General features: G+C 71.2%; 44 protein-coding genes and 1 pseudogene (1 of these 45 running past the window's edge). 10 read left to right on the forward strand and 35 right to left on the reverse strand.

What is annotated here, in order from left to right:
• Positions 1-64: 64 nt before the first annotated feature.
• The 11 genes from V6V47_RS22825 to V6V47_RS22875 form a co-directional block, all read right to left on the reverse strand.
• Positions 65-520 (reverse strand): MaoC family dehydratase, encoded by a 456-nt coding sequence (locus V6V47_RS22825; RefSeq protein ID WP_334630350.1) that lies wholly within the window; start codon positions 518-520, stop codon positions 65-67.
• 17 nt (positions 521-537) lie between these two features.
• Positions 538-1,686: an acyl-CoA dehydrogenase family protein gene (locus V6V47_RS22830; RefSeq protein WP_334630351.1), complete on the reverse strand. Its 1,149-nt coding sequence runs from the start codon at positions 1,684-1,686 to the stop codon at positions 538-540.
• Between the two features lie 39 nt (positions 1,687-1,725).
• Positions 1,726-4,512: an AAA family ATPase gene (locus V6V47_RS22835; protein ID WP_334630352.1), complete on the reverse strand. Its 2,787-nt coding sequence runs from the start codon at positions 4,510-4,512 to the stop codon at positions 1,726-1,728.
• Between the two features lie 45 nt (positions 4,513-4,557).
• On the reverse strand, positions 4,558-5,169 hold the full coding sequence (locus V6V47_RS22840; protein WP_334630354.1) for a TetR/AcrR family transcriptional regulator: 612 nt from the start codon (positions 5,167-5,169) through the stop codon (positions 4,558-4,560).
• A gap of 94 nt (positions 5,170-5,263) precedes the next feature.
• The gene (locus V6V47_RS22845) at positions 5,264-6,031 is read right to left on the reverse strand and encodes an SDR family oxidoreductase (protein WP_334630355.1); all 768 of its coding nucleotides are present in this window, start codon (positions 6,029-6,031) and stop codon (positions 5,264-5,266) included.
• A gap of 157 nt (positions 6,032-6,188) precedes the next feature.
• On the reverse strand, positions 6,189-7,472 hold the full coding sequence (locus V6V47_RS22850) for an ABC transporter substrate-binding protein (RefSeq protein WP_334630356.1): 1,284 nt from the start codon (positions 7,470-7,472) through the stop codon (positions 6,189-6,191).
• An 86-nt stretch (positions 7,473-7,558) separates the two neighbouring features.
• Positions 7,559-8,671 carry a branched-chain amino acid ABC transporter permease gene (locus tag V6V47_RS22855; RefSeq protein WP_334630357.1) on the reverse strand — a complete coding sequence of 371 codons (1,113 nt, stop codon included), beginning with the start codon at positions 8,669-8,671 and terminating at the stop codon, positions 7,559-7,561.
• Entirely contained in the window at positions 8,668-9,546 is an 879-nt protein-coding gene (locus V6V47_RS22860; protein WP_334630358.1) for a branched-chain amino acid ABC transporter permease, read from the reverse strand. Before V6V47_RS22860 ends, V6V47_RS22855 begins: the two co-directional genes overlap by 4 nt.
• A 28-nt stretch (positions 9,547-9,574) precedes the next feature.
• Complete coding sequence (locus tag V6V47_RS22865) at positions 9,575-10,297, reverse strand: ABC transporter ATP-binding protein (RefSeq protein WP_334630359.1); 723 nt, start codon at positions 10,295-10,297, stop codon at positions 9,575-9,577.
• A gap of 58 nt (positions 10,298-10,355) precedes the next feature.
• The gene (locus V6V47_RS22870; protein ID WP_334630360.1) at positions 10,356-11,141 is read right to left on the reverse strand and encodes an ABC transporter ATP-binding protein; all 786 of its coding nucleotides are present in this window, start codon (positions 11,139-11,141) and stop codon (positions 10,356-10,358) included.
• A 137-nt stretch (positions 11,142-11,278) separates the two neighbouring features.
• Positions 11,279-12,178 carry an alpha/beta hydrolase family protein gene (locus V6V47_RS22875; protein ID WP_442934287.1) on the reverse strand — a complete coding sequence of 300 codons (900 nt, stop codon included), beginning with the start codon at positions 12,176-12,178 and terminating at the stop codon, positions 11,279-11,281.
• A 208-nt stretch (positions 12,179-12,386) separates the two neighbouring features.
• Between V6V47_RS22875 and V6V47_RS22880 the strand changes: the two genes are divergently transcribed.
• On the forward strand, positions 12,387-14,648 hold the full coding sequence (locus tag V6V47_RS22880) for a catalase (RefSeq protein ID WP_334630361.1): 2,262 nt from the start codon (positions 12,387-12,389) through the stop codon (positions 14,646-14,648).
• Positions 14,649-14,714: 66 nt separating this feature from the next.
• Here the strand turns inward: V6V47_RS22880 and V6V47_RS22890 are convergent, their stop codons facing one another.
• Positions 14,715-16,802 (reverse strand): protein kinase domain-containing protein, encoded by a 2,088-nt coding sequence (locus V6V47_RS22890; protein WP_442934288.1) that lies wholly within the window; start codon positions 16,800-16,802, stop codon positions 14,715-14,717.
• A gap of 138 nt (positions 16,803-16,940) precedes the next feature.
• Positions 16,941-17,816, reverse strand: a complete 876-nt coding sequence (locus tag V6V47_RS22895) for an LLM class F420-dependent oxidoreductase (protein WP_334630362.1) — start codon at positions 17,814-17,816, stop codon at positions 16,941-16,943.
• Between the two features lie 122 nt (positions 17,817-17,938).
• Here V6V47_RS22895 and V6V47_RS22900 point away from each other — a divergent pair, with 122 nt between their 5' ends.
• The 3 genes from V6V47_RS22900 to V6V47_RS22910 are packed head-to-tail and all read left to right on the forward strand — an operon-like array spanning position 17,939 to position 21,242.
• Positions 17,939-19,057 carry an acyltransferase family protein gene (locus V6V47_RS22900; RefSeq protein WP_334630363.1) on the forward strand — a complete coding sequence of 373 codons (1,119 nt, stop codon included), beginning with the start codon at positions 17,939-17,941 and terminating at the stop codon, positions 19,055-19,057.
• Positions 19,054-20,196: an alanine racemase gene (alr, locus tag V6V47_RS22905; protein WP_334630365.1), complete on the forward strand. Its 1,143-nt coding sequence runs from the start codon at positions 19,054-19,056 to the stop codon at positions 20,194-20,196. Before V6V47_RS22900 ends, alr begins: the two co-directional genes overlap by 4 nt.
• Positions 20,193-21,242: a D-alanine--D-alanine ligase family protein gene (locus V6V47_RS22910; RefSeq protein WP_334630366.1), complete on the forward strand. Its 1,050-nt coding sequence runs from the start codon at positions 20,193-20,195 to the stop codon at positions 21,240-21,242. Before alr ends, V6V47_RS22910 begins: the two co-directional genes overlap by 4 nt.
• Before the next feature lie 18 nt (positions 21,243-21,260).
• Here the strand turns inward: V6V47_RS22910 and V6V47_RS22915 are convergent, their stop codons facing one another.
• Genes V6V47_RS22915 through V6V47_RS22930 form a run of 4 tightly spaced genes read right to left on the reverse strand, consistent with a single transcriptional unit; the run spans position 21,261 to position 24,946 of the window.
• The gene (locus tag V6V47_RS22915) at positions 21,261-21,782 is read right to left on the reverse strand and encodes a hypothetical protein (protein ID WP_334630367.1); all 522 of its coding nucleotides are present in this window, start codon (positions 21,780-21,782) and stop codon (positions 21,261-21,263) included.
• A complete protein-coding gene (locus V6V47_RS22920) occupies positions 21,779-23,242 on the reverse strand; it encodes a HAMP domain-containing sensor histidine kinase (protein WP_334630368.1) in 1,464 nt (487 codons plus the stop codon). The genes V6V47_RS22915 and V6V47_RS22920 overlap by 4 nt, the downstream gene beginning before the upstream one ends.
• Positions 23,239-23,934 carry a response regulator transcription factor gene (locus tag V6V47_RS22925; RefSeq protein WP_334630369.1) on the reverse strand — a complete coding sequence of 232 codons (696 nt, stop codon included), beginning with the start codon at positions 23,932-23,934 and terminating at the stop codon, positions 23,239-23,241. The genes V6V47_RS22920 and V6V47_RS22925 overlap by 4 nt, the downstream gene beginning before the upstream one ends.
• A 46-nt stretch (positions 23,935-23,980) precedes the next feature.
• Positions 23,981-24,946, reverse strand: coding sequence for a phosphatase PAP2 family protein (locus V6V47_RS22930; protein ID WP_334630370.1), 966 nt, complete (start codon positions 24,944-24,946; stop codon positions 23,981-23,983).
• A 268-nt stretch (positions 24,947-25,214) separates the two neighbouring features.
• Here V6V47_RS22930 and V6V47_RS22935 point away from each other — a divergent pair, with 268 nt between their 5' ends.
• Entirely contained in the window at positions 25,215-25,733 is a 519-nt protein-coding gene (locus tag V6V47_RS22935) for a winged helix-turn-helix domain-containing protein (protein WP_334630371.1), read from the forward strand.
• Between the two features lie 70 nt (positions 25,734-25,803).
• Here V6V47_RS22935 and V6V47_RS22940 read toward each other — a convergent pair whose 3' ends face one another.
• On the reverse strand, positions 25,804-30,177 hold the full coding sequence (locus tag V6V47_RS22940) for a S8 family serine peptidase (RefSeq protein ID WP_334630372.1): 4,374 nt from the start codon (positions 30,175-30,177) through the stop codon (positions 25,804-25,806).
• Between the two features lie 336 nt (positions 30,178-30,513).
• Between V6V47_RS22940 and V6V47_RS22945 the strand changes: the two genes are divergently transcribed.
• Positions 30,514-31,062 carry a helix-turn-helix domain-containing protein gene (locus V6V47_RS22945; RefSeq protein WP_334630373.1) on the forward strand — a complete coding sequence of 183 codons (549 nt, stop codon included), beginning with the start codon at positions 30,514-30,516 and terminating at the stop codon, positions 31,060-31,062.
• 63 nt (positions 31,063-31,125) lie between these two features.
• On the opposite strand, the gene V6V47_RS22950 is transcribed toward V6V47_RS22945, so the two are convergent.
• The 5 genes from V6V47_RS22950 to V6V47_RS22970 all read right to left on the reverse strand — a co-directional run bounded on the left by V6V47_RS22950 (position 31,126) and on the right by V6V47_RS22970 (position 38,994).
• On the reverse strand, positions 31,126-32,352 hold the full coding sequence (locus V6V47_RS22950) for an L-lactate MFS transporter (RefSeq protein WP_334630374.1): 1,227 nt from the start codon (positions 32,350-32,352) through the stop codon (positions 31,126-31,128).
• 83 nt (positions 32,353-32,435) lie between these two features.
• The gene (nrfD, locus tag V6V47_RS22955) at positions 32,436-33,455 is read right to left on the reverse strand and encodes an NrfD/PsrC family molybdoenzyme membrane anchor subunit (RefSeq protein ID WP_334630375.1); all 1,020 of its coding nucleotides are present in this window, start codon (positions 33,453-33,455) and stop codon (positions 32,436-32,438) included.
• Complete coding sequence (locus V6V47_RS22960; RefSeq protein WP_334630376.1) at positions 33,452-34,495, reverse strand: 4Fe-4S dicluster domain-containing protein; 1,044 nt, start codon at positions 34,493-34,495, stop codon at positions 33,452-33,454. The genes nrfD and V6V47_RS22960 overlap by 4 nt, the downstream gene beginning before the upstream one ends.
• A gap of 3 nt (positions 34,496-34,498) precedes the next feature.
• Positions 34,499-37,774 carry a formate dehydrogenase gene (gene fdh / locus V6V47_RS22965; protein ID WP_334630377.1) on the reverse strand — a complete coding sequence of 1,092 codons (3,276 nt, stop codon included), beginning with the start codon at positions 37,772-37,774 and terminating at the stop codon, positions 34,499-34,501.
• A gap of 335 nt (positions 37,775-38,109) precedes the next feature.
• Positions 38,110-38,994: a LysR family transcriptional regulator gene (locus V6V47_RS22970; RefSeq protein ID WP_334630378.1), complete on the reverse strand. Its 885-nt coding sequence runs from the start codon at positions 38,992-38,994 to the stop codon at positions 38,110-38,112.
• Positions 38,995-39,075: 81 nt separating this feature from the next.
• Here V6V47_RS22970 and V6V47_RS22975 point away from each other — a divergent pair, with 81 nt between their 5' ends.
• Positions 39,076-40,317 (forward strand): MFS transporter, encoded by a 1,242-nt coding sequence (locus tag V6V47_RS22975; protein WP_442934289.1) that lies wholly within the window; start codon positions 39,076-39,078, stop codon positions 40,315-40,317.
• A gap of 61 nt (positions 40,318-40,378) precedes the next feature.
• On the opposite strand, the gene V6V47_RS22980 is transcribed toward V6V47_RS22975, so the two are convergent.
• Positions 40,379-41,128: a glyoxalase gene (locus V6V47_RS22980; RefSeq protein ID WP_334630380.1), complete on the reverse strand. Its 750-nt coding sequence runs from the start codon at positions 41,126-41,128 to the stop codon at positions 40,379-40,381.
• A 156-nt stretch (positions 41,129-41,284) separates the two neighbouring features.
• Between V6V47_RS22980 and V6V47_RS22985 the strand changes: the two genes are divergently transcribed.
• Positions 41,285-42,664, forward strand: a complete 1,380-nt coding sequence (locus V6V47_RS22985; RefSeq protein WP_334630381.1) for a carboxylesterase family protein — start codon at positions 41,285-41,287, stop codon at positions 42,662-42,664.
• Here V6V47_RS22985 and V6V47_RS22990 read toward each other — a convergent pair.
• Positions 42,661-43,371 carry a YoaK family protein gene (locus V6V47_RS22990; RefSeq protein ID WP_334630382.1) on the reverse strand — a complete coding sequence of 237 codons (711 nt, stop codon included), beginning with the start codon at positions 43,369-43,371 and terminating at the stop codon, positions 42,661-42,663. The genes V6V47_RS22985 and V6V47_RS22990 overlap by 4 nt on opposite strands.
• Positions 43,372-43,441: 70 nt before the next feature.
• Between V6V47_RS22990 and V6V47_RS22995 the strand changes: the two genes are divergently transcribed.
• On the forward strand, positions 43,442-44,122 hold the full coding sequence (locus V6V47_RS22995) for a GntR family transcriptional regulator (RefSeq protein WP_334630383.1): 681 nt from the start codon (positions 43,442-43,444) through the stop codon (positions 44,120-44,122).
• Here V6V47_RS22995 and V6V47_RS23000 read toward each other — a convergent pair.
• From V6V47_RS23000 to V6V47_RS23045, 10 genes and pseudogenes are all read right to left on the reverse strand, one after another.
• Positions 44,119-45,909: a gamma-glutamyltransferase family protein gene (locus V6V47_RS23000; protein WP_334630384.1), complete on the reverse strand. Its 1,791-nt coding sequence runs from the start codon at positions 45,907-45,909 to the stop codon at positions 44,119-44,121. The genes V6V47_RS22995 and V6V47_RS23000 overlap by 4 nt on opposite strands.
• Positions 45,906-46,904 (reverse strand): ABC transporter ATP-binding protein, encoded by a 999-nt coding sequence (locus V6V47_RS23005; RefSeq protein WP_334630385.1) that lies wholly within the window; start codon positions 46,902-46,904, stop codon positions 45,906-45,908. Before V6V47_RS23005 ends, V6V47_RS23000 begins: the two co-directional genes overlap by 4 nt.
• Positions 46,901-47,935 (reverse strand): ABC transporter ATP-binding protein, encoded by a 1,035-nt coding sequence (locus V6V47_RS23010; protein ID WP_334630386.1) that lies wholly within the window; start codon positions 47,933-47,935, stop codon positions 46,901-46,903. The genes V6V47_RS23005 and V6V47_RS23010 overlap by 4 nt, the downstream gene beginning before the upstream one ends.
• Entirely contained in the window at positions 47,932-48,819 is an 888-nt protein-coding gene (locus tag V6V47_RS23015) for an ABC transporter permease (RefSeq protein WP_334630387.1), read from the reverse strand. Before V6V47_RS23015 ends, V6V47_RS23010 begins: the two co-directional genes overlap by 4 nt.
• A complete protein-coding gene (locus V6V47_RS23020) occupies positions 48,816-49,772 on the reverse strand; it encodes an ABC transporter permease (protein ID WP_334630388.1) in 957 nt (318 codons plus the stop codon). The genes V6V47_RS23015 and V6V47_RS23020 overlap by 4 nt, the downstream gene beginning before the upstream one ends.
• Before the next feature lie 6 nt (positions 49,773-49,778).
• Positions 49,779-51,455 (reverse strand): ABC transporter substrate-binding protein, encoded by a 1,677-nt coding sequence (locus V6V47_RS23025; RefSeq protein WP_334630389.1) that lies wholly within the window; start codon positions 51,453-51,455, stop codon positions 49,779-49,781.
• A 111-nt stretch (positions 51,456-51,566) separates the two neighbouring features.
• Complete coding sequence (locus V6V47_RS23030; protein WP_334630390.1) at positions 51,567-52,793, reverse strand: MFS transporter; 1,227 nt, start codon at positions 52,791-52,793, stop codon at positions 51,567-51,569.
• Positions 52,794-52,986: 193 nt separating this feature from the next.
• Positions 52,987-54,567 carry an alkaline phosphatase D family protein gene (locus tag V6V47_RS23035; protein WP_334630391.1) on the reverse strand — a complete coding sequence of 527 codons (1,581 nt, stop codon included), beginning with the start codon at positions 54,565-54,567 and terminating at the stop codon, positions 52,987-52,989.
• Between the two features lie 219 nt (positions 54,568-54,786).
• Positions 54,787-55,632 carry an ISAs1 family transposase gene (locus V6V47_RS23040; protein ID WP_334630393.1) on the reverse strand — a complete coding sequence of 282 codons (846 nt, stop codon included), beginning with the start codon at positions 55,630-55,632 and terminating at the stop codon, positions 54,787-54,789.
• Positions 55,629-56,008, reverse strand: a pseudogene (locus V6V47_RS23045) (PadR family transcriptional regulator). Before V6V47_RS23045 ends, V6V47_RS23040 begins: the two are co-directional and overlap by 4 nt.
• A 213-nt stretch (positions 56,009-56,221) precedes the next feature.
• On the opposite strand from V6V47_RS23045, the gene V6V47_RS23050 reads away from it, so the two are divergent.
• Positions 56,222-57,671: the 5' portion of an MFS transporter gene (locus tag V6V47_RS23050; RefSeq protein WP_334630395.1), read on the forward strand. The gene runs 35 nt beyond the window's last position; only the first 1,450 of its 1,485 coding nucleotides appear in the window; its start codon is at positions 56,222-56,224; the stop codon falls past the right edge of the window.

The following is a 57,671-nucleotide window of genomic DNA, read 5'->3' on the forward strand; positions in this document are numbered from 1 at the left end:
GGGCCGCGCGGCGCGGGGCGCGCGGGGCGCGGGGCGCGGGGCGCGCGCCCCGCACCGGGGGGCTTTAGCCGCGGTAGAGGCGGCTCACCGTCTCCGCGACGCAGACGGGCTTGCCGCCGCTGTCGCTCTCCACGGTGATCGAGGCGACCATCTGCACCCCACCCTGCACCGGCGACACCTCGGCGATGGTGGCGGTGGCCCGTACGGAGGCGCCGACCCGGACCGGGGCGGGGAATCGGACCTTGTTCAGCCCGTAGTTGACCCCCATCGCCACTCCCTCGACGCGGTAGAGCGCGCTGGCCAGCGCCGGAAGCAGCGACAGGGTCAGGTAGCCGTGCGCGATCGTGCCGCCGAACGGCCCCGCCGCGGCCCGTACGGGGTCGAGATGGATCCACTGGTGGTCGTCGGTGGCGTCGGCGAAGAGGTTGACCCGATCCTGCTCGATCCGCTGCCAGGGACCGGGGCCGAGGGTCTCGCCGACCGAGGCCGCCAGCTCGTCGATGGAGGTGAAGACTCGCATGTCAGGTGCCCTTCGAGCTAGAAGGCGTTGACGCCGGTGAGCGCGCGTCCGATGAGGAGTTGCTGGATCTGGCTGGTGCCCTCGTAGAGGGTGGCGACCCGGGCGTCGCGGAGGTATTTGCCGACCGGGTACTCGTCGATGTAGCCGTACCCGCCGAACACCTGCACCGCGTTGTTGGCGGCCCGGACGGCGGCCTCGCTGGCGAAGAGCTTGGCCATCGACGCCTCGGTGGCGAACGGCTGGTCGCGGTCGATCAGGTCGGCCACCTGCCAGACCAGCAGCCGGGCCGCGGCGGTGTCCACCGCGATGTTCGACAGCAGCTGTTGGACGAGCTGGTGGCCGGCGATCGGCTTGCCGAACTGCGTTCGCTGCCCGGCGTACTCGACGGCGGCGTTCAGGCAGCCCTGGGCGATGCCGACGCAGCCGGCGGCGACCGACATGCGGCCCTTGGCCAGGGTGGCCAGCGCCAGGCGGAAGCCGCCGCCCTCGGCGCCGAGGCGGGCGTCGTCGGGCACGCGGACCTCGTCGAAGCGCAACTCCCCGGTGGCCTGCCCACGCAGGCCAAGCTTGCCGTGGATCTCTCGCCGGGTCAGTCCCGGGCTGTCGGTGGGAACAAGGAAGGCGGTGATGCCACGGTGTCCCGGGCCGCCGGTGCGGACGAAGACCAGCGCGACGTCGGCGGTGGTGCCGTTGGTGATGAACATCTTCGTGCCGGTGAGCAGCCAGTCGGTGCCGTCGCGGACCGCGCGGGTGGTCAACGCTGCCGCGTCCGAACCGCTGTCCGGCTCGGTGAGCGCGAAGCAGCCGAGTGCGGCCCCGGTGCAGAGGCGGGGCAGCCATTCGGCCCGCTGCGCGGCCGATCCGTGCGCGGCGATCGACTTCGCGACCAGCCCGAGTGAGACCGAGACGATGCCGCGTACGGCCGAGTCTCCCCGGCCCAGCTCCTCCAGGATCAGGCAGTACGCGAGGTGGTCGCCCCCGGAGCCGCCGTCGGACTCGGCGATGGTCAGCCCCAGGAAGCCCAGGTCGCCCAACATGCCGACGATGGCCGGGTCGACCGACTCGCGACGGTCCCAGGTCGCCGCGTGCGGCACCAGTTCCCGGTCGACGAACTCGGCGGCGAGCCGGCGGACCGCCGCCTGCTCGGCGGTGAGATCAAGGTCCATGGCGAATAAACTAGCGGTGATAGTTTATGGCGTCCAGAGTCACCGGTCAGCGGCCAGCCCGACCTGCCGTTCGGCGGCGAACGCCCGGGCCAACTCGGTACGCGAGCGGATGCCGAGCCGATGGAAGACGTTGCGCAGGTGGTGGTCGATCGTGCGGGTGGAGAGGAACATCCGGGCGGCGATCTCCCGGTTGGTGGCGCCCTCCGCGACCAGCTCGGCGATCCGCAGTTGCTGGCCGGTCAAGAGCCGCGCCGCGGGCAGATCCGGTGGCCCGACCGACTCCCCCGCCGCGCGCAGCTCGGCGGTGGCCTGCTCGGCCCAGCTCGCCGCGCCGAGCAGGATGAACGACTCGCGGGCCTGGTGCAGGTGCCCACGGGCATCACGGGGACGCCGACTGCGGCGCAACTCCTGACCGAAGAGCAGCTGGGTCCGAGCACGCTCGAACGTGCCGGCCTCCGTCGGATGCAGCCGCAACGCGGCCTGGAACTCCCGTTCGGCCTCGGCGCTACCCCGGGGTGCGAGCAGCGCGTGACAGCGGGCCGACAGGGCCCGGCGCAGCGGGCTGGCGGTGCTGCTGGCCCAGCGGTCGAAGACGGCCAGCGCGGCGGCCGCCGCCGGCCGGTGGGACAGGTGAGCCGCGGCCTCCACCAGGTACGGGGTCGCCATCACCTGGACGAGCACCTGCCCCCGGCCGGTGCCGAGGCGGGCCAGGGACGCCAGCCGGGTCGCGGCCTCGGCGTGCCGACCGTCGACCAGGTCGAGCACCGCGAGCGCCCATCCGGCGAGCGCGTGCGGGCGACTGCCCGGCGTGGGGGCCTCACCGATCTCCCGGATCCGCCGCAGGCTGGTGTCGCGGTCGGCGCGGACGGCGGCCAGCACGGCGAGCATGCCGAGGTGGACGTTGGCGCAGTTGACCTGGCCGGTGTCCCGGGCGACCCGTAGCCCGTCGCGGGAGGTCTCGGCCGCCGCCTCGTGTCGACCCAGCCAGTATTCGGCGATCGCTCGCAGCTCCAGCGCTCGGGACACCATGGACAACTCGCCCCGCTCCCGCGCGAGCGCGACGGCGCGTTCGGCGTGCCGGTGCGCGGCACCGTCCACGGCCACCACCAGGCCGGCCGCCGCCGCGCAGGTGAGCGCGGTCGGGGTCAACGCCGGGCCGGTCAACCGACCGCCCAGCACGACGGCTCGACGTAGTGCGGGGCCGGCTCGCTCGTGATCACCCCGCAGGGTCGCCGCCACCCCACCGACCAGGGAGGTCATCAGCTCGATCGCCGGCGGGTCGGTGGGGCGCCGCAGCATCCGCGCCCGGCGACCCACCTCCGCGTACCGGTACTGGTCACCGGCGAAGCAGACGGCCTCGCCGGCGCGCACCAGTGCGGACATGGCCAGGGCGCGGTCGGTGTCGGCCACCGCCCCGGCGGCGGCCAGCAGCGTGGCCGACGCGCCCGACGCGGCGTCGCAGCGCAGCTCCAACTCGCCGCGCAGCAGGTCGGCGCGCCCGGTGACGGCCGGATCCCCGGTGGTGGCGCGGATCCGGTCCAGCAGGAGCCGGACCTGATCGGGTTGGCCGGCGGCCCAGGCGTACCGGGCGGCGATCAGCAGGCGGTAGGCGGCAGCGGTCGGCTCGTCGCTGAGGTCGGCAGCCTGGCGCAGCGCCGCCGAGGCGGTGGCCCAGCCGCCCTCGCCGCCGGCCGCCGCCTGTTCCAACTCGGTGGCCAGGCCCGGATCGGCACCGACCGCAGCAGCGGCACGGTGCATGGCCCGGCGCAGTCGCTGCCCGTCGCCGTCGAGCACCTCGGCGAGCAGCCGGTGCGCCGCACGACGCTCGGCGAGTGGAGCAGTGGCCGCGACCATGGCGCGGGCCAACGGCTGGGGGAACGTGACACCGTTCGGCTCGACACGGACCAGGCCGGCGACCTCGGCGGGGGCGAGGGCCTCGATGGCGGCGCCGTCGGCCTCCGCCGCCCGGGTCAGGGTGGCGGGCTCCCCATTCTCGTCGAGCGCGGCGAGCAGCAGCACCCGCCGGGTGTCCGGCGCCAACCCGTCCAGCCGGGCACGGTACGCGCGACCCAACGCGCCATCGGCGGGCGGTGCGGTCGGCAGCGGCTCCTCCCCCCGACACTGACCGGGCGTGAGCACCTCGGCGAGGTCCACCAGCGCCTGCGGGTTGCCGCCGCCGACCGCGGCGAGCGTGGCCGCGACCGGCGCGCTGGGCCGTTCGGACAGCCGGTCGGCGAGGACGGCGGCGCTCTCCCGCTCGTTCAACGCCCGGAGCCGGTGCGCCGGTATCCCGTCAACCGTAGCGGTGACATCCGCGGTGAGCAGGACGGCGACCGGCAGGTGCCGGAGTCGGCGGGCCACGAAGGCCAGCACCTCGGCGGTCGGCCGGTCGCCCCGGTCGACATCGTCCATCGTGGCGAGCAGCGGGCGGTCCTCGCCGGCGGCGGTGAGCAGCCCCAGCACCGCCATGGACAGCGCCAGCCGGCGGTCGGGCGGGCAACCCTCCCCCGCCAGCGCGCGCCGCAGCAGGTCGCGCTGCTGCTCCGGCAGGGCGGTGGCCCAGTCGAGCACCGGGTCGAGCAGGCGTTGCAGGCCGGCGTACGGCAGCGCGGCCTCCTCGGCCAGCCCGGTCCCGGCGAGCAGGGTGCGAGCCTCGGCGTACCGGTGGGCGTAGCCGACCAGCGCGGTCCGGCCCGATCCGGGCTCTCCGTGCAGCAGCAGGGCCCCACCGCCGTCGGTCGCGCCGACGAGCAGACTCCGGACAGCTCGGCACTCGTCATCCCGGCCGCGCAGCACGGTTATTTGCACTCTTGATGCAGTAACCATGCATCCAGTGTTACCTATTGGTAACGGATTGGAAAGAGGCTGATGTCAGCCGGCCGACACCTCGGCCAGCAGGGCGCCGACCGTACGGGTCATCACCGCGCGGGCCTGGTCCACGCCCAACCCGAGGCCGTCGCGCAGCATGGACCAGGCCGGCCACATGGTCGCCGCCACCAGAGCGTTGAGCAGTTGCTCCCGACCCTGCCCGGCGCGCGTCAGCTCGGCGGCGAAGAGCAGCTCGACCTCGTCCCGGACCCGGTCGATGTGCTTGAGACGGTTGCGGTGCAACTGGTCGGAGACCAGCTCCCGCATCTGAGCGGCCCGCGCCGATGGCGCGATGAGCTGGAGCAGCCGGGCCCGTTGCCGGCAGTACGCGTCGATCCGCTTGGCCAGCGGCAGCGCGGGCGAGATCGGCCGGTAGGCGGCGTCCTGTTGGCGCAGCACCTCCGCACCGCTCGCCTCGAAGAGCGTCTCCATGTCCTTGAAGTTGGTCCAGAGCGTCCGCAGCGAGATGCCGGCGCGTTCGGCGATGCGCTCCCCGGTCGGCCGGAGGTCACCCTCGTAGATGAGCGCGAGATGCGCCTCGACGATGGCCGCGCGGGTGCGTTCGGCGCGGGCGGTCCGCCCGTCCACCCGCCCCGCGACCTCGACCCTGTCCATCCGCCCCCGCCTCTTCACCGCCACGACGCCCCCCGGCGCACCGACGAGTCTAGACAGGCGATGATCAGCGGCCCCCCGGCCACCGCCAGCGTTTTCATCCAGCTCGGCCGGTCAGCGTGATGCCGCCGTCGCAGACGATGGTCTGCCCGGTGATCCAGGAGGCGTCGGCGGACGCCAGGAAGGCGACCGCGCCCGCCACGTCCTGCGGCAGGCCGAGCCGCCCGAGAGGGTACGCCGCGGCGACCTCGTCCTCACGACCCTCGAAGAGCGCGGCGGCGAAGCGGGTCTTCACCACACCGGGGGCGACGGCGTTGACCCGGACCGTGGGGCCCAGCTCCGCGGCGAGGCAGGCGGTGAGGTGGTTGAGCGCGGCCTTGCTCACTCCGTAGAACGCGATGCCGGGCGACGGGCCGAGGCCGGCGACCGACGAGACGTTGACCACGCAGCCGCCCCGGTCGGCCATGCCGGCGGCGCAGACCTCCTGCACCCAGCCGAGCGCGGCGACGAGATTGACGTCGAGGATCTTGCGCGCCGCCGCCAGGTCCAGCCCGACCAGCGGGCCGTGCACCGGGTTGATGCCGGTGTTGTTGACCAGGATGTCCACCGGCCCGAACGCCTCACTGACCTGGCGCACCGCAGTGGCGCGGTGCTCGGCGTCGTCGGCGCGGCCGGGCACGGCCACGGCGTACGCCGGCCCACCCAGGGCGGCGACCGCGTCGGCCAGCGCCTCGGGCCGTCGGGCGGTCAGACCCACCCGGGCGCCTTCGGCCACCAACCGCTGGGCGATGGCGAGGCCGATTCCCCGACTGGCACCGGTGACGATGGCGACCCGATCCACGAGCCGGCCTGAATCTGCATTCACAGTGCAGATAGTAGGAGCGGCGATCGGTATCGGTCAACGCCTCGAGGCAGGCGGAACCCGCGCTCACGGTGGCGGATGTACGCACGGCTCCGACCGGACGCGGTCACGACGACGTGTCGCGTGACCACGCCCGGTCGACTGCCGGGTGTACGGGACCTCAGGAGACGGTCGGAATCCCGTTGGCCGGCGGCGGCGCGGGTGCGGCGGTGTACTCGTTGACCGGCCCGTCGGCCTCGTCGGTCTCGTACGCCGGCCCGAAGTAGCTCTGCACTCCCCCGGTGACCCGGCTCAGCCGCTGGCCGCCGTAGCCGGAGTGGTCCTTGTCGGAGAAGCGCAGCGGCACCAGGCCGGGGCCCTTGAAGCCACCCTTCTGCACGGCCTCGAGCAGCTTCTCCCGAGTGAGATCCTTGCCGGCGGCGAGCAGGGTCTGCACGAACAGGTAGCCGACCGACATGCCGTAGACGGTGTTCCCGTCGAACGGGGCGTCCCCGTTGTGCTCCTTATTGATCTTCGTGTAGAGCTGGATCCAGGGGTTCGTCACCTCGTTCTGCATGGGCAGATAGTTGGTGCCGACCATGCCCTCCAGCAGCGGAGCGGCCGCGCCGAGTTGCTTCGCCAGGGTCGGGTGGTCGGCGCCGACGTTCGAGACCAACCAGTTCGGCTTGAAGCCCAGCCGTGCGGCGGTGCCGACGGAGAGCGCCGTGAAGCCCGGCACCGTGGCGAGCACGACGACCTGGCAACCGGCCGCCTTGAACGCGCCGATCTGCGGCGCCACGTTGGTGTTGCTGGTGACGTACGTCTGCTTCACCGCCACGGCCGACGCGCCGAGCACCTTCTCCACGCCCGCCAGGCTGTCCCGGCCGAAGTCGTCGTCCTGACCGAGGAAGCAGAGCTTCTTGCCAGCCAGGTTGGCCTTCGCGTAGTTGGCGAGGATCTTGCCTTCGACCGTGTAGTCCGGGTTGAACCCGAACGTGCCCGGGTACTTGTCCGGTTGGTCCCAGCTGCGGCTGCCGGAGGCGACGAAGAGGTCGGGCACCCGGTTGCTCTTGAGGAAGTCGAGCACCCCGGTGTGCGTCGGCGTGCCCAGGCCGTTGAGGACGGCGAAGACCTTGTCCTGGAGGACGAGCTGACGCACCACCTGCTGGGTGTTCGCCGGGTTGTAGCCGTCGTCCATGATCTTGTAGGTGATCTTCCGGCCGTGCACGCCGCCGTTGGCGTTGACGTAGTCGAAGTACGCCTTCGTCGCCGGGGCGATCTTCGAGTAGCCGGCCGACGCCGGCCCGGTGAGCGGCATGTGGGTGCCGACGACGATCTCGGTCGCGGTGACGCCCGGCACCGACCCGCCGCCGGAACTGGGGCCGTCGTCGCTGCAACCGGCGGCGGCTATCAAGATGGCTATGGTGCTGGCGATCGCGAGACCGCGTTGTGCCGTGCGGTGCATGGGTGACACCGACCTTTCTCGGTCCGGTTCTCAGGTGAACGGTGTGGTGATGGTGGTGCGCCCGACCGAGGCCGGGCAGGGACAGCTCAGGAACGCCGGGCCGGCAACCGCGCCAGCAGTGCCCGGCCGAGGCGGGACAACACACCCTGGACGCCGCCGGGGGCGACGATCATGACGACGATCAGGGTGACTCCGAAGATCGCCAGCGGGAGGTTGCCCTCCAGACGCTGCGCCACCGCGGGCGAGAGGGTGAGCAGCTCGGTCGCGGAGTGGGTCAGGTCGGGCAACGCGACCAGCAGGACGGCCCCCCACAACGCACCGGCGAGACGACCGAGACCGCCGATCACCACGGCCATCAGCAGGAAGAGCGACAGGGTCAGCGAGAACGCGCCCGGCGAGACGCTCTGCGCGAGCACCGCCAACAGGGCGCCGCCGAGCCCGGCGGTCGCGGCGCTGACCACGAACGCGAGGACCTGGGTGCGGGCCACGTGGATGCCGGCGAGGCGGGCAGCCACCTCGTCGTCGCGGACCGCCCGGAACGTCCGCCCGTACCGACTGCGGATCAGGTTGGCCAGGAGAAGCAGCGCGAGCAGGGTGGCCGCGCCGGTGAGCCAGAGCTGCCACCGCTCGTAGGGGAAGTACACGCCGAGCGACGCCGGCGGTGGCTCCACGGGCACCGACAGCCCCTGCTCACCGTTGAAGACGCCGTCGAAGGTGACGGTCAGCGCCGGCACCACGACGGCCACCGCGAGGGTGACGCCGGCCAGGTAGGGCCCGCGAAGCCGGGCCGCGGCGGCGCCGACCACCGCACCGACGACCGTCGTGCTGACGATCGCCGCGCCGAGCGAGACCGCCAGCAGCCAGCCACCGGTCATCCCCCGGTCGGCGAACTCGGTCTGACACAGCGCCACCGTGTACGCCCCGGTGGCCATCAACGCGCCATGCCCGAGCGAGAGCTGGCCGTTGAGCCCGGTGAGGACGGTCAGCCCAGCGGTGGCGCAGAGGTAGGCCGCCACGGTAGCGAGCTGGAAGTTGCGGAACGGCTCGACGGCGTAGCTGAGCGCCAACAGCAGCAGCCCCGCGGCGAGCACGACGGCGAGGTGACGCAGCAGGGTGGAGCCGCGTCGCCGATCGGCCGGACGGTCGCCGCCGTCGGCCAGGCGCTGCTTCGGCGGCACTGCCGCCCGGGTGGCGCTCACACCCGCCTCGCCGCGACCGGGGCGAACAGCCCACCGGGACGGACCAGCAGCACCGCCAGCAGCAGGACCAGCACCGCGAGCGGGGTGAGGTCGCTGCCGGCGTAGCCACTGACGTACGAGAGCAGGAGCCCCACCACCAGACCGCCGACCACCGCCCCTGGTGGACTGTCCAACCCGCCGACCACCGCCGCGGTGAACGCCGAGACGAAGACCAGGTCCATGGCGTGCGGGTGCAGGCCGAGCTCGGTGGGGATGACCAGCATGGCGGCCAAGGCGCCGACCCCGGAGGCGAGTGCCCACCCGAGGGTCAGCATGCCGCCCACGTTGACCCCGAGCAGCCGGGACACCTCGGGGGCGAAGGCGGCCGCGCGCATCCGCAGACCGATCGCCGTGCGGGCGAAGGTCCACGCGAGGCCGCTGACCACCACGCCGACCGCCGCGAGAACGAACAGGTCGTACGGCGAGAGGACGGCGACCCCACCCACGGTGAGGGCGGAACGGCTGAACGGCGCCTCGGCGGGCCGGAACTCGCTGCCGTACGCCATGCCCAGGACCGCCTGGATCAGCAGCACCAAACCGAGCGCGACGATCACCGGGTTGAGGGGCGACGCGTGGTCGACGAAGCGCATCACCGCGCGGTCCACCAGCGCACCGAGGAGCAACCCGGCGATGATCGCGACCGCGAAGCCCAGCCAGTACGAGCCGGTCGCCGCGGACACGGTGTAGGCGACGTACGCGGCGGCGACGGCCATCGCCCCCTGGGCGAAGTTGACGACCCGGGCCGCCCGCCAGATGAGCACCAGGGCCAACGCGAACGCGGCGTACACCGCGCCCCGGGACAGGCCGTCGATCGTGAGGAAGACGAAGCGGTCCAACAGTCCTCCCTCCTGGGGGACGAAGTGGTCAGAAACCGAGGTAGGCGTGCCGAAGGTCGACGTCGTCGCGCAGTGTGGCCGCTGGGGCGGCGATGACGACCCGGCCGAGGGACATCACCACGCCCTGATCGGCGACGGCGAGCGCGCTGCGCACGTTCTGCTCGACCAGCAGCACGGTCAGGCCGGTGCTGTCCCGGAGTTGCCGGAGCAGGGCCATCGTCCGGGCGACCACCTTTGGCGCCAGACCGAGCGACGGCTCGTCGAGCAGCAGCAGGCGGGGCCGGCCCACCAGCGCCCGGCCGAGCGCGAGCATCTGCCGCTCGCCGCCGGAGAGCTGGTGGCCGAGGTTGCGCCGCCGGCGCGCCAACGGCTCGAAGAGCTGGTAGACCTCGTCGAGGGCGCGGGCGGCGTCGGCCCGGTCGCGCCGCCACAGCCCGCCGAGCCGCAGGTTCTCGTCGACGGTGAGCTCGTTGATCACGCCCCGCCCCTCCGGCACGTGTGCCATGCCGCGCCGGACGAGTTGCTCCACGGGCGTGCCGCGCAGCTCTTCGCCACCGAGGAGGACCTGACCGGAGGCCGGGCGGATCATGCCGGACAGGGCGCGCAGCAGGGTCGTCTTGCCGGCGCCGTTGGCGCCGACGACCGCGGCGATGGTGCCGGACGGGACGGCGAGGTCGATGGCATGCAGCACAGGCGCGGCACCGTAGCCGGCCACCAGCCCACGCACCTCGAGCAGGTCGGGCGCGCTCATGCGGCGTCAGCTTTCAATCGCGAATGCGGGGCTCGCAAACCCGGCTCACTCCTTGCGCTCATGCGGCGGCCTCGTCGACAGCGGCGCCGAGGTAGGCGTCGGTGACGGCCTGGTCGTCTCGGATCTCGTCCGGCGTGCCGGCGGCGATCACTCGGCCGAAGTCGAGGACCACCAGCTCGTCGCAGACGGCCATCACCAGATCCATGTGGTGCTCGACCAGCAGCACCGCGCAGGGATCGGACTCTCGCCGGGGCAGTTGCCGGATCAACTCGCCCAGCTCGGCGATGTCCTCTGCCCCCAGGCCCCCGGCGGGCTCGTCGAGCAGCAGCAGCCGAGGTCGGGCGGCGAGCGCGCGGGCCAGGGCGACCCGCTGGCGTACGGCGAAGGGCAGCGTGGTCGGCGCGGCCTCGGCGTGCTCGGCGATCCCCAGGTCGTCGAGGATGTCCAGGGCGTGCCGACGCAGTCGGACCTCGTCACGGTCGCTGTGGGGCAGCCCGAACAGGGCCGACGCGAAGCCGGCCCGGGCGGTGTGCGAGGCGCCGGTCATCACGTTCTCCAGGACGGTGAGCCCGGCGAAGAGCCCGGTGCCCTGCAGGGTCCGGGCGATGCCGAGCCGGGTCAGCCGATGCGGCCGTGGTCGCAGCGGCTGGTCGTCGAGAGTGATCGAACCCTCGTCCGGCGCGACGAAGCCACAGATCACGTTGAACAACGTGGTCTTGCCGGCGCCGTTCGGCCCGATGACGCCCACCACCCGGTTGGGTGGCACCCGCAGCGAGACGTCGTCGAGGGCGGTGAGGCCACCGAAACGCACTCCGATGTGGTGCAATGCGAGCCCGCGCTCCATCACCCATCCCTCTGTCGTGGCGGGTGTTATTTACACTCGCAGTGTACATTTCTCGGGTTCCGCGTCAATACCTTCGATGCCTCCCCGCCTGCACGCGGACGGGGCGGCCGCCATCGGCGGCCGCCCCGGGATCACGCTCAGGAACTCGGGCAGGTGTTGCGGTACTCCTCGATCTGCAAGCCGCTCGGGCCGGGGCAGAGGAACTGCTCGTAGCGGGTGTCGTCGTCGACGAACCGCTTCAACCAGGCCACCATCTGCCGCGCGGTCGGCGTGTTCACCGACTGCGGGAAGAAGTGGCTTGCGTTGTTGAGCTCCAGGTACGCCTTCTCGGCGGACGACGGGATGCTGTTGTAGAACGGCACCGAGTGCGACGAGACCGGCGCGACGGTGTCGCTCTCGCCACCGATGATCAGCGTGGGCACCCGAAGCTCGGACCAGCTCTTGTCGGTGTTCCACGGTGCCAGCGGCACCGCGGCCTGCAACGAGGGCCGATCCGAGGCCGCCTCCAGGGTGCCGCCGCCGCCCATCGAGTGACCGGCCACCGCGAGCCGGCTGCTGTCGATCCGGGTACGGACCGAACTGCGCTGGGTCAGGTAGTCGAGTGCGGCGAGGAGCTGCCGGCCACGGCTGTCCGGCTGGTCCAACGTGCTGTTGGTCTCGATGCCGATCACCACGAAACCGTGCGAGGCGAGCCGCGGCCCGAGCCAGCTGATGCTGGACCAGTACGCGGTGAAGCCCGGCGAGATGGCGATGGCGCCGAAGGTGCCCTCGCTGGTGCTGGTCGGGTAGTAGATGACGCCGCCGCCGAAGCCGGAGACGCTCAGCGCGGACACGCTCTGCGAAGCGGTCGCGAACGGGCCGCGACTCGCCTCCAGGATCGCGGTGGTCGGGTTCGGACCCCGCTCGTACGGGCCCGCCGCCTGCGCGGCGCCGGTGGAACCGGCCAGGGCGCCGCCGGCGGCCAGGGTGGCGGCCAGCACGAGCCGGACGGCTCTGGCTGCCACGGAACGGGGACGGGTGGTGGTTGGTGACGACACGTCGGGCACTCCCTAGAGTCGAGAAATATCGACATGCGTCAGTTTTGGCCTCTACACCGGCCCACGCATCGGTGAAATCACCAGTCCCGGCCTCGGCAGCATTCGCACCGCTGTGACCCAGACGCTGGCATTGGCTGCGTTTTGCCCGTCTGACCTGGGGTAGGGGGCAGATGCCTGCCCATCAATGCTCCATGGAGGGTCTCGTCCAGTGGATTCCAGCAAGCCCGCCAAGGCGGTCAAGAACGCCGTGAAGACAGCCTCAGAGAAGATCGCCGACGTCCTGACGCCCACGGTTCCCGGCGCACCGGGAAGCGCGCCCCCGACCGTCGAGGAGCCGACCGCACCGCACGACCCACTGCCGCCGAAGAGCGAACAGGGCGCTCCGCAGACCCGCACACCGACCGGCGCGGAGACCGACACACCGACGACCGCGAACGGTCAGCAGGGCGCCTACCTCACCACCGCGCAGGGCGCGCGGCTGCGCGACACCGACCATTCGCTCAAGGCCGGCTCGCGCGGTCCGACCCTGCTCCAGGACCACCACCTCCGCGAGAAGATCACGCATTTCGACCACGAGCGCATCCCGGAGCGCGTGGTGCACGCCCGTGGCGCCGGCGCACACGGCGTCTTCACCGCCTACGGCACCGCCGAGGGGGTCACGAGAGCCGGCTTCCTGAAGAAGGGGCGGGAGACCGAGGTCTTCGTCCGGTTCTCCACCGTCCTTGGTTCACGCGGTTCGGCCGACACGGTCCGCGACACCCGGGGCTTCGCGACGAAGTTCTACACCGACGAGGGCACGTTCGACCTCGTCGGCAACAACATGCCGGTCTTCTTCATCCAGGACGCCATCAAGTTCCCCGACATCATCCATGCTGGAAAGCCGCACCCGGACCGCGAGATCCCGCAGGCGCAGAGCGCCCACGACACCTTCTGGGACTTCGTCTCGCTGCACACCGAGGCGCAGCACCACACGCTGTGGAACATGTCCGACCGCGGCATCCCGCGCTCCTACCGGACGATGGAGGGCTTCGGTGTGCACACCTTCCGCCTCGTCAACGAGGCCGGTGACACCGCGCTGGCGAAGTTCCACTGGAAGCCCACGCTGGGCGTGCACTCCCTGACCTGGGAGGAGGCGCAGATGCTCGGCGGCATGGATCCGGACTTCCACCGCCGGGACCTGTACGACGCGATCGAGGCCGGCGCGTTCCCCGAGTGGGAGTTGGGCATCCAGGTCCTCCCCGACACCCCCGAGGAGACCTTCGACGGGATCGACCTGCTCGACCCGACGAAGATCGTGCCGGAGGAGCTGGCACCCGTGCAGCCGGTGGGCAAGCTGACCCTCAACCGCACGCCGACGAACTTCTTCGCCGAGACCGAGCAGGTCGCCTTCCACGTCGGCCACCTCCCACCGGGCATCGACGTCACGAACGATCCGCTGCTGCAGGGCCGACTGTTCTCGTACGTCGACACGCAGCTCACCCGGCTCGGCGGGCCGAACTTCGCGCAGATCCCGATCAACCGCCCGCACGCCCCGGTGAACGACATGCTGCGCGACGGCTTCCACCAGCAGGCCGTGCACGCAGGGGTCGCGCCGTACCGGCCGAACTCGCTCGACGGCGGTAACCCCTTCCCGGCAGGCGACGACGAGCACGCGTTCCTCGACGTACCGGTGACGGTGGCGGAGGCGCCCAAGGTACGGGCCAACCCGGCCTCGTTCGACGACCACTTCAGCCAGGCGCGGCTGTTCTGGCTGAGCATGTCGCCGGTCGAGCGGGAGCACATCATCCGCTCCTACACGTTCGAGCTCGGCAAGTGCTACCACCAGGCGATCAAGGAGCGGCAGCTGCAGAGCCTCGCCAACATCGACCCGGAGCTGTGCGCCCAGGTCGCCACCGGCCTCGGTCTGCCCGCCCCGGAGCCGACCGTGCCGCTCGCCGACGTCACGCCCAGCCCCGCGCTGTCCCAGGTCGGCAGGGAGTGGCCGACGGACGGTCGTACGATCGGGATCGTCGTCGACCCCGACAGTGACCTCGACGGCGTCCACCAGGTGCGCGCGGCCGTGTTCGAGGCCGGCATGGTGCCGCTCCTGATCGCCCCGCACGGTGGGATGGTGGGCGACCTGCCCGTCCAGCGGACCTTCGCGACCGGTCGATCGGTCGAGTTCGACGCGCTGCTGCTGGCCGGCGCGCCGGCGCCCGCGCCGGACGCGATCGGTGCCCGCGACGACAAGGCGGGTACGACGGACACGAAGACCGTGGATCCCCGTGTGCTGCTCCTCGTCGAGGAGTGCTGGCGGCACGCCAAGGCGATCGGCGCGTGGGACGACGGCGTCGCCGTCCTGCGACAGGCCAGGGTGACCGACACCCCGGGCGTCGTCACGGCGGGCTCCGGCGCGGAAGCTCTGACCGCCGTGCAGGGGCTGATGGCCGCGCACCGGGTGTGGGACCGTTTCCCGGCCACGGTCGCCTGAGCAGGTCAGTGACTGATGAGGGGCGCCCTCCCCGCGTGGGGAGGGCGGCCCTCGACCGCTGGGCGGTCACCGGCGCGACCACTCCTGGTTCTTGGCCCCGGCGGGGCAGGTCCGCCGCTCGCGCAACGCCCCGTTCGCGGCGCTCCCGTCGACCGCACCCACGCACAGGCCGCTGTGCGCGTTGACCAGCTGACCCTCCGCGTTCAGCGTGAACTGCTGCGCCGGCGTCGTGTTGCAGGTGGTGAGCTGGATCGGCGCCCCACTGTCGGTCGACGCGCCCAGGACGTCCAGGCACCGGCCGCCCAACTGCACACTCCGGTCCGGGCGCAGCGTCCAGACCTGGCTGGCGGCGCGGTCGTCGCGGCAGTCCCAGAGTCGCAGCCGGACCGGGTCCGGTGACTCCGGTGCGCTGACGTCCAGGCAGCGGCCGCTGCCCGAGCCGACGAGGTGGTAGCCCGCCGTTCTGGGCCGAGCGCTCGGCGTCACCGTACCCGTGGTGGTGTCGGGGTCGGGGCTCGCGGTGGCACCGTTCGGCGTCGGTGTCGGCGTCGACGACGCCACCGGCCGGAAGCCCGCGGTGATGACCCGAAAGGCGTCCAGGTTGGCCGCCCAGGCCGCCTCGGGGGTCGACCAGGTGATGCCGTAGCCCGTCTTCGTCGCCGTCGTGAAGCTGCGCTGCCGGGTGTGCATCGCGGTGCCGGTGTCGCTGGTGTGCACCCACTCCCAGTCGGCGGCCCTGAGCTGGTAGTTCACGGCCAGGATCTCGATCCGACGGTAGTCGCGGTACCGCCCGACGACGGCCGGGTCCTTCGCGCGACCGGTCAGCTCGGCCACGGGGTCGCTGGGGGGCTCGTCGGTCCGGCCGACCACGAGCCGCCGTTCGCCGTCCGGCTCCTCGAACTCGACCTCGTGCCCACGCCGGACGATCCGCCAGTCCCGGGGCGCTGGTACGGAGAAGCCGCTGCCGTCCCGGTAGACCGTCCAGGCGATCGTCCCGCCGGCCGCCCTCGGCGCCGAGCCGGGCCCCGACGACGCGTCCGGCCCGGCCGCGTCCACCATCTCGGCTCCGCTGCCGGCACCGGCGGGCGCCTGGTGGGTGGCCAGCGGGATGCCGATCCCCAGGCCGAGCGCCAGCATGGCCGCGACGCCGCCGATCAGCCAGGCGCGTCGACGCCCGTTGGCAGCCGTCGGCGCCGGGCCGTCGGCCTCCGGCGCGGGCGTCGGGATCAGGGGTACGGCCAGAGCCGCCTCGCCGGTCGGCGGGGGTACGAGCAGCCGCTGTGGCACGGTCGGCGCCGAATCCGGTGGAACGACTCCCCCGGACCGCGGCACCCCGACGAGCACCTCCCGGAGCAACCGCTCGGCGGTGTCGGCGTCCATCCGTTCCGCCGGGTCCTTGCGCAGCAACCCTTCGAGCACCGGCGCGAGCGGTCCGGCGTGCTGTGCCACGGGGGGCGGCTCGGTGACCAGCGCGGTGAGGCTCATCAGGCTGGACGGCCGGGCGTACGGCGACTGGCCCTCGACCGCGGCGTAGAGAGTGGCGCCCAGCGACCAGAGGTCCCCCTCCGGACCGACGGTGCCGCGCATGGCCCGTTCGGGAGAGACGTACGCCGGTGAGCCGAGCACGACACCGCTGAGGGTGAGGTTGACGTCCTCGACGGCGGTGGCCAGACCGAAGTCGGTGAGCACGACCCGACCGTCGGTGCCGACGAGGATGTTGGCCGGTTTGACGTCGCGATGCATGATGCCGGCGCGGTGGGCGGCGCGGAGCGCACCCAGCACGGCCAGCCCGATCTCGGCCGCCCGCACCGGCGCGATGGGGCCGTCGTCGGCGATCGCATCGTGCAGCGAGCGGGACGGCACGTACTCCATCACGATCTGCGGGTCACCGTCCACACCGACCAGCACGTCGAAGACCCGCACGGCGTTGGTGTGGTCGAGTTGCGCGATAGCGCGTGCCTCGCGCAGTGACCGGATTCGCAGTTCCTGTCGCGCCTCATCGGTCAGGCCGGGCGGCGGAACGATTTCCTTGATTGCCACATCCCGCTGGAGCATCCGGTCGCGGGCTCTCCACACCCGACCCATTCCGCCCTGGCCGAGAAGATCCAGGACTTCATACCGATCGGTAACAGGTAGTGGTGGATTCTGCGGCACGCGGGAGAGGGTACCCGGCCCGTGTCAGCCCGTTTACCAGGGACGACGCCAACCCATTTGTGATTCGGATCATCGCCACAGACCGAATCCATCGGGAATTCGCCTTGTGTTCACAGTGGCCCCGGACGGCCGCTTGGATCAGCCGATGTCGGCCAACCGCGGCAGCACCTCGTCGCCGAGGCGCTGGGCGAACTCCACCGGATGCCGGTCCGGCGTGACCTGCACCTCGCTGACCCCGAGCGCGGCGTACCCGGCGACCTCACCGAGGAACGCGTCGAGGTCGACGAGCGGCGATCGGCGAGCGACCACCGTCTTCTCGATGGTGTCGTAGTCACGGTGCTCGGCGGCGCAGTGCGTACGCAGCACGTCCAGCTTGCGCGCCACCTCGTCGGCGCCCTGGTCGCTGCCGAACAGGTTGCAGGCGTCGGCGTACCGGGCGACCAGGAGCAGCGTCTTCTTCTCGCCACTGCCACCGATCATGATGGGCGGGTGCGGGCGGCTCAACGGCTGCGGCGAGTTGATCGTCTCGGCGAGCTGGTAGTGCCGGCCGTCGAAGGGGCCGTCGTCATCGCTCCACATCTGCCGGCAGATCTGCAGCGTCTCCTCCAGCCGCTCGAAGCGCTCGGCCACCGGCACCACGGGCACGCCCAGGCCGCGCTGCTCCCGCTCGTACCAGGATGCGCCGATGCCGAGCCGCGCCCGACCGCCGGAGAGCACGTCGAGCGTCGACACGGTCTTGGCGAGCAGCCCCGGGTAGCGGTACATCACGCCGGTCACCAGCACGCCCAGTGTCATGCGCTGGGTCTTCGCCGCGACGTAGCCGAGCGTGGTGTACGCCTCCAACATCGGCTCCTCGGCCGCGAACACCGCGTCCATCTGGAAGAAGTGGTCCATCACCGTGAAGGACGCGACGCCGGCCTGGTCGGCGATCGTCGCCGCCTCGGCCAGGGTCGGTGCGATCGCCGCCGGCTCGGCCGGGGTCGAGTAGTTCCAGTAGTGCAGCCCGAGCTTCATTCTCGACACCTCCGGATCAAGCCTAGTGGCCACTGAGGGTCGACGCCGGTCGGGCGACATCATTACCTGTTCATGACAATTCGTGGATCGCTCGGGGATATCCGGCTGACACCTTCGAACGAGTGAGACGACAGCCGACTTCCACCATTCCCCGGCCCGGCGAGCACCCGCAGGTGCTGACGCGGGGGCGGACACAGCGCGCACAGTGGGCCGACGCCGCGAAGGGCGTCTGCATCATCCTCGTCGTTCTGTGGCACGTTGTCGTCAAGGACTACCTGCACATCGACTGGCACGTCGGCGTACCCGTCCCGGGCCTGTGGGGGACGCTGGGTGAGCAACTTCTGCCGCTGCGGATGCCGCTGTTCTTCACCATTTCCGGCGTCTTCGCGGCGAACGCCGTCCAGCGACCGTGGCGGGTCGTGGTCCGCAGCCGGATCGCCGGTTTCCTCTACCTGTACGCCGTCTGGCTGCTGATCCACACCGCGCTCCTCGCCATGGCCCCGGGCCTGGAGACCGACCGCGCCACGTCCCTGCTCGGCCTGCTGGAACAGCTCACCATCACGCCGTCCAACCTCTGGTACCTGTACGCCCTGGCGCTCTACTTCACCCTCGCCAAGGCGCTGCGCCGGGCACCCCGGGCGCTGCTCCTCGTACCGGCTGCGGCGCTGTCCGCTGTCGCCGCCGCCGGCCTGCTCGACACTCCGGGCAACCGCGGCGGCCTCTACCAGAACCTGGTCTTCTTCCTGGCCGGGCTCTACCTGCGGCCGCAGATCGAACGGTGGGCGGCCACCGCCAGCCGACAGAGGCTCGTGCTGACCTCGGTCGCCTACGCGGTCGTGCTCGCGGCGATGGCGGCGGCCGGCGCCCAGCGCTGGTTCGGTGTGTGGCCACTGGTGTCCGTCGTGGCGGTCGCCTTCGGCATCACCGCCGCGGCGCGACTGAGTCGATGGTCCACGCTGAGTGATAGCTTCGCCACACTCGGCCGTACCACCCTGCCGATTTACGTCATCCACATGCCGGTTTTGGCCCTGCTGCACCGTCTCCTGGCCGCGCGGATCTCCGGAATGGGCCAGGCCGGCCAGGGCATCGTGATCCTCGGTTACCCGATCATGTTGACTGGGCTCGTGATCGGAGTGAGTCTCGCAATCCATCGCGGCCTGCTGGCGGTCCGGGCATCCTGGCTGTTCGCCCTCCCCGGCCCCCGCCGGCCGGCACCTCGTCGGGTGGGGACCGCCGGATGAGCGGGTTGGCGGAGGCGGTGGTCGACCTCGGCGCGATCGCCGGCAACGTACGGACGATCGGGTCGGTAGCGGACACCGAGCTGATGGCCGTCGTGAAGGCGGACGCGTTCGGCCACGGCGCGGTGCCGGTCGCCCAGGCGGCGCTGCGCGCCGGCGCCACCTGGCTGGGGGTGACCTCGGCCACCGAGGCGCTGACCCTGCGCGCGGCGGGCATCACCGCACCCACGCTGAGCTGGTTGCACCGCCCGGACGACGACTTCGGCGCGTTGATCGTCGCCGGTGTCGACGTCGGTGTGTCCACGCCAACCCACCTGCGCGCGGTGGCCGACGCGGCGCACCGCCTCGGAGCGCCCGCGACGGTGCAGCTCAAGGCCGACACCGGCCTGTCCCGCAACGGGGCCGGCTGGGACGACTGGCCCGAACTGGTCAGCTGGGCCCGCAAGTTCGAGCTGGAGGACGCGATCCGGGTACGCGGGATCTGGTCCCACCTGACCGACGCGGACGTACCGGGAACTCCCGGCCTGGCGCGGCAGGTGGCGGCCTTCGAGGAGGCGCTGCGGGTCGCCCGTGGCGCGGGTCTCGACCCGGACCTGGTGCACCTGGCCAACTCGGCGGCCGCGCTGTCCGCACCCCGGACCCGCTTCGACCTCTGCCGGATCGGGATCGCCCTGTACGGCGTGGACCCGTTCGGCGCGGCCGGGCCCGGCGAGTTCGGGCTCCACGCCGCCATGACGCTGCGCACGACCGTGGTCAACCTGAAGCGCGTGCCGGCCGGAACGGGCGTCTCCTACGGGCCCGAGTACGTGACCGGTGCGCCGACCAGGCTGGCCCTGCTGCCGGTCGGCTACGCCGACGGCCTCCCCCGCGCCACCGAGGGCCGTGGCGCCGTGTGGGTCGCCGGCCGGCGCTGCCCGATCGTCGGGCGCATCGCCATGGACCAGTGCGTGGTCGACGTCGGCGACCTCCCCGTGTCGATCGGGGATCCGGTCGTGGTGTTCGGCCCCGACCGGGGCGACCACGCCCAGCCGACCGTCGTCGAGTGGGCGCGGTGGGCGGGCACCAACCCGCACGAGATTCTGACCGGCATCGGGGCCCGGGTGGCCCGCGATCACCTCGACGAAAGGGCGACGACCTCATGACAACCCGACTGGCAGTGCTGTACGGCGGGCAGAGCGGCGAGCACGAGGTGTCCCGCCGCTCGGCGGCGAGCATTCTCACCGGGCTGGACCGCGAGCGGTACCAGGTCACCGAGGTGCTCATCGGCTCCGACGGCGGGTGGCACGTCGACGGCCGCCCGCTGTCCCTCCCGTCGGCGCTGCGCGTGCTGCGTACCCAGGACGTGGTGTTCCCGGCCCTGCACGGCCCGTACGGCGAGGACGGCACCGTCCAGTCGCTGCTGGAATGGCTCGGCGTGCCGTACGTGGGCAATGGCGTCTTCGCGAGCGCGGCCGGCATGGACAAGGGCGTCACCAAGCGTCTCCTCGCCGCGGAGGGCCTGCGGGTCAGCCCCGGTGTGACGCTGCGCCCCGGCGAGGACCTGTCAGCCGACGACCGGCAGCGGCTCGGGCTGCCGGTCTTCGTCAAGCCCGCGCGGGCCGGCTCGAGCCTGGGCGTCACCAAGGTGACCGACTGGGCGCAGTTGCCGGCCGCGTTGGCCCTGGCCCGGGAGGCCGACCCGAAGGTGCTGGTGGAGCAGGGGGCCCGCGGTCGGGAGATCGACGTGGCCGTCCTTCAGCACCCCGACGGGCGGGTGCAGGCCGGTCCGCCGCTGGAGATCAACGTGACCGGCGCCGGGTTCTTCGACTACGACGCGAAGTACGACGGCGGCGCGGTCTTCCAGATCCCCGCCCTGCTCGACGACGCCACCACCGAGGTGTTCCAGGACCGGGCGATCCGCGCCTTCAACGCCCTCGACTGCCGGGGGTTGCTCCGGGTCGACTTCTTCCTGCCCGCGGAGGGGTCAGCCGAGCCCATCGTCAACGAGGTCAACACGTTCCCCGGATTCACCGCGGCGTCGCAGTATCCCCAGATCTGGCGGCAGGCCGGTCTGGAGTTCGGCACCCTGCTCGACATCCTGATCGCCGGCGCGCTGGCCGACGAGGGCCGGGTCCGGGCTGTCGGGTTGCCCCGGCAGGCTGAGCACGCGGCCGTAGGGGAGCCGGCACGGCCGCTCGCCCTGGGGTGAGCGCCGGCGGCGCCCCGGTCACTTGATCGGACAGGACCGGGGCGGTCGGACGCCGTCGGACCCGACGAGGGTGACCGGGGCGTACCTGGTCCCCTGACCGGTGAGCGCCGCGTTGTCCGCCACCGTGCAGACGATCTGTGCGGCCGCGATCGCCGACAACGAGGTCACCGCACCGTTCACCGTCACCGTGAGGCCGTCGGCCTTCGCCACCACCGGGGCGGTCGGGACCAGGCCCGCCGGCACCTCGCTGGTGAGCCCTCGGCCGCGCTCGGACTCGTCCGGACCTTCCGCCAACATCAGGAACGGGCCGTCCGCCAGCGCGCCGTGCGAGACCGCGGGCGCGGCGACGACATTGGTCGGGCGGATGACCAGCGCGAGTTGCCCGCGCCAGACCAGGTAGAGGTGGATGCCCTCGGACTGCCCGGCCTGGGCGGCGCTGCCGGTGATGACCGCGCTGGGCCGGACACCGCAGCCCGCCGTGAGCAGGGTGAGCAGGACCCCGGCCGCGAGCAGCAGCCGAGTCGCCCGGCGGCCGGTCACCGTACGCCTCCGGAGCCGGCGGGGTCCGCCGCCACCCGGGGCAGGCGAAGTGTGAACACCGCGCCGCCGGTCGGGCCGTTGCCCGCGACGAGGCTGCCCGGCTGCCCGGCGTGCCGGTGCAGGCGCGCGTTCTCCCACGCGATGGCGAGGCCCAGGCCGCTGCCCTCGGAGCGGGTCCGGGCGGTGTCCGCCTTGTAGAAGCGGTCGAAGACGTGCGGCAACACCTGCGCGTCCAGCCCCGGCCCGTGGTCGTCGACCTCGATGGTCATCCAGTCCTCCTCGGCCCGCAGACGTACGGACACCGGCTCGGCGCCGTGCCGGAGGGCGTTGCCGACCAGGTTGGCGACGATGACGTCCAGCCGACGGGGGTCGAGCCGGGCGACGACTCCCGGTGGCAGCTCCGTCCGGACCCGATCGGCCCAGCCGCGCAGCCGCAGGGTCGCGGTCACCGCCGCGGCCACGTCGACGTTGTCGAGGGCGAGGCGCGCGGTGCCGGAGTCGAACCTGCTGACCTCGATGAGGTCGTTGACCAGCTGGGTGAGGTTCTGCGTCTCCTGGCTGACGAGCCGGGCAGCTCGGCCGGCATCGCCGGGGAGCCGGTCCGCCTCCTCGTCCAGGACGTCGGTGACGGCCGTCATCGCGGCCAGCGGGGTGCGGAGTTCGTGCGACACGTCGGCCACGAACCGGCGCGCGTCGGCCTCCATCCGTCGCAGCTCGCCGACCTGCCGCTCGAGCGTCCCGGCGGTGTCGTTGAAGGTCCGCGCCACGTCGGCCAGCTCATCGGCGCCCCGGACCGTCAGGCGGGTGGTCAGATCACCCTCCCCGAGCCGGCGGGCGGCCTGGCCCAGTTCGCGGACCGGCCGCAGGACGCCTCGGGCGGCGAGCAGGGCCAGCAGGACCGCGAGGACCAGGGAGAGCCCACCGGTCAGCCACGCGAAGGTGGCGAGCCGATCGATGCTCTGCTGTTCGGGAGCGAGGCTGCGCACCGAGTAGACCTCCAGTCCGGACGGCACCGACGCACCGTCCGTACGGTCGAGTCGGAGCTGCGTCCCGATGACCAGTACGGGTTCCCCGTCGCGCGAGACGCGTTGCCAGGCGACGACGCCGCTCCCGACCGCCTGCCGCAACTGCGGGGTGAGCGGCTCGGGCGCCGCGGCATTCCCGGTCGACATGTCCCGGTAGACGATCACAGCGTAGCTCTCCCGGTTGGAGAGTTGCTGGGCCAACGTTTCGAGCTCCTCCTGGGTCGGCGGAAGCTCGCGTATCGGGTAGACCTTCGCGAGTTGGTCGGTCAACGACACCGCGGCGGCGTCCTGTGCCTGCTGCAGGATGACGGTCCGGGCCTGGATGTAGCTCACGCTGGCGACGACGGCCGTGGTGGTCACGCCCAGCAGAGCGAAGACCAGCACCAGCCGGACCCGCAGGCCCAGGGCTCTGCCGCCGGCCCAGCGCACCGTCACAGCGGCCCGAACCGGTACCCGAAACCGCGTACCGTCTGGATGAAGACCGGCACCGAGGAGTCATCCTCGATCTTGGCGCGCAGCCGCTGGACGCAGGCGTCCACGAGCCGCGAGTCGCCGAGGTAACCGTGCTCCCACACCGCCTCCAACAACTGTTGGCGGCTCAGCACCTGTCCCGGTGTGTGCGAGAGTTCGAGCAGCAGACGCAGCTCTGTCGGGGCGAGGCTGACCGGCAGCCCGCCCTTGCTGATCACCAGCGCGGCCCGGTCGATGGTCAGGGCTCCGTGCTGTTCCGGCCCGGACCGGTCGCCTCCCGTGCGCCGCGACTCGCCACCGGTCCGCCGCAGCACCGCGCGGATGCGCGCCTCGAGCACCCGGGCCTGCACCGGCTTGACCACGTAGTCGTCGGCACCGGCCTCGAGGCCCGCCACCACGTCCATGTCGTCGTTGCGGGCGGTGAGCATGATGATCGGCAGGTCGCCGAGCTGCCGGATGCGCCGACAGACCTCGAACCCGTCCATCCCGGGCAGCATGAGATCGAGGATCACGACGTCGGACGAGGCCGCGCGCAACCGTTCCAACCCCTGCTCTCCGGTGGCCACGGCGTCCACCGTGTGCCCCTGCCGGGTCAGCGCCAGTTGCAGGCCGTCGCGCACCGTCTGGTGATCTTCGATCAGCAGGACCTGGGACATGTCGCCAAGTATCGCATCATGAATTGATTCGGCCTTTTGTCGAGGTTCAGCGCTTGGACAGCAGGGAGAACGGGGTGGCGAAATCGGTCGATCGCACCAGAGACGCCGCGAGGCCCACAGCCAGCATCGTCAGCCCGGTCACCGCCACGATGGCGACGAGTGGTCCCCGCTCGACCGATGCGCTCAGACCGGGCACGACCACCAGGAGCACCCAGAGCAGCACGATCGACCCGACCGCGCCCTCGACCAGCCGGAGCCAGGTGGCGCCACGCTCCGGCCCGCCACGCGGTTCGGTGCCGGCCGGGTCGGTGGCACCGCCCAAGGCCGTCAGCGCGGCCGTGGCCAGGTAGAACAACGACACCCCCAGCAGTACGCCGCCGAGCGCGTCGCTGAACCGATGCCACCCCGCGATCATCGTGCCCGCGGCGATCACCGAGACACCCACCGCCCCCGGCACCGCCAGCAACCGTCGAGCCCACCCGGGCAGGACCAGCATGAACGCCAGCAGCAGGGCCGTCGCGACCGCGACGTGGCCGCTGGGAAAGCTGTTGTGGGTGGTCGAACTCGCGATCTGGAGGTCGGGGCGGGGCAGCACCGACTTCACCGCGCCGGCCACCAGCACCGCGCCGAGAACCATGCCGACGCCCACGACCCCCGCCACCAGTCGTCGGCGGAGCAGCCCCACCAGCAGCACCGCGCCGAGCAGGGCGGCCAGCAGCGTCGGGCTACCGAAGGTGGCGAGGACCGTCTTGGCCGGGTCCACCAGGACGGTCTCCTGCTGGTAGCCGCCGCCCCGCTCGGCACGGGGCAGGAGCAGTCCGTCCAGCCACTGGCCGGCTGGTGTGCTCAGGAACACCACGCCGGTGAGGCCCAGTGCGAGCAGGTGGCACAGGGCCGCTGCGAGCAGCCGCCAACCGAGGTGCGCCGCCTCCGCGCGCACCCGGGGCAGCGGTCGCGCCGGTCGCGGGTCGGGCGCCGGTCGGCTGAGGGGGTACGACGATCCGATGGACATGGCTGCCATGGTCGACCCGTCAGGTCCCGATGCCGTGCGCTGAATGTCATCGTTCTGTCACAGCTTTCCGGTCTCTTCCGGAAAACCGGACACCGGGGCAGACGTCCGACCCACCGGCCTGAACGGTCATTCACATGCTTACATGCAACTATGTTTTACCTGACCGAGATGATCATCCATTAGGGTCAGGACGCCGATCGATCGATGTTTCGGTCGGCAGTGCGAAAACCATCCGGAGTGAAGTGGGGAACCGGAAGGGGTTGGGGGAATGCACGAAATACCGGTTGCGTCCCTGGTCATCGGCATCGCGTCCTCGCCGGCCGAACGCCGACAGCTGGCACAGCTGCTCGGAGGGAGCGATGCCTTCCTGATCGTCTCGAGCGTCGAGCAGGCGCGGGAGTTTCTCGGCGTGGTCGAGATGCCGCCCGTCACAACGGTCCCGCCCGCCGCCCAGACGGTGCTCGCGGAGGCGGTGCAGAGCACACAGACGCCGCAACCACCACCGGACCTGGCCGTGGACTCCGACCGCCGCGTACTGCGGTGGCGCGACCAGGAGATCGACCTGACCCGGTTGGAACACGACGTCCTGCTCTGCCTGGTCGACGCACCCGGCCAGGTCTGGACCTACGAGCGGCTGCACCTTGAGGTCTGGGGCAACCGGCACCTCGGCCGAGGTTCGGACATGCACTCCGTGGTGCGACGCGTCCGCCGCAAGCTGGCCCGGCTGAACGCCTCGGCGACCATCCACGCGGTCCGCGGGGTCGGCTTCCGGCTCGCCTCGGTCTGATCGCCGGACGCGATCCGGCCCGCCTGGTCAGGGACCAGACGGGCCGGATCTGTGTACTACCGCTCAGAGGTCAGCACTTGACGGGTGCCAACGTGAAGTCCTCCACGGTGGGCGTGGTGGCGACGACCTTCGTCTGACGGGTCTGGGGCTTCCAGCCGTCCTTGGCGACGATCAGGGTGAGCGGGTTGTTGCGACGGTCCACCCACTGGGCGTACTTGCCCTGGGCATCGGTCGTGAAGGTCCACGACATCGCCCACGAGTCGACCTGGACCAACGCGCCGGCGATCGGCGAGGTCGCACCCTGGCAGTTGGTCCCGTTCACGGTGCCCAGCAGCTTGCCCCAGGTGCTCGGAGGCGTCGCCGTCATGGTGACCGCCACCGGCGCGACCGTGTACGGCGTGTTCTCCTTGATGCCGATCGCGCCGGAGTAGGTGCCCGGCTGGTCGACGTTCGCCGTCATACCGACGGTGACCGTGACCTTCGCGCCCGGCGCCAGCGTGACCGCCGTCTTGTCGATCGTCAGCCAGCTGACGTCGGCCGACGCCTCGGCGCAGTCCTCGAAGCCCGGCAGCGCCTCGCTGTCCGGTGCCGCGTTGAAGCTGCCGGACGAGCCGCCGACCTTGTAGAAGCCGCACGCCGCGCCGCCCCGGTAGCGGGCGGTGTTGGCGTTCGGCAGGTTGGACCACGAGCTGGTGCCCGGGTCGTAGGCGAAGCCGACGTTGCTGATGGCCCCACCCTGCGAACCACCGACGACCAGGAGCTTGCCGCTCGCGACAGCGAACGAGCTGGCCCAGTTGTCAGCCGGTGCATCGGCGATGGCGGTCCAGGCGTTGGCGCCCGGGTCGAAGGAGTAGCTCGCCTTCTGCGAGGCCGACCCGTCGTTGCCGCCCGTGCAGTAGATCGCGCCATCGATCCCGCCGCAGGAGGCGAAGGCCACCGACTTCGGGTAGTTGGCCAGCGTCTCCCAGGTGTTGGTGCCCGGGTCGTACGAGACGACGGTGTTCGACATCGGGGTACAGGCCGAGGTGGTGCAGCCACCGATGGCGTACAGCTTGCCGTCGACGACCGCCTGACCGGCCGCAGCTCGCGGCGCGGGGTTGGCAGCCAGGGTCGTCCAGGCGTTGGCCCCCGGGTCGTACGACCAGGTGGCACCGTCCGGGCCAGCGGCGGCCCAGCCGCCGGTCGCGATGATCTTCCCCTCCAGGACGCCCACCGTCAGGGCGTTACGGGCACCGGGAAGGTCGGCGATCGGCGTCCACGTCAGCGCGACCGGGTCGTAGACGTAGTTCTTCGCCGTGGAGGCCGAACCGTCGCCACCGCCGATCGAGTACACCTTGCCGTCCAGGTTCACCACCCGGTTGTCCATGATGTTGGTCGGGTAGTCGGTGATGTCCGTCCACGGAGCGGCCTGCGGGCCGGCCGCGGCGGAGGCCGCCGACGGTGCCTTGCCGGACGCCTTCGCGGCGACCGACGTCGGGACGTTGAGCCGCTGCTCCGGAGCGCCACTGGCGCCGAGGATCTGCTGCTTGGTCACCTTGGACCCGTCGGCCCGGAGGATCTCGAACCCACCGTCACGCTCACTGAACTCGACGTCGACCGGCGCCCCGCCGGTGTTGGTCACCGTGAACGTCTTGTTGGCCTTGCCGGTGGGCATCTTGACCGTCGCGCTCAACGCCGTCGGCACCACCGAGAGTCGACCGGCCGCGAGGACGAAGTTCGCGGTGGTCGCCCAGTCGGCCTGGACGTCGACCTGCTTGCTCTGGGTGACGTAGTTACTGGCCTTGGCGGTGAACTTGTGCGTGTCGGTCAGCGACGAGTACAGCCAGTAGAAGCCGTCCGGCAGCCCCGGGTCGTCCGGGGTCGCCACGGTGGTGGCCTTCTCGGCGGGACGGTCGTCGCTGGTGACGGTGGCACCGTTGATGTAGCTGTTGTCGTTCTTGTCGCGGACGTTGCCGACGACCAGACCGCCGTCGACCGGAACGCAGGTGACCTGGCTGCCGATCAGTACGTTGTCGACCTCCCACCACCAGCCGTACGAGCCCTGGTAGAAGTGGAACCGGACCTGGACCTGCGCCTTACCGGCGGCCTGCGGGATCGCGATCTCGCTGACCTTCGGTCCCCGGACGCTCGCCTCCTGGTGCAGCACGGTGGCCCAGGTGGCACCGCCGTCGACGCTGAGATCGACATCGGCGACATCCGAGCCGAGGTGGTAGTAGTCCTGGTTGAAACGGATCACCGGGGCCGTGACGGCGGTCAGGTTGACCACCGGGCTGACCAGTGAGCTGTCCTGGGTCCCACCCGAGCCGTAGTTGTCGCTGTCGATCATCGCGAAGTTCCCGTTGCCACCGGTCAGGTTGCCGCGGTCGCCGTCGTCGGTGAACTTCCAGACCTGGCCGTTGCCCTTGTTGTCCACAACGGACCAACCCGCCGGCGTGGTCGGGCCATCGAAGGTCTCGTACTCACCGTCGGAGCCGTTCGTGTAGCCGGGGGCCGTCGTGCAGGCGGTCGTGTCCACCGGCACGGCGACGTTGGCGACGACGTTGCCCGAGCCGACCACGACCTCCTTGGTGATGGTCTGGTAGCCCGGGTACTGGGTCTCGTACTTCAGGGTGTACGTCTGGCCGCTCGGCAGCTTGATGCTGTATCGGCCGTTCGACGGCGTGGTGTAGTCGTACACACCGGACACACCCTGCACGGTCACCTTGGTGTACAACGGCCAGCCGTGGCCGGAGCCGTCGGTGACCGCACCGGTGACGTTGACGCTCGGCACCGCGGCGAGCGCCGCGTTGACCGTCGTGGTCGCGCTCTCGGCGACCGTCGCCGTCTTCGTCTGGCTGGCGTACCCGAACGCCCCGATGACGACCTGGTAGTCACCGATCGGGAGGATGACCGAGTACTTGCCGTCGGCACCCGTGCTCAGCTCGCGAGCGGCCGGGCCGGTGAGCGTCACGGTCGCACCGGCGATCGGTGCGCCGGTGGCCGCGTCGGTGACGGTGCCGGCGAGGGTGCCGGTGCCGCCGGTCGGGGCGGCGTTGAGCAGCGAGAGGGCGTCCAACCGGCCTTCGCCGTAGACGTTGTTGTCCGCCGCCGTGCCACCGCACTGGTCGTCGGCCTTGTCGATGGCGGAGCCGTTGAGCAGCGCACGGGTCGCCGCGACGTCACCGACCAGCGACGGAGCCGCCGAGTACAGCAGCGCGATCGCGCCCGCGAGGTGCGGTGCCGCCATCGACGTGCCGTTGAAGCTGGCGTACGCGTTGCCCGGAATGCTCGACCGGACGTTCACGCCGGGTGCCGAGATGTTCGGCTTGATCTCACCGTTCTGCCCGACGCCGCGGCCCGAGAAGCCGGCGATGTTGTTGTTGATGTCGTACGCGCCGGCCGAGTAGTTGCTCACCAGGCTGCCGGGCGAGCCACTGCTCTGGCAGGACGGCCCGCTGTTGCCGTTGGAGAAGACGCCGAAGATGCCCGATGCCGTCCAGGCCAGCGTCACGTCCTCCATGAACGGGTCGTTCGAGGGGTTCTGGCTGCCCCAGGAGTTGTTGATGACGTTCGGCCGCTTGCTGGCGTCCGGGTTCTGACCGTTGAGGTCCGTCGGCTCGAGCATCCACTGACCGGAGGTGACCAGAGCCTCGTCGCTCGGGCAGCAACCGTTTGCGGCGATCCACTTGACGCCGGGCGCGACACCGATCTGGTTCGCGCCGCCGTCGGAGCCGGCCATGGTGCCCATGGTGTGCGTACCGTGGCCGTTGCCGTCACAGGGTGCGGCCGCGCAGGTCCCGGCGGCGTTGAACCAGTTGTAGTTGTGGTCGAACGTGCCGTCGCCGTTGTTGCCGCGGTAGGAGTTCACCAGCGCCGGGTGGTCGAACTGGACCCCGGTGTCGATGTTCGCGATGGTGATGCCCTCACCCGTGGCGCCGTACTGGGACCAGACGTCATCGGCGTTGATGTTGGCGACGCCCCACTCGAGGGCGTTGGCCACCTTCTCGTCGGTGCCCTTGGAGATCTCGGGCACCTTGTAGGCGACCGGGGCGTAGAGGCCCTCGACCTCGGCGTGGCCGGCGAACTTCTGCGCGACCGCCAGCGATCCGCCGCTCACCTTGATGGCGTTGCTCGCCCAGAAGGTCTGGTACTTCAGGCCCGAGCCGTCCAGCTCGGCCCGCACCTTGCCCTGGCTCGCCGCCGCGGTCTGGCGCAGAGCGTCCGCCACCGCCGTGCCGCGCTTGTTCCAGTCCTTGATGGCACTGGCCTTGCTCAGGTCGGCCCGGTCCTTGAACCGGATCCAGAAGTCCCCTTCGCTCTTGGCCTGGAGCTGCTTCGCCAACTCGGGACGGATCTTGTCCCCCGTCGAGGCGCCCGCCCCCGTTCCGCCGGGCGCGGCCTGCGCGCCCGAGCCGATACTGGCCAGACCTGTCGCGGCCAGGATCACCGCCGCACCGGCGCTCACCAGGGATCTGGTTGTGCGCCGCCATTGTGGACGTCTGAACATCGGTACTGCCTCCTCCAGAACGACCCAGAGTGAAAATGAGCCATGGTGAAGGTGCCGAGGTCCATCCGTCTCGGTGGAACCGAACGGATGAGCCTCTCCTCGCCCCCCCATGCACCGCGCGGGTCACGCCGGTTGCCCGAGTGGACACTATGATCGAGAAGAAAGGACGATCAAGAACTTGCCGTGAGCAACTTGTCGCTAACGGTTGCCAGGCTGACGGCATGCTTGCCAATCTTTGTCAGGACGATGACGAGAGTTGGGCAGGATGCTGTCCATCGATCCCGGGTGGGTGCTGTGGCCGAGGACGACGTACCGGCGCTGGACGGGTCCGATCCAGTTGACCAGCCGTTTCCGCTGTTGATCGCGGTGACCCCGTCGCCGACCGAACGGATCCGGCTCGCGGAACGACTCGACGGCATCGCACCGCTGCTGCTGGTGGCCGACCTCGACGAGCTGCGCCGGCTGATCGGAGCTCCGCCGCAGCCGGCCGCGACGCCGCCCGGCCCGGTGCCCGCGATCACGGCGGTGACCAGCGCGGCTCTGGTGATCGACTCAGCCCGGCTGGTCGCCCGCTGTCGGGATCGCGAGGTCGACCTGACCCGGTTGGAGCACGACCTGCTGATCTGCCTGACCACCGAACCGGTCCGGGTCTGGAGCTACGCCGACCTGCACCGGTCGGTCTGGCGGGACGAGGGGCGGGAGCGCAAGGCGGACGTGCAGTCCCTGGTGAAGAGACTTCGGCGCAAGCTGCAGGACCTCGGCACCGGCGCCGGCATCGAGGCGGTGCGAGGAGTCGGGCTGCGGCTGACCGATCGTCAGCAGCCGCGGATCGAGCGGGCCTGATGGCTGCCTGATGTGGGCAGTCACCGCCGCCTCATCGTCGGGGCTGATGGCCCCGCAACACGGTCACCCCCGGGCCGACTCGGACGGCATCCGGGTGATCGGCGGCAGGACGAGGGCGATGAGGGCGACGATCGCGATGACCGTGAACGGCAGCGTGTAGCTCTTGCCGCTCGCCTCGTAGAGCAGCGACGTGACCAACGGGCCGACGACACCGCCGAGACTCCACGCCACGATCATCGCGCCGTAGACGGCACCGGCGTTGGGCGTACCGAAGTAGTCGGCCGCGGTGGCGGGCATCGTGCCGAAGCCGCCGCCGTAGGCGAGGTAGACCAACGCGGCGAGGACGGCGAAGAGCGCCAGCGACGCGGCGTGCGGCAGGATGAAGAAGCAGATCGCCTGCAACAGCAGCATCCCGATGAACGCCGGCATCCGGCCGGTCCGATCGGAGAGCCAGGCCCAGACCACCCGCCCGGCGCCGTTGAACAGCCCGAGGACGCCGACCAGGGTGGCGGCGGACGCCGCGCTCGCCCCGGTGATCACCTGGGCCGCGTCGGACGCCTGCGAGATCAGCGCGATGCCGCAGGCGACGTTGAGCGCGAGGATCCCGGTGAGCAGGTACCACTGCCGGGTGCGCAGCGCCTCACGCAGGGTGTACGCGCGGGAGCCCGCGACGGCCCGGCCGCTGGTCTTCGGAGTGAATCCGGGCACCTGGTAGCCCGCTGGCGGGTTCCGGAAGAAGGACGCCCCGAGCAGGATCGCGATCAGGTAGGCGACGCCCAGCGGAAAGAACACGTGGGTGGGGTTGTCGGTCCCGTTGAGCAGGGCCTTCGCGACCGGTGCGACGATCACGGCGCCGAAACCGAAGCCGGCGACCGCGATGCCGGTGATCAGGCCGCGCCGGTCCGGGAACCACTTGGCGAGCATCGCGATCGGCGTGATGTAGGCCGCGCCCAGGCCGATCCCGCCCAGGACACCGTAGGTGAGCACCAGCAGCCAGAGCTGATCGCTCGACGACGTGAGCGCGGCCAGCATGTTGCCGACCGCGTAGAGCACACCGCCGGCCAGCGCGACGGGTCGCGGGCCGCGCCGGTCCTGGATCCGGCCACCGATGATGCTGCCGATGAAGATCGTGCCGATCGCCACCTCGAACGGCAGCACCGCCTCCCACTTGGCCCAGCCGAACTCCTCCTGCAACGGCTTGTTGAACACGCTCCACGCGTACACCGCGCCGAGCGCGAGTTGGACGAGCACCGCGGCGACGACGAGGCCCCAGCGGCCCCGCGTCGGCACGGATCTCCCCGAATCAGTTGTGGTGTGGGCCATGAGCTGAGTCCCCCGTCTGCCGGCTCATGGGCTGGACGCCTGCGCCTGAGTTACGTCTGTCTCTCGGCCGGCGGCCGGACCCCTTTCTTGTCGAGCCGCTCTCGTTGCGGCACGACCGTGTATTTCGGATCACGCGCCGACGCCATGCCCGCCTCGAAGACGCCGAAGCGGGTGGCGACGGACGATGCCACCAGGGCCGCGCCGGCGACCGCCGACAGAACCCGGCTGCGTCGACTGACCAGGGCCGCGACGGCACCCACGGCGAGCAGCGCCCGTCCCGTCCGGATCAGTCGGCCGCTGCGACCGTGCTTGTAGGGCTCGCTGGTCACGCCCATGCGCTCCAACTGACGGCCACCAACCAGCTCGATGGTCGCGGCGGCCAGGACGAGACGCCGCAGCGGGGCGGTCTCCGCCGCGGGTGCCGCGATCAGCCCGACCCCGGACGCGGCGGCGAGCGCGCTACCGGCGAAGACGAACGGCAACGACGGGTACGCGTCGTGCCAGGACGGCACGGCCGTATCGGAGAAGAGCACCCCGGTGTACGTGGCCAGCGCCGGCGCGGTGGCCGCGGCGGCCAGGCCGGCGACGTTGCCGATGTTCGGCGCGACCCGGCGGGCGAGGCCGAGCACACCGTCCTGCGGAAGCAGTGTCCCGAGTTCGGCGACCGCGGCCACTCCGGCGAGCGGGCCGAACGCGGTGAGGATCCAGGTGCCGACCGACATCGGTGAGGTCACCTTGGCGACCCGGAGCATGTGGTGGAACCGGCTCGGCTTCCCGAGGTCGTGGACCAGCAGGTACGCGCTGGCGGTGACACCACCGAGGGCCGTCCAGCGCCCCACCTGGCGCAGCCCGGTCCGCCCGGTCAGTTGTGCGCCCGCGCCGATCAGCGCGCCCCCTGCGGCGAGGCCGCCGGTGAACAGGTAACCGGCGATGTCGTGCTTCCACACCGGCGGTTTGAGGATCGGTCGCCCGTAGTAGGAGGTGAAGTCGGCGGGCGGCACGGTGACCTGTTCGCCGCCACCGCGGCCGGACCGGCGGTGGCGCTTCCCGTCCGGGACCACGTTGGTCATGGCCGCGCTCCGACGAACGCGACGACGGCGGCCGCCGCCATGACCAGGGCCGCCTGGCCGGCGCGTTTCCACATCGCGGGCAGGTCCCGGGTGGTCACGATCGGATCCGGCGGAAGCCCGTACACCTCGGGTTCGTCGAGCAGCAGGAAGAACGCGCCGTCGCCGCCCACACCGTCGTTCGGGTCGTGCCCGTACAACCGCGCCTCCGGCACGCCCTGCTCGTGCAGCGTCGCGACCCGGTTCGCGGCCCGCTCCCGCAACTCGTCCAACTGGCCGTACTGGATCGACTCCGTCGGACACGCCTGCGCGCACGCCGGCGTCATGCCCGCACCCATCCGGTCGTAACAGAGCGTGCACTTCCACGCCCGACCATCATCCTTGCGCTGATCGATCACGCCGTAGGGGCAGGCGGAGATGCAGTAACCACAGCCGTTGCAGATGTCCTCCTGCACCACCACCGTCCCGAACTCGGTGCGGAACAACGAGCCCGTCGGACAGACGTCCAGGCACGCCGCGTGGGTGCAGTGCTTGCAGACGTCCGACATCATCAACCACCGGAAATCCGTCCGCTCCGCCAAGCCGGTACCCCGACCCGGGGGCTGCGACCCCGGCATGCCCAGGAAATCCGGCCCGCTCGCCATCCGGGCGGCCACCGCCGGTGTGCCGGGCAGCACGCCCGGATCGGTCCCGGTGTCGCTGGTGGTGCGGGCGTCGATCGCGGCGGTGCGCGGGCTGACCGTCGGCCCGTCCGGGGTCCCCTCGAACGGCGGTTCGGCCCAGCCGATCGGACGCGCCTGCTCGACGAACGCGACGTGCCGCCACGAGTTCGCCGTCAGCGCGCCGGTGTTGTCGTACGACATGCCGAGCAGGTCGAACCCGCTCTCCGGGACGAGGTTCCACTCCTTGCAGGCCACCTCGCACGCCTTGCAACCGATGCAGACGCTGGTGTCGGTGAAGAAGCCCATCCGGGGCGGGGGATCCTGGTAGCCGGCGTCGGGCGCCGGGTCGAGCGGCCCGTACAGGCTGTTGGCGTGGGGCATCGGTCAGTGCTCCTGGTCGCTGGCGCTGTCGGCGGCGTCGGTGGTGATCTGCGGCGGATAGTGCGGGTTGAGGTCTCCCGACCGCCGGCGGTAGTCCACGACGAGGTCGAGCAACGCCTGTCCTCTGGGGCGGCGACCGGGCTGGACGTCGCAGGTGCCGACCTTGCTCTCCTGGATCAGGACGTTCGGGTCGAGGCTGATCCCGAACAGGTCGTTGGCCGAGTCGCCGGTCACCAGGCCCTCGAAGCCCCAGTGGTACGGCAGCCAGACCTGGTGGATGATCCGGTCGTCGACCCGTAGCGGGGTGAGTCGATCGGTCACCAGCACGCGCGCCTCGATGGCCGCCCGCGCGCTGACCAGGTGGGCCCACCCCAGGTGCTGCAGCCCTCGTTCCACCGCCAGCTCCGGCGACACCTCGACGAACATCTCCGGTTGCAGCTCGGCGAGGTGCGGCACGGTGCGGCTCATCCCGCCCGCCGTGTGGTGCTCGGTCAGCCGGCTGACCGTGAAGACGTACGGGAACACCTCGCTGTGCGGCTCCGGCGGGCTCGGGTTGAGCGTGTTGATCCAGTGGGTGTAGACCTTGCGGGTCGGGTTGGCCTGCTGCCGGTAGAGCGGGTTGCGGACCGGTGACTCGACCGGCTCGTAGTGGGTGGGCAGCGGCCCGTCGAGCACCCCGGTGGGCGCGTACAGCCAGCCCTTGCCGTCGCCCTGGAGGATGAACGGGTCGTCACCCGCGATCCCCGCCACGCCCGACGAGTCCGGTTCCGGCCGATAGGTCGGCGCCTTCTTCTTCTCGAAGTCCGGCACGTCGTAGCCGGTCCACTCGGCCTTCTGCGGGTCCCACCAGACGTACTTCTTCCGTTCGCTCCACGGGTTGCCGTCCGGGTCGGCGGAGGCGCGGTTGTAGAGGATCCGGCGGTTCGCCGGCCAGGCCCAGCCCCACTCGGGGGCCACGAAGGACTGCTCCGCGCCGGGCTTGCGGCGGGCGGCCTGGTTGACGCCGTCCGCGTACACACCGGAGTAGATCCAGCACCCGCCGAGCGTGGAGCCGTCGTCCTTCATCTCGGTGAAGCTCGCCAGCGGCCGGCCGTTGGCCACCTCGAAGCCGTTGATCTCGTACAGCACCGCCTCGGCGCTCGGCTCGGCGTCCGGGCCGTGCGTCGGGTAGGTCCAGTTGAGGTCGAGCAACGCCCGATCGCGGGGCAGGGTCGACGTCGCCAGCCGTTCCCGGATGACGCGGCCGAGGTGGTAGAAGAACCACAGCTCGGAGCGGGCGTCGCCTGGTGGCTCGACGGCCTTCTCCCGCCACTGCAACAGTCGTTGGGTCTGGGTGAAGGTGCCCTCCTTCTCCACGTGCGAGGCGGCGGGCAGGAAGAACACTTCGGTACGGCACTCCTTCGGTACGATCTCGCCGGTCTCGACCTCGGGGCCGTTCTGCCAGAACGTGGCACTCTCGATCATGAAAAGGTCACGGACGACCAGCCAGTCGAGGTTGGCCATTCCGAGCCGCTGGGCTCGGCCGTGCGCCGAGCCGACCGCCGGGTTCTGCCCGAGCAGGAAGTAGCCCTTGATCTTCCCGTCGATCATGTTCAGCACCTGCTGGTACGTGCCGTGGTCGCCGGTCATCCGGGGCATGTAGCCGTAGCAGTAGTCGTTCTCCGCGGTGGCCGCGTCACCCCAGTACGCCTTGAGCAGGTTCACCCCGTAGGTGCGGGCGTTGCCCCAGAATCCCTTCTGGCCGGGGTGGCGAATGCTGTCCACCCACTCGTCGAAGGTCGCGTGGTTGACGTGGTGCGGCATCGGCAGGTAGCCGGGCAGCAGGTTGAACAGCGTCGGGATGTCCGTCGAGCCCTGGATGCTGGCGTGTCCACGCAGCGCCATCACTCCGCCACCGGGCCGGCCCATGTTGCCCAGCAGCAGCTGGATGATCGCGCCGGTGCGGATGTACTGCACCCCGACGCTGTGTTGGGTCCAGCCCACCGAGTAGACGAGCATGCCGGTGCGGTCGCGGCCCGAATTCTGCGTCCAGGCCTCGGCGAGTTCGAGGAACTTCTCCTGCGGGATACCGCAGACCCGCTCCACCATCTCGGGCGTGTAGCGGGCGAAGTGCCGCTTGAGGATCTGGTAGACGCAGCGCGGGTGCTGCAATGTCTCGTCCCGCTCGGTCTGGCTGTCGACCGGCGCGCCGTGCGACTCGTGCTCCAGCCCGGCCGCGGTCTCCCGCTGAATCTCGGTGTCGCGGGTCGAGGCGTTCTGGCTCTGCCCTTCGTACCGCCAACTGGTCTGGTCGTAGCTGGCGTTGTCCTCGGTGAACCCGGAGAAGATTCCGTGCAGATCCTCGGTGTCGCGGTACTCCTCGGTCACGATCGTCGCGGCGTTGGTGTACGAGACCACGTACTCACGGAAGTCGAGCTCGTTCTCCAGGATGTAGCGCACCACGCCGCCGAGCAGGGCGATGTCGGTGCCCGCGCGGATCGGCAGGTAGGAATCCGCCAACGCGCTGGTCCGGGTGAACCGCGGGTCGACGTGGAATACCTTCGCCCCACGGCGCTTGGCCTCCATCACCCACTGGAACCCCACCGGGTGCGCCTCGGCCATGTTCGACCCCTGGATGACGATGACGTCGGAGTTGGCGAGATCCTGCTGGAACTGGGTGGCGCCGCCCCGGCCGAAGCTGGTCCCCAGACCGGGGACGGTGGCGGAGTGTCAAATGCGGGCCTGGTTCTCGATCTGGATCGCGCCCATCGCGGTGAACAACTTCTTGATGAGGTAGTTCTCCTCGTTGTCCAACGTCGCCCCGCCGAGGCTGGAGATACCCAGCGTCCGGTTGAGCGGTCGGCCCTGGGCGTCGACGTCCTCCCACGTCTGCTCCCGAGCCGCGAGGACCCGATCGGCGATCATCTCGAGCGCGACGTCGAGGTCGAGGTCCTCCCACTCGGTGCCGTACGGCCGGCGGTAGCGGACCTTGGTCTGGCGCAGCGGACTGGTCACCAGGCTCTTACTGGCCGAGCCCTTCGGGCAGAGCCGTCCCCGCGAGATCGGGCTGTCCGGATCGCCCTCGATCTGGGTGACCTGCCCGTCCTTGACGAACACCCGCTGGCCGCAACCGACGGCGCAGTACGGGCAGACGGACTTGGCCACCGAGTCGGCCGTCTCGGTGCGGGCGGTGAGGGACAGGGAGCGGGCGGACTGCGCCGCGGCACCCCGGCCGAGCGGGTCCGTGCCGGTGACCTGGCGGTAGAGCGGCCAGCTCTCGACCCAGCGCCGCATCCCCATCGCTCTGCACCTTTCCGACGAAAGCGACTAAATGTGAACAGCCTGACACTAGTCGACTCGTCGGCACGTCGGAGCGGGATCTCCGGAGGTCACCCTCGGGCTGTCGGCCATCCCGTGCTACCTCGGCGCGGGCGCTTTCGCGTCCTTTGCTCTGCTTCAACGGACGCAACAACATGGGGCTGTCCGTGTTGCGCCGGGTGAAGCAGAGCAAAGGACCGCCGACTGCACCGGCCACCCCGGATCCCTGGCCGCGGGTCGAGGGGAATCGAGGCCAGTTCCCGCGACAGTGGCCGTTCTGATCGCGGACGGTCGGTGCCGGTGGCGCGATGCTTCGGTCAGGGCAGGAACTCCTTGGTCAGCGTGATCAGGGCGCGGGCGGCGGTGCTGGCCGGGCGGTCGGCCGGAATGGCGAGTGACAGCGACCAGTCCAGGTCGGCGTCGGTGACGGCCAGCGTGGTCAGCCCTTCGGCATCGGCGAGGACGAAGCGCGGCAGCAGGGCCATGCCGAGGCCGTGACGCACGTGCTCGGTGCCGCTGGCGATGTCGGAGATCTCGATCGTGACGCGCCGGGTCAGACCGGCATTGGCGAATGCGCGGTCGGTCACCGCGCGGTTGCCGTACCCGATCGGTGAGTCGATGAAGTCCAGCCCGGCGAGTTCACCGAGCGACACCGCCTCTCGGGTGGCGAGCGGGTGGTCGTCCGGGACGACGAGGTCGATCACCGATCGGGCCAGTTCGATGAGTTGGATGTTGGCCGGGGGCGCGCCGGGCAGTGAGACGAAGGCGAGGTCCAGGCGGCGCTCGGTGAGCGCGTCGATGAGGCCCTGGGAGCCCGACGGCGCGGCGCTGGTGCGCAGCAGCACCCCGGGGTGCCGGCGGTGGAACTCGCCGAGCAGGGCGGGCAGGTGCAGGAGCCGGATCGAGGTCATCGTGCCGATACGCAGGGTGCCGCGCAGGCCGCCGTGCACCTCGGCGACCGCGTCCCGGGCGTCGCGGGCGGCGTCGAGGGCGATCCGGGCGCGCGGCAGCAGCGCGCTGCCAGCCTCGGTGAGCAGGACCCGTTTCGAGTTGCGGTCCAACAGCGGTGCCCCCAGCTCGCGCTCCAGCGTCTTGACCGCCGCGGAGACGGCGGACTGGACGACGTGCAGGCGGGCGGCGGCACGGGTGAAGTTCTGTTCCTCGGCGACGGCGACGAAGTACGCGAGCTGACGGAGTTCCACGGACCAAGTATCACTGATTGAGATCGTGGCCAGCATCAACTTTCGTTGTACGTGATGCTTGTCGAGGACGACAGTGTGATCATGCCGTTGTCAACACTGTCTACCGCCGCGCCCACCACCGCGCAGGGATCGCCTCCCTCCCGCCGGCACGGCCGCGGCTTCTGGCTGATCGCCCTGGCGTTCCTGACCGCGATGGCGTTCTCCACCGTGCCGACGCCGCTCTACCCGCTGTACATGGCACGGGACGGGTTCTCCACGTTCATGGTCACCATCGTGTTCGCGATCTACGCCGTGGGCGTGGTCGCCAGTCTGCTGCTGGCCGGGCACGTGTCCGACTGGGTCGGTCGGAAGAAGATCCTCATTACGGCGCTGGCGTTGGAGCTGGTCGCCGCCGCGCTGTTCCTGGCCGATTCGAGCCTGCCGGTGCTCCTGACGGCCCGCCTCGTGACCGGCCTGGGTGTCGGCATGGTCACCGCGACCGCCACCGCGCACCTGCAGGAGCTGCACGCCGCGCACCGGCCCGGCGGATCCCGCCAGCGGTTCGAGAGGGTCTCCATCGCCGCCAACATCGGCGGCCTCGGGACCGGCGCGCTGGTCGCGGGCGTCCTCGCCCAGTACGTCGACGCTCCGCTGCGGACCTCGTACGTCGTGTTCGCCGTCCTCCTGCTGGCCAGCATCGTCGCGGTCGCGCTGACCCCGGAGACCGTCGAGGAGCGGTTCGTCAAGCCGACCTACCGGCCGCAGAGGATCAGCGCCGACCACGGGGACCGGGTCGGTTTCGTCGCCGCCGCTGCCGGCGCGTTCGTGTCCTTCGCCGTGTTCGGCCTGTTCACCTCCGTCGCGCCGGGCTTCGTCGCCGGCACCCTGCACCACACGTCCCGCGCACTGGCCGGCGTCATCGTGTTCGCCGTGTTCGGCGGCGCCGCCATCGCGCAGACCCTCACGGACGCGCTCGCCGCCCCGATGAAGGTGCGGCTCGGGCTGCTCGCCCAGGCCGTCGGGGTGCCCATCCTGCTGCTCGGGATGCACACCGCGAGCCTGGCCGCGTTCCTGGTCGGCGGCGTGGTCGCCGGGATCGGCGCGGGCCTGCTGTTGAAGGCCGCCATCGGCACCGTCGCGGCGATGGCCGCGCCGGCCAAGCGCGGCGAGGCACTGGCCAGCCTGTTCTTCCTCGGATACCTGGGGTTGAGCGCACCGGCGGTCGGCATCGGGGTGGCCACCCGCGCCGTCACGGCCGTCACCGCGATGACCTGGTTCACCGGGCTGCTGCTGGTCATTCTCGGCGGCGTGGCCGTGCTGTTCCGGCGTAGCAACGCCCGCTGATCCGATTGGACCCCGCCGGGCCCGCACCGCAGGTGGGGTGGGCTCGGCGTGGTCCGGCGGGTCAGCTCGCCTCGGGCAGCCACGGCTCCAGCACGGCCGGATCGGCGACGGCCTTCGTGACCTGCGTACGCTCCTGCGGGGTCAGCGTGAGCTGCCGCAGCCGACTCCCCCAGTCCGGTACCCGCTCCGACTCCTCCAGCGCGACCGACAACTCGATCAGCCCGGCCAAGGCCAACGCCTGCTCGACCACGGGCGCCGAGTCGCCGTGCCGGCGCAGGCCCGAGTTGAGCGCTCGGAAGGCCGCCCGGTCGTCGTTCTTGAACTCCCGCAGGACCCGCGCGTTGTCGAGGGCCCGGGCCAGCCCCTGCAACGCCTTCGAACCGCCGTACTCCACATCCTCCGGCTCATCCCGCTGGATGAAGATGATGGTGTTGCCCGACGGGTCGACGACGCTGAACCGCGACGCGCCCGGCCGGTAGCGGGTCATCCGGGGCAGCCCCTTGACCAGCACCTTTCCGTAGGTGCGGCGCATCGCCTCAGTGAACGCCGTGTGGTACGGCGCGACCGCGTCGACCATGACCAGGCAGCCGCCGGTCTTCTCCACCGACGGATCCAGGCCGCTCGGCGCGGCCGCGTAGTGCAGCGCGAACCCACTCCACGAGAAGGCCAGATACACGTACGGCTTGGTCTGCTCGTAGGCCACCTCGAACCCGAGGGCCCGCCAGAACGCCAGGGTCTCCTCCGGCGACACGCAGTGCAGCAGCGGCACCGTGGTCTCGTTCGGTTGGACACGGTCCTCGTTGATCGTCATGGTCGCTCCCCCGGTCCGTCGGCAGGCCGGCCATTGTGCCAGCGCGGGCCCGATGACGTACGTCTCCTCGGCGACCACGCCGCGCTGGAAGCGCAGGTCGGTCGGGCTAGGGTGGCGCGGCCAGCCGTGGCGGCGTCGACGAGAGCGGGGTTACCAGTGACATCCGAGCCGGCCGTTCGGGACGACGTACGGGCGACGGCAGCCGAGGAGGACGTGCTGGTCACGGTCCGCGGCGGCACGCTGCGGGGCGCGCGGACGGACGGGTTGACGATCCTGCGAGGCGTCCGGTACGCGACCGCTGAGCGTTTCGGAGCACCCGTACCGGAGCGACCCTGGGCCGGGATCCGCGAGGCGCGGGAGCACGGCGACGTCAGCCCGCAGCCGCCGACCCGATCCGTCGCGACCGCAGGCTGGTCCGAGGTGGGCGTCCAGTCGGAGGACTGCCTGAACCTGACGATCGTCACTCCGGCGGCCGACGGGGCCCGGCGGCCGGTGCTGGTCTGGCTGCACGGCGGCTCGTACCGTTCCGGCGCCGGTTCCTGGGACCGTTACCGGACCGACCGGCTCGCCCGCGAGGGCGACGTGGTCGTGGTGAGCGTCAACTCGCGGCTCGGCGCGCTCGGCTATCTGCGGGCGCCGGGGATCTCCCCGGGCAACCTGGGCCTGCTCGACCAGATCGAGGCGCTGCGCTGGGTCCGCGACAACGCCGCGGACCTGGGCGGCGACCCGGGGAACGTGACCGTCGTCGGGCAGTCGTCGGGCGCCCACTCGGTGGCCTGCCTGCTGGGCGTGGCGCAGGCGCGACCGCTGTTTCGCCGGGTGGTGCTGCAGAGCCCGCCGCTCGGTCTGGGGCTGGGCAGCGCCTCCGCGTCGGGACGGGTCGCCGAGCGCTTCCTCGCCCGGCTCGGGCGCGATCCCCGCGAGGCGCCGCTCACGGAGCTGATCGCGGCGCAGCAACTGGCCGGACGGGACGTCGCCGCCCGCACCGGCTTCGGGTTCGCTCCGGCGTACGGGCCGGTGCCCGGGGTGCACCCACTGCCCGACGTGCCGGGTTGGCGGGCCGCCTGGCAGGCGGGAGCGGAGAACCTCGAGGTGGTGCTCGGCACCACCCGCCGCGAGATCGCCTACTTCCTGGCCGACGGCCCGATCTCCCGACACGTGCCGCTGGTCGGGCGAGCCCTCGAGAACGGGGTCATCGCGCTGGCGACCCGGGCGGTCTTCGCCCGGCCCACCCTGCGGTTCGGTCGGCAGTTGGCGCGGGCGGGCGCCCGGGTCTTCGCGTACCGCATCGACGGATTGGCACCGACCTCGCCGTACCGGGCCTGCCACTGCAGTGACCTACCCCTGCTGTTCGGGGACGAGGCCGCGTGGGCGCAGGCGCCGATGCTCGCCGGGCAGACCTGGACCGAGGTCGCCGAGCGCGGCGGCCCGGTGCGCGCGGCCTGGCTGTCGTTCGCCACCGATGGCGCGGACGCGTTGGTCGAGCGGGGCTGGGCGCCGTACGACGGCCGGGGCGACCGCGTCCAGCGCTTCTAGTTCCTACGCGCGGTCACGGCGATGACGAGCACGAGCGGCACGATCAGCAGCGCCGGCGCCCACAGTGGCAGGTGCAGGGCGACCAGGGCGCCGACCGCGGCACCGGTCATCAGGGCCAGCAGGACGTGCGCCTTGGGCCGCAGGCTGCGCCACGGGCTCCGCGCGGCGACACCGGCGATCAGGCTCGTGAGGGTGCCGGTCAGGTAGGTGGAGGACAGGCCCGGCACCCCGAAGCGTTGGATCGCGCTGCTCTGGACGCCCAAGGCCGCCGCCGACAGCATCAGGAGGGCGAGGTCGACGCGGTCGTCGTGGTGCGGGAGGTTGACCTCCCAGACGACGAGGAACACGACGAACACCGCGAGTTCCAGGACCAGCGCCCAGGTGACCCGCCGGGGCCAGACGGGATCGTCCGGCTGCGCCGAGCCGGCGAGGCGGGCTCCCGCCAGGACACCGGTGATGAAGCTGACGATGGCGCAGCCCGAGGTGAGAGCCAACTCCGCCTCGCCTCGACCGGCCGAGAGTCCGAGCAGGACCATGTTGCCGGTCATGACGCTCGAAAAGGCGCCGCCGAGGGAGAGGAAGCCGATGGCGTCGGCGCTCCCGGTCAGGAAGGTGAGCACCACGACGAGGGCGTGCCGCCGCCGCAGGGGATCCTGGCCTGCCTGAACGGCCGCGGGACGGATGACGCGGAGCAGTGTTCTCGGCACTGTCGGCTGACCTCCAGAGATTGTTCTTCGTATACGCTTCGCCCGGAGATTTCACGGAGAGGCGATCGGGTTGGCTGAAGACCTGCGGGACAAGCTCGGCGTTCAACACCTACCGCTACGCGATCAGGTCCTCGCCGCACTGCGCACCGCCATCATCGACGGCGACTACCTTCCCGGGGAGCGGCTGACCGAGGACCGGTTGGCCGAGGACTTCGGTGTCTCCCGCAACCCGGTCCGGGAGGCGCTGCGCGTGGCGGAGGCCGAGGGCTTCGTCGTGATCCTGCCCCGGCGTGGGGCCGTCGTCGCCTCGCCCAGCAGCGGCACCATCTCGGACATGTTCGTCGTCCGCGAGCGTCTGGAGGCGCTGGCCGCCCGGCTGGCGGCCGAGCGGGCGACGGCGGCGGACGTGGCCGCCCTGCGTGCCCTGCTCGACCAGGGCCGCGAGGCGACGCAACGGCAGGACCTACGCCGGGTCGCCGAGTTGAACAGCGCCCTGCACCTGCGGATCCTCCAGATCAGTGGAAATCCCTGGCTGTCGTCGATCGCCAAGGCGCTGTACCTCCATGTCCAGTGGGTGTTCCGGCTCGGCGCGGCCGAACGCGCACCGCACTCGTGGGCCGAGCACATCCAGCTCGTCGACGCCATCGAGTCAGGTGACGGGGACCGCGCCGAGCGGGCCGCGCTCGACCATCTCGACGCGGCCTCGGCGGCGGCGTACGAGAACGCCGAGGGCGGTTACGCGACCCGCTAACGGCCGCACGCGTAGCCCTGCATGCCCCGCGGGTTCGCCCCGGCCGCGAGCACGCCGGTCTCCGGGTCACGGGTCACGGCGCAGAGCCGGCCGAGGCTCCAGGCGTCGGAGAGCCGCACGTCGTGCCCGTACGCCCGCAGCGCCGCCAGCACGTCGTCGTCGAGCCGGTCCTCCACCACGAGGACGCCGGGCTCCATGGCGCGGGGGTAGAAGGACCCCGGCAGGCTGAGGGTGTGCCAGGCTGGCGCGTCGATGGCCTCCTGCAGGGGCTGGCCGGCGACGAGGTGCCGGAGCAGGAACGGCAACTGCCACTGGTCCTGCTGGTCGCCGCCGGGTGTGCCGCACGCCAGGACCGGCTCCCCGTCGCGGTGCACCATCGTCGGGCTGAGCGTCGTGCGCGGTCGGCGGCCGGGGGCCAATGACGAGGCGAGCCCCTCCTCCAACCAGAACATCTGGAGTCGGCTGCCCAGCGGGAAGCCCAGCTCCGGGATGGTGGGCGAACTCTGCAGCCATCCGCCGCTCGGGGTAGCGGAGATCATGTTGCCCCAGCGGTCGACCACGTCCACGTGGCACGTGTCGCCGCGGGTCACCCCGTTCGACTGCACGGTCGGCTCACCCGTCGTGGGATCCGTCGGATCGGTCCGCCGTCCGGTGCCCGGTCGGACGTGGGCCGGGAGGCGCGGCTCCACTCCGTCGGGTCGCCCCGGCCGCAGCTCCGCTGACGCGTGGGCACCGATCAGGGCGGCCCGCTCCCGCGCGTACTCCCGGGAGAGCAGCGCCTTGGCGGGCACGTCGGCGTCGTCGCCGTACCAGGCCTCCCGGTCGGCGAAGGCGAGTTTGAGCGCCTCGACCTGGGCGTGCACGCCGACCGGGGTGCCCGGGTCGTACGCGGTGGGGTCGTCGAGTGCGTCCAGGGTGGACAGTGCCTGCAGCAGCAGCGGGCCCTGGCCCCAGAAGCCGGTCTTCGCCACCGAGTAGCCGTGCCAGTCGAGGGTGACCGGGTCCTCCCAGGTCGCCGAGTACGCCGCCAGGTCGGCACCGGTGACCAGACCGGCGTGGGGGCGGCCACTGGAGTCCTGGAACGGCTGGCGGCTGAACCGGTCGATCGCGTCGGCGACGAAGCCCGTACTCCAGGCGCGACGCGCGGCCTCGATCTGTCCCTCCCGGTCGGCTCCCGCCGCCTGCCCGGCCTCGACCAGCCGGCGCAGGGTGCGCGCGTACACCGGGTTGGCGAACAGCTCCCCCGCGGCCGGCGGCTTGCCGTTCCGCAGCCAGAGGGCCGCGGAGGTCGGCCAGTGCTCCTCGAACAGTGACCGGACGGCCGCCACGGTGTCACCGACCCTGCCGATCAGCGGGTGGCCGGCGGCGGCGTAGCCGATGGCCGGCTCCAGCACCGCATCGAGGGTGAGGGTGCCGTGGTCGCGTAGCAGCAGGAGCCAGGCGTCCACGGCGCCGGGCACCGCCGCCGCGAGCGGGCCGGCGCCGGGGATGAGGTCCATCCCGAGGGACCGGAAGTGCGCGATCGTCGCGCCGGCCGGCGCCGGACCCTGCCCGCAGAGCACCTTCGGGGCCGGGTCCTGGGCCGTCGCCACGATGGCCGGCACCTCGCCGCCGGGCCCGTTGAGGTGCGGTTCGACGACGTGCAGGACGAACCCGGCGGTGACGGCGGCGTCGAAGGCGTTGCCACCGCGTTCGAGGATCCCCATCGCGGCCTGGCTGGCGAGCCAGTGTGTCGAGGACACCATGCCGAAGGTGCCCTGGAGGGTCGGTCGGGTCGTGAACGTCATGGCAACACCTCACTCGTGTCAGCGGCCCGGACATCGGGCCGGGTGCCGTCCGGCTGGACCAGGTGGCAGGCGGCCATGCCGTCGCCGACCGCCACCTGCGCCGGCACCTCGCTCGCGCACCGGTCGAACGCGAGCGGGCACCGGGTGCGGAACCGGCAACCGGACGGCGGATCCAGCGCGGACGGCAGGTCGTCGCCGAGCAGCACCGGCTGCCGTTGCCGTTGCCGGACCGGGTCGGCGACCGGCGCGGCCGCCAGCAGCGCCTGCGTGTAGGGGTGGGCGGGGCGGGCGAAGATCCGCTCGCGGGAGCCCTTCTCGACGAGTTGGCCGAGGTACATGACGGCGATGTCGTCGGCCAGGTACTCCACCGCCGACAGGTCGTGGGTGATGAAGAGGCAGGCGAACCCGATGTCGCGTTGCAGGTCCGCGAGGAGGTTGAGCACCGATGCCTGCACGGACACGTCGAGGGCGCTCGTGGGTTCGTCCGCGATGAGCAACCGGGGCTCGGAGATCAGGGCGCGGGCGATGCTGACCCGCTGGCGTTGGCCGCCGGAGAGCTCGTGGGGGTACCGGCGCGCCACCTCGGCGCGCAGGCCGACCCGTTCGAGTTCGGAGGCGACCCGGGCCTCCCGCTCGCGGCGCGGCATCCGGCCGGACAGCCGTAGGGGCTCGGCCACCACCTCGCCCACCAACATGCGCGGGTCCAGTGAGGCGGCCGGGTCCTGGAAGACGATCGACACCGCGCTTCGGTGCGGGCGGAGCTGTCGCCGGGACAGGTGCGTGACGTCGGTTCCGGCGATCCGCACCACTCCCGCGGTCGGTTTCACCAGCCGCACCACGCACCGGCCCACGGTCGACTTTCCGGAGCCGCTCTCCCCCACCAGTGCGGTGACCCGGCCTGGCCCGATCGTGAGGGACACGCCGTCCACCGCGCGTACCGGGCCGTAGTGCAGCACCAGGTCCTCGATCTCCAGGGCGTTCGGCTGCGCCGTCATCGGTTCGCCTCCTGAATGTGCGTCGGGTGCCAGCACGCCGCGAGGTGTTCCGTCGCGCCGACCCTCGCCGCCTCCAGGGGCGGTTCGGAGTCGCGGCACCGCGTGTCGGCGGCCGGGCAGCGGTCCGCGAAGGTGCACGCGTCGGGCTGGGTCGACAGGACGGGCACCAGACCGGGGATCTCCTGCAGCCGCTCGGTGCCGGCGTGCCGGCCGGGCGTCGGCGACGCCGCCAGGAGCCCGGCGGTGTAGTGGTGACGCGGGTGCGCGAACAGGTCGGTGACCGGTGCCCGCTCGACCACTCGCCCGGCGTACATGACGACGACCCGGTCGGCGATGTCGGCGATCACGCCGAGGTCGTGCGTGATGACGAGGATGCTCGTGCCGAGCCGGTCGCGCAGGTCCCGGAGCACCTGGAGGATGCCGGCCTGGACGGTGACGTCCAGCGCGGTGGTCGGCTCGTCGGCCACCAGCACCTTCGGCCCGCAGGCCACCGCCATCGCGATCATCACCCGCTGGCGCATGCCACCGGAGAGCTGATGCGGGTACGTGTCGACGCGTTTCGCGGCGGACGGGATCCCGACGAGCGTCAGCAACTCGACGGCGCGTGCCCGGGCGGCCCGCCGGGACATCCGTTCGTGGACCTGGAGCACCTCGCCGATCTGCCGCCCGACCGTGAGCACGGGGTTCAAGGACGTCATCGGCTCCTGGAAGATGTACGCGATCTCCTTGCCGCGTACCCGACGGAGCACCGACTCCCGGGCGCCGACCAGCTCGGCGCCGTTCAGCCGTACCGAGCCGGAGATCCGGGCGCTGCCGGGCAGCAGGCCCGCGATGCTCATCGCGGTGACGCTCTTCCCGCAGCCGGACTCGCCCACCATGCCGACGATCTCTCCGGCCGCGAGATCCAGGTGCGCGCGGTCGACCGCCGACACGGTCCCGGTCTCGGTCGGAAACGAGACCGACAGGTCGCGGACCGCCAGGACGGGTGTGTCGACCGCGGCGGCGGTCCCCGCCCGTTCGACCGTGGTCATCGCCGGTCTCCCTTCGGGTCGAGGGCGTCGCGGAGGGCGTCTCCGAAGACGTTGAACGCCAACGCCAGCCCCATGATCACGACGCCGGGGAGGACCGCCGCCCACGGGGCGCGGGCGGCGAACTGCTGGGCGGTGGCCAGCATGGTGCCCAGGCTGGGCGCCGGAGGTTGGATGCCGAGGCCGAGGAACGAGAGCACCGCCTCGCCGAGGATCGCGGCCGGGATGGCGACCGTGGCCTGCACCAGGATCACCGACGTCGCGTTGGGCAGGATGTGCTTGGCCAGCACCCAGAGGTCACTCGCACCGTCCACGACGGCCGCGGCGACGAAGTCCAACGACTTGAGTCGGAGCGTGTCCGAGCGCACCACCCGGATCACCCCGGGGATCTGGGCGATCCCGATGGCCACCGCGGCGTTGCCGAGGCTGGCACCCCGGATGGCGGCCAGCCCCACCGCCATGATCAGAAACGGAAACGCGAGCAGCAGGTCGGTGAACCGCGAGATCACCGCGTCCCAGGCTCGGAAGTAGCCGGCGGCGAGCCCGAGCGGCACACCGATGACCAACGAGGTGGCCACCGCCAGGATCCCCACCTGGAGCGATGCCCGCGCCCCGAGCATGATCCGGGACAGGACGTCCCGGCCCAGGTCGTCCGTGCCGAGCACGTGGCCGGGGGTGCCGGGGGGTGCGAACGTACGGGCGAAATCGGTCTGGTCGACGGAGTAGGGGGCGATCCATGGCGAGAGCAGCGCGAGGACGGCCACGAGCGCGAGCACGACGAAGCTCACGACGGCGAGCGGGTTGCGGCGTAGCCGCCGCAGGACGCGGGTCCGCCGGGTGACGTCGGCAGGACCCGCGTCCGCCATGGGTACGGTCAGGACGGTCATGCCGGATCTCCCGTCACCCGGATACGGGGGTCGATGACCGAGTAGAGCAGGTCCACGAGGAAGTTGATCACGATGTAGGCCGTCGCGGTGAGCAGCACGACAGCCTGGATCACCGGGTAGTCCCGCTGGAACACCGCGTCGATGGTCATCTTTCCGAAGCCGGGCAGCCCGAAGATCTGCTCGGTGACGACCGCGCCCGAGATGAGGCCGCCGAGTTGGAGGCCCACCACGGTCACCACCACGATGAGGCTGTTGCGCAGGGCGTGCTGGGTGATGACGGCGCGCGGCCGGAGGCCCTTCGCCTTCGCCGTCCGGACGTAGTCGGAGGAGAGCGAGTCCAACATCGCCGAACGGGTCTGTCGCATGATGATGGCGGCGAGGCCGGTCCCGAGGATCACCGCAGGCAGGACGATGTGGTGCAGGTTGTCCACCGGGTCCTCGAGGATCGGCACGAAGCCGGAGGCGGGGAACAGCCCGGTCGCCACGGACAGGTAGAGGATCGCGAGCAGTCCGAGCCAGAAGTGCGGCACGGACAGGCCGATCAGGGCCAGTCCGTTGGCCAGCCACTCCGCCGGGCGGCCACGGCGGACCGCCGCGAGCACGCCGGCGCCGACGCCGAGCGCCGTGGCGAGGAGGATCGCCAGGACGGCCAGCTCGGCGGTCACCGGCAGGGCGGTCGTGAGCATCGAGGAGACCGGCGTTCCGGTGCGGATCGACACCCCGAAGTCGCCCTGCGCCATGCGTTCCACGTACTGCGCGAACTGCACCGGCAACGACTGGTCCAGCCCGTAGTGCCGACGGATGGCGTCGAGGGCCTCCGGGGACCGGTCCTCCCCGGCCAGCGCGAGAGCCGGATCGCCGGGGAGTGCCCGTACGCCGAAGAACACCACGATCGTCGACAGCAGCAGGGTCAGTGCCGACTGCCAGGCGCGGGTGAGGAGATATCGGGCCACGGCGACCTACTTGGTGAAGCCGGCGAAGGCCGCGCGGATCACGCCGTCCGGGAAGACCTGCAGGCCCTGGACCTGCTTGCTCACGCCGGTCAGGTTGCGCTGCCGGTAGAGGTAGATCAGCGCGTCGTCCTGCTGCAGCAGCGTGACGACCTGCCCGTACAGCTTCTTGCGCTCCTCGGTGTCAGCGACCTGCCGGGCCTGGGTCAGCAGGGCGTCGAGCTGCGGGTTGCTGTAGCCGGAGACGTTCTGGCTCGCACCGGTGCCGACGAAGTTCGTGAGGTTGGCGTCGGGGTCGATCCGTCCACTCCAGCCGAGCTGCAACATCTCGAAGTTGCCCCGGTCCTGCTCGTCGAGGAGGGACGAGTACTCGACTGGGTTGATCTTCAGGTCGAAGCCGCCGTCCTTGACCATGGACTGCAGCGCCTGCGCGAGTCGCAACGAGTCGGGCGTGTTCGACGCGAGCATCGCCACCGGGTACGGCGTCTGCACGCCCGCCTCGGTGAGCAGTTGCTTGGCCTTGGCGGGGTCGTGCGCCGGGCAGGTCTGGGCCTCGGGAGTCGAGAACGGGCTCGCGGGCGAGATGGGTGAGCAGGCAACGGCGTGCAGGCCGTTGAAGACCGCGCCGACCAGTGCCTTCCGGTCGATCGCATGCTCGAACGCCTGCCGCACCTTGGCGTTCTGCGCGATGGGGCGGTTGATCGGCTTGGGCGCGCTGCGGACCCCGTCGACGTTGCCGATGTTGAACGTGAGGCCCTGGTATCCGAGGGACTGCGACTGGAGGACGGCGACCGAGGCGTCCTGCCGCAGCGAGGCCACATCCTGCGTGGAGATGGTGTCGGCGACCTGGGCGTCGCCGGAGCGCAGGTTGGCCGAGCGGATGCTGGCGTCGCTGAGGATGCGCCACGAGATCGCGTCGAGGTGGACCTTGCTGGCCTCGTAGTAGTTGGGGTCCTTCACGACGTCGATGGAGTTCTGCGGCACCCGCTTGTCGAACTTGAAGGGGCCGACGCAGACCGGGGCCGAGGCGAAGTCGTCGCCCCGGGTCCGCAGCGCCGTGGCGCTCATGATCATGCCGGCCCGGTCGGCCAGGGCGCCGAGCAGGGGCGCGAACGGCTGCTTCAGCCGGAGGACGACGGTGTGCGCGTCCGGGGTGTCGACGCCGTCGATGGGACCGAGTTCGCTCTTGCGCGCCGACCGGCCGTTGGTCAGGTGTCGCTGCAGGGTGGCCTTCACCGCGGCGGAGTCGAACGGCGTGCCGTCCGCGAAGCGCGCGTCCGAGCGCAACGGGATGGTCACCGTCCGGCCGTCGCCGCTCGTCGTGGGCAGCGCGGTCGCGAGCTGGGGTACGACCTGCGCCTGCTCGTTCACGTCGTAGAGCTTCTGGCACATCGCCTGGAAGACGTAGCGGGAGTAGAGACTGCGCGAGAGCGTCGGGTCCAGCGCGTCGGGCTCCGCGGAGAGGGCGATGACCAGCTTGCCGCCCTGCTTCACGGCGGCCGGGTCGGCCGGCGTACCGAAGGAATCCTGGCTTGCCGACTGGTTGTCGCCCGACGGGGTGTCGCCCCCGCTGTCGGAGACCGGTGAGCAGGCAACGACCGCGCAGGCAACTGCGATCGCCGCCACGGCAGCCCGGAGTGGACGACGCCGGGGCAGGCTCGTTTCGCTGACGGAGAGGTTCGTCATGGGGAGCTCCTCGAGTGGGCGATTCGGGGAGCGTATGTTGTATACGATGATGGCCGCAAGACCTCCCTGAATGCCGCTCACGACCGGGCAACGTGGACAAACCCGGCCCGCTCAGCCGGCGGTTCGCGCCTCGCTACGGGCACCGCCGTGAAACAGACTGAGCAGGACGACCAGCGCGAGCACCGCCACGACCGCGCTGAAGACCTCACCGGCGTGCCGCAGACCGATCCACTGGATCAGCAGGCCGACCCCGACGGCGGGCACGCCGAGCATCGCGAACAGGATGGCGAAGAAGGTCGACACCGCCTCGGCCTGGTGCTGCGGCGCGGTCTTCGTCGTGATCGTCGCGATGCCGTCGCCGACCGCCGCTCCGGCCGCGAGACCGATGATCGCCGCACTCAGTATCAGCGTCGCCAGCACCGCCATCCACATGCTGTACGCGAGCAGGCAGGCCCCGACGATCAGGCCGACGCAGGCGCAGGCCAACGCGGGCCGCGACGACAGGACACGGGTCACCAGCTGACCGAACGCGGCACCGGTGAACGCCACGAAGACCACCAGCCCGGCCAGGGTGTGCGAGGTCTCGTGCAGGACCGTGCCGAGGAACAACCCACTCACCGACGTGAACACCCCGAGGGCGGCGAAGCCCGCGCCGCCGGTGATCGCCGAGCGGATGAAGGCGCCACGAATGGTCGACGGTACGTGCAACCGCTGCACTCGCAGGGTGGCCGGCGAACGCTCCCGCACCGTCTCCGGCACGCCGCGCAGCGCGATGATCGCGATCACCGCCAGGATCAGCACGATGGCCCAGGGCAGCCGCAGGGGGTCGGGCGCCACGTCCGACACGATCCCGGCCAGCAGCGTGCCGGTGGCGAGACCGCCCAGGTTGGCGAAGATCGACACCGTGGCGGCCCGTCTCGGATGCTGGGGGCTGATCAACCCTGCCAGCGCCGCGGTCGCCGCTCCGATGACGAGCGCGGCGGAGAGACCGGCGAGCACTCGACCCACGATGATCATCGCCAGGTCCACCGCGGCCAGGAACACCGCGTCCGCGGCGACGGAGAGGATGAGCGCGGCGAGGATGACCGGGCGCCGGCCGACCTGGTCGGAGAGCCGCCCGAAGACCAGCAACCCGACGACGACGCCCAGCGCGTACAACGCGTAGACCACGGTCACGGTCAGCGAGGAGAACCCGAACTCGCGCTCGTAGAGGGGGTAGAGCGGGGTCGGCACGGTGGTGCCCACGAGCGTGATCCAGAACGCGAACGCGACCCGCACCGCTCCCGAGGTGGAAGGGGACCCTGCCTTCGCGCCGTCGGCGTGCCTGGCGTTGGACATGATCAGACCCTCCGGGCTCGGACCCTGCTGCGGGCCGTCACCGTCCGCGCTCTCCCGTCGCGGCTCCCGCCCCCGTGCAGCATGGGCCGTGGCCTCCCGCCGAGGTGCGGTAACGGCCCTAAACGCCCTCATCAGGTGGCGCGCTCGCGGGGCACTCCGCACGGCCTGGCCGCACGGAGTGCCCCCGCGTCCGCTACGACGACACGTGCGCGATCCCGGCCCGGCCGTGCTGCACGTACACGCTCGCCCGCGTCGCGACCGGGGCACCCGGCACGTTGACGAACGGCACGACGCGGTAGTCGGTGTGCATCTCGCGGCGGCCGAGGTGGACCACCTGGTAGCCGCGCTGGGAGTTGTGGAACTTCATGTGCGGGTTCTCGGCCAGCCAGGTCACGCCGAGCGCGTCCATGTCCTGCCCGTTGCCGCCCGAGCTGATCGAGGTGCCGAGGAACTCGGTGCCGATCGTGCGCGACGTCGCGTCGGCGAAGTTGAGCTTGAGGTCGGCGGCCACGCTGCGGTGCGCGTCGCCGGTGACGACGAGGAAGTTCTCCACGTTGCGCTTCGCCAGGCCGTCGAAGAGCCGCTGACGCGCCGCCGCGTACCCGTCCCAGCCGTCCATGCTGTACGACCCGGCCGGACCCTCGGTGTGGTCGGCCTCCATCGCGAAGACCTGGTTGCCGAGGACGTTCCACCGTGCGCGCGATGCCCCGAGGCCCGCCAACAGCCACGCCTCCTGCTGGGCGCCGAGGATCTGCCGGCTCGGGTCCCAGCGCAGCGACTGGTCGGTGAGCTGCTGGTCCCGGAAGCGCCGCGTGTCGAGCACGTCGAGCTGCAGCAGGTCGCCGAACGCCAGGCGCCGGTAGACCTGCATCTCCGGGCCGCGCGGGATCGACGACCGACGCAGCGGCAGGTTCTCGTAGTACGCCTGGTAGGCGGCCGCGCGGCGGAGCCGGAACACGGCCGGGTCCTGGTCCGGCTCGGTGTCCGGCTGCGAGTGGTCGCCGGCCCAGTTGTTCTCCACGTCGTGGTCGTCCGGGGCCACCACCCAGGGCGCGGCTTGGTGCGCCGCCTGCAGTGCCGGGTCGAGCTTGTACTGCGAGTACCGGACCCGGTAGTCGGTCAGGCCGAACGTCTCGGCCGCCGGGAAGTGCGGACGGCCGATCGTGCCGGCGCCAGCGCCCTCGTAGATGTAGTCACCCAGGTGGACGACCAGGTCCAGGTCCTCACGGGCCATGTGCTCGTACGCGGTGAAGTAGCCGTCGGTGTACGCCTGGCAGCTCGCGAACGCGAAGGTCATCGACGTGAGCGCGGCCCCCGGTCGCGGCGCCGTACGGGTGCGGCCCACCGGGCTGACCTGGCCCGCCACCCGGAACCGGTACCAGTACACGCGGTCCGGCCGCAGGCCGTGCACCTCGGCGTGCACCGAGTGCGCCCAGTCGGCCGTGGCGCGCTCGACGCCCCGTCGGACGATCCGGTGGAACCGCTCGTCCTCCGCCACCTCCCACCGCACCTGGACGGCACGGTCGGGCATGCCGCCCAGCCCGTCGAGGGCGAGCGGGTCCGGTGCCAGGCGGGTCCACAGCACGACCCCGTCCGGCAGCGGATCGCCGGAGGCGACACCGAGCGTGAACGCGTAGCCGGGCAGGGTGATGTGCTCGTTCGCGCCGGCGGCGCTCGCCGAGGCGGGCTCGGCGGCGAGGAGCGTCGCTCCTGCCGCGACACCGCCCAGGGCAAGGAAGTGCCGACGCGGAAGCGTCGACGGGGACTTCGGCATGTTGGTTTGCCTTCCGGGGGGAACGGGCCGTGTTGCCGTTGCTCCCATGAGCACAACCGCCCGACATGACACCCGCCGGAACACACCATGAACATGATCGTTCGCGACCGGGACCGTGCGGGACGGCCACCAGGGCCGTCCCGCACCGCGACGTCCTAGTACGGCAGCCGCCGTTCGTGATGTGGCTGGTGGGGCCGGGTCAGGGCCCCGGCAAAGTTGTCAGGTGATGCCGAGTAGTGCCAGCGGGCGGGTGCTGTCGCGGGCGTGATGTCGGTTGGCGGCGGTGATGTGGGTGACTCCGGTCAGGCGGAGGGCGCCGATGGCGGCGTTGCGTAGGACGGCCATGACCTCGGGTCCGGTGCCGGTGCGGATCTGGCTGCGGTCTTCGTCGTAGGTGACGTCGCGAACCCAGTGGACCTTGTTTTCGATCGACCAGTGGTTGCGGATCCGCGCCGCCAGTTGTGCCGGTTGCGCCTGGTGGACGCGGAGGTCGGTGATGGCGTAGACGGTCTCGGTGGTGAAGCGTTTCGGTTGGTCCAGGCGCCGCCTGCGACGACGGATCTGGATGGCTTGGGCGGCGTTCGGGAAGTCGATGCCGGTGGAGATCGTCAGGATCTTCAGGCTGTGGATCTCGCGGCGGCCGTGTCCGCGGTCGGTGTCGCGGGTGGCGTCGGGGACGGCCCGCCAGGGCAGTGCGGTGAGCTGGGTGTGTAGGTGAGGCTGGTTGCCTTTGACGGTCAGGATCCAGTGGGCGCCGCGTTGCGCGAGGTAGGTGACGTGCTGACGTTGGCAGTGCAGGGCGTCGGCGGTGATCACGGTGCCGCGCAGGTCGCTGATCTGGTCGAGCAGCGGCGCGAACCGGGTGATCTCGTTGGTCTTGCCGTCCACGGTGGTGCTGGCCAGGACCACACCGGTCAACTGGTCGCAGGCGGTCATCACGTGTCGGGCGGCGGTGGCGGGGGTGCGGGAGCCGCGCAGGGTCTTACCGTCAACGGCGATCGCCCGCGGGGTCGTCGAGGTAGCGGCGGTGACCCGGCCGGTGTAGCGGCGCTCCAGCTTGCTCATGCCAACCCTCCTGACACGCGAGGCGTGACCGGACGGTTGGCGGTGGCGCGGGTACGCAGCCGAGACGTAGCCACCTCGACATTGCGACGCAGTCGTTCCGTCTCGGCGGTCAGGGTGGCGTCGCCAGCAGCGGAGAGGCGGTAGTAGCGGCGGAGTCGACCGTCCACCATCTCCTCTCGATCGACCTCGACCAGGCCGGTGTCGCCCAGCCGGTCGAGCCCGCCGTAGAGGGTGCCGGGGGGCGCAACGACACTCGGTTCGCGGAGAGGACGCCAACCTCGCCGATGATGCCGTAGCCGTGAATCGGCCCGCCGGCCAGCGCGGTCAGGATCAGGAACGTGGGTTCCGCAACGGTGTGTCCACCGCTGCAAGATATCGGTCACCAAGCTATATATCAGTTGAGACAGACATATAGGGGACCAATTGCTGGGCCAGTGTTCTGGACCAGGAGTCTTATACGATGGTGTGAAAGTTGGACCGGTAGCACTGTTGGAGATGAACTGAACGCGACTCTCGCTTCCTTATAAGCGATCGAGACAAATCTCGCATTGGACTTGGCGGTCCAATAATCTCGGCCTACCGTTGGACCATGCAGTCCAAAAGACTCCGTGATGTTGTGCCGCCGACGCCGGCTGGCAAGGGGCTCACCCTGGCGCTGGTGATGCTCTCGGTGACCTCCGCCTCGTACTCGCTGGTGCAGTCGATGGTGAATCCCGCGCTCGCCACGCTGCGGCAGAGTCTGCACACCGATCAGCTCGGGGTGAGCTGGGTGCTGACGTCCTATCTCCTCGCGAGTGCCCTGCTCACGCCCATCCTGGGCAAGCTCGGCGACCGCTTCGGCAAGCGCCGGCTCCTCGTGTTCGCCCTCGGCCTGCTGGTCGTCGGCAGCGTGGTCAGCGCCCTCGCACAGGACCTGCCGGTGATGGTGCTCGGCCGGGTGCTTCAGGGCGCCGGCGGCGCCGTGCTCCCGCTGGCCTTCGGTGTGATCCGCGATCTTGCGCCTGCCCCGCGGGTCGGGTCTGCCGTCGGCATCGTGGCCGCCATGAGTTCGGTTGGCGCTGGGCTGGGCGTGCTCGTTTGCGGCCCGATCGTCGAAGGGCTCGGCGTCGCCTGGCTGTTCTGGCTGCCCGCGATCGCCAATGGCGTCATCGCCGTCCTGCTCTGGCTGATCATTGCGGACCGTGGAGCGCGGGCCACCGGCGCGGTGAACTGGCTCGCCGCCGCGCTGCTGTCGGCCGCCCTGGTGTGCGTGCTGCTGCCGCTGTCCCTCGGCGCGGATCACGGCTGGCTCGCACCGAGCATGCTTGCCCTGTTCGCTGGCGCGGTCGTCTTCGGCGTGCTGTGGGTCCTCGTCGAGCTGCGCTCGCGGACTCCGCTGATCGACATGGCCGTGTTCCGCATGCGGCCGGTCTGGACGGCGAACCTCGCCTCGCTGCTGTTCGGCGTCGGCCTCTACTCGACGATGGGCTTCATCCCCACCTTCTTTCAGATCCCTCGGCAGGCGGGCTACGGCTTCGGCGCCTCCGTCACCGCCTCCGGCCTGCTGTTCGTCCCCATCACCATCGCCATGCTCGCCACGGGACTTCTGGCCGGCCCTCTCATGCGCCTGCTGCGGCCCAAGACGGTGCTGGTGATCGGTGCGATCCCGCCCGTCGTCGGTTTCGCCTGGCTAGCCTTCTCACACGACCATCTTTGGGAGGTCGTCGTGGCCACCTCGATCGGCGGACTTGGCTTCGGCGTCGCGCTCTCCGCGCTCTCCGCTGTCGTCGTGCACTCGGTCCCGGTCACCCAGACCGGAGCCGCCGCTGGAATGAACGCGAACATCCGCACCATCGGCGGTGCACTCGGCGCGGCCGTGGTCTCCACCATCCTCGGAAGCCACCCCGGTGTCCTCGGCGTACCCGCCGAGAGCGGATACACCATCGCGTTCGCCGCACTCACGATCGCCGCGCTGGCCAGCCTGATCGCCTGCCTCGTCATCCCGACCGCGCTCAGCTCCGACGACGTCGCGCCGGAACACGAGACGCCGGAGCAGGAGG

The organism is Micromonospora sp. CPCC 205539 (assembly GCF_036906815.1).
Taxonomy (GTDB): domain Bacteria; phylum Actinomycetota; class Actinomycetes; order Mycobacteriales; family Micromonosporaceae; genus Micromonospora.

Bases quoted from the DNA above. Each gene is read 5' to 3' on its own strand.
- V6V47_RS22850 (WP_334630356.1), bottom strand. From the start codon at position 7,472: ATGCACCGCACGGCACAACGCGGTCTCGCGATCGCCAGCACCATAGCC.
- V6V47_RS22980 (WP_334630380.1), bottom strand. From the start codon at position 41,128: ATGACGATCAACGAGGACCGTGTCCAACCGAACGAGACCACGGTGCCG.
- V6V47_RS23025 (WP_334630389.1), bottom strand. From the start codon at position 51,455: ATGACGAACCTCTCCGTCAGCGAAACGAGCCTGCCCCGGCGTCGTCCA.
- V6V47_RS22935 (WP_334630371.1), top strand. From the start codon at position 25,215: ATGCACGAAATACCGGTTGCGTCCCTGGTCATCGGCATCGCGTCCTCG.
- V6V47_RS22960 (WP_334630376.1), bottom strand. From the start codon at position 34,495: ATGCCCCACGCCAACAGCCTGTACGGGCCGCTCGACCCGGCGCCCGAC.
- V6V47_RS22830 (WP_334630351.1), bottom strand. From the start codon at position 1,686: ATGGACCTTGATCTCACCGCCGAGCAGGCGGCGGTCCGCCGGCTCGCC.
- V6V47_RS22865 (WP_334630359.1), bottom strand. From the start codon at position 10,297: ATGAGCGCGCCCGACCTGCTCGAGGTGCGTGGGCTGGTGGCCGGCTAC.
- V6V47_RS22835 (WP_334630352.1), bottom strand. From the start codon at position 4,512: ATGGTTACTGCATCAAGAGTGCAAATAACCGTGCTGCGCGGCCGGGAT.
- V6V47_RS22975 (WP_442934289.1), top strand. From the start codon at position 39,076: ATGCCGTTGTCAACACTGTCTACCGCCGCGCCCACCACCGCGCAGGGA.
- V6V47_RS22930 (WP_334630370.1), bottom strand. From the start codon at position 24,946: ATGTCCATCGGATCGTCGTACCCCCTCAGCCGACCGGCGCCCGACCCG.
- alr (WP_334630365.1), top strand. From the start codon at position 19,054: ATGAGCGGGTTGGCGGAGGCGGTGGTCGACCTCGGCGCGATCGCCGGC.
- nrfD (WP_334630375.1), bottom strand. From the start codon at position 33,455: ATGACCAACGTGGTCCCGGACGGGAAGCGCCACCGCCGGTCCGGCCGC.
- V6V47_RS22825 (WP_334630350.1), bottom strand. From the start codon at position 520: ATGCGAGTCTTCACCTCCATCGACGAGCTGGCGGCCTCGGTCGGCGAG.
- V6V47_RS22895 (WP_334630362.1), bottom strand. From the start codon at position 17,816: ATGAAGCTCGGGCTGCACTACTGGAACTACTCGACCCCGGCCGAGCCG.
- V6V47_RS23000 (WP_334630384.1), bottom strand. From the start codon at position 45,909: ATGACGTTCACGACCCGACCGACCCTCCAGGGCACCTTCGGCATGGTG.
- V6V47_RS22870 (WP_334630360.1), bottom strand. From the start codon at position 11,141: ATGGAGCGCGGGCTCGCATTGCACCACATCGGAGTGCGTTTCGGTGGC.
- V6V47_RS22910 (WP_334630366.1), top strand. From the start codon at position 20,193: ATGACAACCCGACTGGCAGTGCTGTACGGCGGGCAGAGCGGCGAGCAC.
- V6V47_RS23030 (WP_334630390.1), bottom strand. From the start codon at position 52,793: ATGTCCAACGCCAGGCACGCCGACGGCGCGAAGGCAGGGTCCCCTTCC.
- V6V47_RS23015 (WP_334630387.1), bottom strand. From the start codon at position 48,819: ATGACCGTCCTGACCGTACCCATGGCGGACGCGGGTCCTGCCGACGTC.
- V6V47_RS23035 (WP_334630391.1), bottom strand. From the start codon at position 54,567: ATGCCGAAGTCCCCGTCGACGCTTCCGCGTCGGCACTTCCTTGCCCTG.
- V6V47_RS22840 (WP_334630354.1), bottom strand. From the start codon at position 5,169: ATGGACAGGGTCGAGGTCGCGGGGCGGGTGGACGGGCGGACCGCCCGC.
- V6V47_RS23005 (WP_334630385.1), bottom strand. From the start codon at position 46,904: ATGACGGCGCAGCCGAACGCCCTGGAGATCGAGGACCTGGTGCTGCAC.
- V6V47_RS22925 (WP_334630369.1), bottom strand. From the start codon at position 23,934: ATGTCCCAGGTCCTGCTGATCGAAGATCACCAGACGGTGCGCGACGGC.
- V6V47_RS23010 (WP_334630386.1), bottom strand. From the start codon at position 47,935: ATGACCACGGTCGAACGGGCGGGGACCGCCGCCGCGGTCGACACACCC.
- V6V47_RS23040 (WP_334630393.1), bottom strand. From the start codon at position 55,632: ATGAGCAAGCTGGAGCGCCGCTACACCGGCCGGGTCACCGCCGCTACC.